The following is a 45,101-nucleotide window of genomic DNA, read 5'->3' on the forward strand; positions in this document are numbered from 1 at the left end:
TGCAGGCGCCCTACCCGGATGCATCGCGGCCCACCCGCCTCCCCTCCGCGGCCCATCCGGCCCACCCGCCGGGCCTTCCCCCGAGCGGACGGGCTGCCTATGCTGGCAGCGTCGTTGACCGGCCGTCGTAGACGGCGGCCGCCGTCGGCATCGGGAGGAGCGACCATGAGGAGCGAGAAACCGCCCCTTCCACTGGGCCCGACAGCGCTGGGCCTCCTCTCGTTCGCCGACGGCCACAATCTCCACGGGCTGCACACGGGCATGCGCGAACCCGCATGACCGATTTCGACGTTGACCTTCTTGTCGTGGGGGCCGGCACCACCGGGCTCACCCTGGCGCTGCAGGCGGTCGACCACGGAGCCCGGGTGCGCATCGTCGAACGCCGGCCGGAGGCGTTCCGGCCGTCGCGGGCGATGGTGATGCATCCGCGCACCCTCGAACTGTTGCGTCCGCTGGGGGTGACGGATGCTCTGCTCGCGCTCGGCGACCCCTCACCGTCGGTGCAGCTGCACGTGCGCTCTCGGGTGGTGCCGGTGTCAGTCGAGAACCTCGATCTGCCCGGCACCGCGTTTCCCCACCTGCTGCTGGTTCGGCAGTCCGACGTGGAGTCGGTGCTGGCCGCGGCGCTCGCCGAGCGCGGAGTGGTGGTGCAGCGCGGTGCGGAGGTGGTGCGGCTGGCGCGGCTGCGGCAGGGCGGTGCCCGGGCCGTGCTGCGCACCACGGATGATGAGCCGGACGAAGACGTGCTGTGCCGGTACCTGGCCGGCTGCGACGGGCCCGCGAGCTTGGTGCGCCGGTCGGTCGGCGGCTTTCTCGGCGGCGACTACGACCAGGAAGTGGTGCTCGCGGACGTGGATCTGGGGCCCGCGGGCGCCGGGTCACGTGCGGGGGCGCCGGTGATGCTCGAGGCCGGGGTCGCCCATGTGGTCGTCGGGCGGCGCGGACTGGTGTTCCTCTTCAACATCGGCGAACGGGCCAGTTGGCGGATGCTCGCCACCCGACGGGCGGGCGACGATCGGCAGCCGTTCGGTCAGGCTGGGCCGCCGGTGCCGCAGGAGCAGCTGCAGCAGCTGTTCGACGAGGCCGGGCTGCCCGCGCAGATCACCGAGGTGGCCTGGTCGGCCCGGGTACGGCTGCAGCACCGGATCGCCAGCAGGTTCAGCCGCGGTCCGCTCTTCGTGGTCGGCGATGCCGCCCATGTGCACTCGCCGGCGGGCGCTCAGGGCATGAACGCCGGCATCCACGACGCCGTCAACCTCGGTTGGAAGCTGGCATTCGCCGCCGCGGCCGGCCAGCGGCTCCCCGAGGCGCCGGGCCCGGCGGGTGCCACTGTCCCGGCCGGCCCGCCCGGGACGCGAGCCGCGTTCCCCGGTTCGGCACTACTGGACTCCTACGCTCTGGAGCGTCGCCCCGCCGACCGGGCCCTGCTGCGCCTGACGCACACCATGTACTGGGCCGAGGCGAGCCTGCATCCGTTGGCGCAGCTCAGCCGGGCCGTGCTGGTGCCGCTGGCCGCGCCGCTGCTGCCGTGGTTCACCCGGCAACGTCGGCTCACCGCGGCGGGCATCCGTACCCTCTCGCAATTTCGGCTGCGGTACACGCACAGTCCGCTGTCGATGGAGGTGCGCGCGTCGCTCACCCCGGTGCGCGGCGGGCTGGCCAGGCGGGTGCTGCGGCCGGGCTCGAGGGTGGCCGACACCCTGGTGCGCTGCGAGGGACGCCGGGTGCGCCTGCACGAGTTGCTCGCGCGGCCGGGGGTGCACATCCTGCTGCAGGCCGATGCGCGAGAGGTGCCCGAGCGGATGCTGGGCACGCTGGTGCACAGCTATCGGCTTGACGACCGGCCCGGCACCGGCATGCTCGTCGTGCGGCCCGACGGCTACGTGGGGCTGCGGGCTCCGGTGCTCGACGAACAGCACCTCGCCGCCTGGTTGCGCCTGGTGGGGCTTCCCGTACGTTGAGCGGCCGACGGGTCAGCTGCGAACCGGTGCTTCGCAGGCTTCCAGCCGGAATATCGGGTGGTCGACCAGATCCGGCAGCTCGGCCAGGAACGGGCCGGCCCGACGGCCCAACTTCTCGAGGTAGTCGGCGGCGACCTGGTCGTGTTCGAGGCCACGCAGCTCGGTAGTCCGATACGGGTGGCGGCGCCATCGGACGCGCAGCTCGCAGCGTCCGGCGACCCGGAGGTTGCGCACCCACTGGGTTTCGCCGCGGCCGGCGATGACGTACCGCTCACCCTCGAATCGGAACGGTGCGACCGGGGTTCCGATCTCCCGGCCGCTGATGCGACCCCGCACGATGAGGGTGGGGGCACCGCAGGCCCGGGCGACCGGGTTGACGACGTGCACCATGAAGCGACTGGGCGGCAGATAACCGCGGCGGCGGGTGGGCGTGCTGCTCAAGGTGGGCCTCCGTTCAGTGTCCTCGGTGAGGCGCGCATCTGCCTCACGCCAGACACGGTACTGCCGCCGCCGGGACTGGGGAAGGTGCCCGTTGGGTCCACCAGTACCCCGCGCAAAATAGCCCGATCGGGGGTATAACTCGAGCAGACCTGTGCGCGGTCAGCGCTGCGCGGCAGCGAGGGGGCGGGTCACCGTGCAGGGGGTAGCGTCGGGGTCCGAGTGGATTTTCACTGCCGTCGCTGTGTAGGGTCATTCTCCACCGGCGTGCCTCACTCGCGCACAGACACCTGCACCACCCGAAAGGACACCATGCGCCGACGCATCCGAATCTCGATCGGGCAGCAAGAATGAGCGCCCCCTCGAATACCACGCGGGATCGCTTGCGTGCCCTGCACGAGAAGTTCATCGTGCAGGACCGCTGGCGCACGGCCCGTGAACGCACGACTCTCTACCTGATGGCGGTGGCGCTCGTCGTCATCGGCGTGGCCGGCTTCCTCGTGATACTCGCCGACGTCGTGCAGCGTGATGACGTGGCGAGCATCGATTCCCCTGTCAACGCCTGGCTCATGCAGAGCCGCACCGGAACCGTGACCGCGATCATGATCGGGCTCGCGATCGGGTTCGGGCCGGTCGCGCTGCCCGTGGTGATTCTGGCAACCATCGTCCTGTGGTCATACCTCGCCAAGCACCTCTGGCGGCCGCTGCTGCTGGCGCTGGGCACGCTCACCGGGCTGGTTCTCGTTCAGGTGATCACCCGTCTCGTCGAACGCACCCGACCGCCCGTTGACCTCATGCTCTTCGGCGTCGACACCACCTATTCGTTTCCGTCCGGGCATGTGTCGGGTGCCACGAACTTCCTCCTGCTGCTCACCTATCTCATCTACTCGCGTCGAGCGGCGCGCCGGCGGGTGGCTGTGCTGGTGGGCGTGATTCTGGTGGTCGCCATCGGGCTGGCCGCGATCAGTCGGGTCTACCTGGGCTACCACTGGCCGACGGATGCGCTCGCATCGGTCTGCCTGGCTCTCGCGGTTCTCGGCGGGGTGATCGCGCTGGACACCTGGCGCACCGTGCGGGTGCGACCGAGCGGACGCGATGATGCCGCCGGGACGGACAGGCGCGAGGCGACGGCAGCGTAACCTCAGGGGGCGAGCCAGGCACGAACGACGTCGACGGCCGCGTCCCGTTTGTGCGCCAGGTCAGCCAGATCGGTCACGAGCAGGCTCGCCCGAATATCGGAGTGCCAGGTGAGCAGGCCGTGCGGGTCGCCGGTGAAAGCGGATGCGGCATCCCTGTTCTCGGTGGTAGTCGCTCCCCGGTGCAGCACCAGTCGGACGCCGTCCTTACCCTGCGCGCTGATCGTGGCTTGATCGACCCCGTCAATCACGTAGCTGGGGGAGTTCCACTTGATGTGCTCCTGCACGGCGGGGTTGGCCTCGTGCACGAGCCGGCGCAGCGCCTCGATCACCGCCAGGCGCTCTGCGGGCTGCGCGGCGAGGAACTCCCGCACGGAGCGATGTCGATCGACCATGAACGGAGCGTACCGCCCGGGTGCATCCGCCGGCCCGGCCGTCCGGAAAAGGCATCATCCGTGCCCAGACATTTGACGGCGGTGCACCCAAGCGAGTAGACACGAAGGAGCGGGCCGGGGCCCTAAGATTCGCAACACGGGCAGCGGCGCAGGCTTCCAGACTGCTCGGCTTCGCGACGAAGGGAACCCCATGAAATACCTGCGACTGGGCAGCACCGGCCTCGAGGTGTCTGCGATCACGCTGGGCTGCATGAGCTTCGGCAATCCGATGCGCGGCAATCATTCCTGGACCCTCCCCGAGGAGACCAGTCGCCCCCTGATCTGGCAGGCGCTGGAAGCCGGCATCACCACCTTCGACACCGCCAACGTGTACTCCGACGGCAGCAGCGAGGAGATCCTGGGCCGGGCGCTGCGGGACTTCGGCACGCGGGACCAGTACGTGCTGGCCACCAAGGTGCACGGGCGGATGCGTCCGGGCCCGAACGGCGCCGGGCTCTCGCGCCGCGCCATCCTGGCCGAGATCGACCACAGCCTCACCCGGCTGGGCACCGACCACGTGGACCTGTACCAGATCCACCGCTGGGACCCGTTGACTCCGATCGAGGAGACCATGGAGACGCTGCACGACGTGGTCAAGGCCGGCAAGGCCCGCTACATCGGTGCCTCGTCGATGCACGCCTGGCAGTTCGCGAAGGCTCAGTACACCGCCGATCTGGGCGGATTCACCCGCTTCGTGTCGATGCAGGACCAGTACAACCTGCTCAACCGCGAGGAGGAACGCGAGATGCTGCCGTTCTGCCTCGATCAGGGCGTTGGGGTGCTGCCGTGGAGCCCGCTGGCCCGCGGCAAGCTCACCCGCGACTGGCACGACACCACCAGCCGCTCCGAAACCGACACCTTCGGCCAGACCCTGTACAAGCAGCAGGAAGAGGGCGACCGCGAGATCGCGGGTGTCGTGGCGCAGGTGGCGGCTGAGCGCGGGGTGCCGCGGGCGCAGGTGGCGCTGGCCTGGGTGCGCCAGCAGCCGGCCGTGACCTCTCCCATCGTGGGCGTCACCCGGGCGCACCATCTTATGGATGCCGTGGCCTCCGTCGACCTCACCCTCACCGCCGAGGAGCTGGCCCGGCTCGCCGCCCCCTACCGGCCGCACACCCCAGAGGGCTTCTAAGCGTCCACTTCGACGCCGCCTCGCCCCTGCCGACCGGCGGGTGGCATAACTCCTGCAATCGTCTCGGCTTCCGCCGGCCGGCCCCTAAATCCGCGGCGGCTCATCCGATGCGTCAGAAATTGCAGGAGTTATGCCACTCACGGACGGTCGCCAAGCGGTGAACAGTGTTCCGGCACGAGCGCGCAGCCTGCGAGGTGGCGACTATCGGCACCGGCAGAGTTTCTCCGGCGGATCCTTCGGTGGTGGGTTCTCCGGCGGAGGAGGCGGTGGTGGTGGCGGTGGCGGTGGTGGTGGTGCTGGCCGCTAGAGCGGCTTGACCATCTCGATCTCCATGGCGCTGGAGTCCAGGACGTACTCCACCCGGTGCCCGGTCTCGGTGAAGCCCCGGCGCAGGTAGGCGGCGCGGGCGCGGGAATTGTCCTCGTGCACGTGCAGCGTCAGGCGGTCGCCCTCGCTGCGGGCCCACTCCTGGATCGCGAAGAGCAGCGCGTCGAAGATCCCTGCCGCGTGGCCGCGGTGGTCGGGCGACACGTACACGCCCACCAACAGTGCGCCGGTGGTCGCATCCGGAACGTAACCGCCCATGGTGCCCACCCAGCGTCCCGCAGCGTCGATCGCGACGAGGGCGATGCCGTGTTCGGCGGTGCCGCGGGCGGCGCGCATCCGCCATTCGCTGTCGGTGTGGCCGAGGGCGTCCTGCAGGGTCTCGCCGAACGCGATCGGGGTGTCCTCCAGCATCTCCAGGCGCAGCGCCCGAACCTCACGCCAGTCGTCCACCTGGGTGGCGCGGATGCTGAACCCCTCTGTCATCATTCGCCGAGCTTACCCAGTCGCGCGCACGACGCCGAGGCAGGAGCTATGCCGCCCCGCGGGTGCTGACGGGGCGGGTGCTCGGGTAGCGGAACGAGAGCAGGTCGGGCAGGTCGAGCACCGAGCTGACCCGGCGGCTCTCCGGCACACCGTCGCGCGGAGCCGCCGCAACGAGAACGGCTTCCATGCCGTGTGCTCGGGGGCCGTCGAAGTCGGCGTCCCAGGTGTCGCCGACGAAGATGACCCGCGCCGGATCCGCATCCGCCCGGTCGAGGGCCGCCCGGTAGATCGCCGAGTGGGGCTTGCGAAACCCCACCTCGAGCGACGTCACGATATTGGCGATGAGGTCGGTGGCGCCCATGGCCGCCAGTTGGCGGGGCACGACGGATGCGCTGTGCGTGTTCGACACGATGGTGAGTGTGAAGGTCTGGCCCAGTTCCCTCAGCGTCAGGGCCATGCCGGGGATCAGCACCACCCCGCGCTCCCAGTCCGCCATGTTGCTCTCGGCGCCGGCGGCGATCTCGGTGGCGTCGGGTTCGCGGCCGAGCAGCCGCACGATGGCGCGCCGCGACAGCTCCTCCATGGTGAACTCGCGGTGGTCGACGTCGGACTCGGCGTTGAGCTGGTGGAAGGCGTCCAGCCAGGCGTCGGCGGTGTCCTGCTCGGTGCCGGCCGCACCGAAGGACCGCATGCTCGCGTGAGTGTCGGCGTAGCCCTGCCCGGCCCGGGAGTCCGCATAGTTGACCAGGGTGCCGAAGAAGTCTAGGAACAGATGCCGCATGACCACAGCTTGGCAGGGTGTGGGGCATCGTCCGGTTAACGACCCGGTGCGGCCTCCGCAATCGGCGGGGGTCAGGCGCGGTGGTGAGTCCGCAGATCCGCGGGCAGGCGCCGTTGCGATGCGGGGGAGCGTGCCGTTGTGCGGGTCAGGCGCCGCTATGCGGGTGGCGCGCCAGGCGCATAACGGCGCCTACCCCGCACATCCCCTCCCCACCTCCGCAGCCCCCCCTTGGCCCTCCGCCCTTCGGCTCGCCGCCCGTCCGCGGCATTGAACCGCGGATGAGGTCGGGAATACGCCACCGCATGGCTACGCTGCACGAACTATGAAAAAGATCGGGTTCCTCTCCTTCGGCCACTACCAGGCGGTGCCGGGCTCGCTCGTGCGCACCGCGGCGGATGCCCTGCTGCAGACCGTGGAACTCGCGGTGGCGGCCGAGGAGCTCGGTGTGGACGGCGCATCCGTGCGGGTGCATCACTTCGCCCCGCAACTCGCCTCGCCGTTTCCGCTGCTGGCCGCGATGGCCGCCCGCACCAGCCGGATCGAGCTGGGCACCGGCGTGATCGACATGCGCTACGAGAACCCGCTGTACATGGCCGAGGAGGCCGCGATCACCGACCTGATCAGCAACGGGCGGCTGCAGCTTGGCCTCAGCCGGGGCTCGCCCGAGACCGCGTTGAGCGGCGCCGAGGCGTTCGGCCACCTGCCGGCGCCGGGCCGGAGCGACGCGGATGACGCCCGCGAGCGCACCGCACAGTTCCGTCGTGCCATCAGCGGGGTCGGCGTCGTCGCCGCGAACCCGCAGATCACCGGGCACAGCAACCTCCTCGCCATCCAGCCGCAGTCGCCGGGCCTGGCAGAGCGCATCTGGTGGGGCTCCGGCAGCCGCGCCACCGCGAAGTGGACCGGCGAGCAGGGCATGAACCTGATGAGCTCCACCCTGCTCACCGAAGACACCGGCGCCGACTTCGGCGACCTGCAGGCCGAGCAGATCGCGATCTTCCGCCGGGCGTGGGCGGACGCCGGGCACCACGGTAGCCCGCGGGTGTCGGTGAGTCGCAGCATCATGCCGCTGGTCACCGATCAGGACCGTCGCTACTTCGGCTTGCGCGCGCAAGCCGACAACCGCGACCAGGTCGGCCACCTCGACGGCGGCCTGGCCAGGTTCGGCAAGAGCTACATCGGCGAACCCGACCTTCTCATCAAACAGTTGGCGCAGGACGCCGCGGTGGCCGCTGCCGACACGGTGCTGCTCACCGTGCCCAACCAGCTCGGCGTGGACTACAACGCCCGGCTGCTCGACTCCGTGCTCCGCTTCGTGGCCCCCGGCCTCGGCTGGCGCTGACCATCGTCAGGGGTGCTCGTCCAGGCCTGACCAGTTGGAATCACCCGTGAACGGGGGATCAGGAGAGTGCGTGAGCGCCCTGTCGGCCGGTGCGACGCTGCTAGGTTCAAGGGACGAGCAGTTTGGGGACTGAGCCGTGAACGTACCAGGCGTACCATCACAGCACTTCCTGCTGAGGGGAGCGGGCAGTGCGCTCAGCCTGTCTGCCATCGGTCCTCGCTCCCTTGCCGGTGACGCGCCATGACAGACTTCGATGACCTGGTGGCCCCCCTCCCGGCCGGCGCCACGGTGCCGTCACAGCCGCCGACAGCCGACGCCCTGCCGGCCGCCGTCGATTCGGTGGCCGATGGCATCGCCGACCTGAGTCAGGCCGACGGCGGGCGCGACCTCACCCTGCCCGGCGGTTTCGTGGAGCTCGCCGACCTGCCGAGCCCCGCCATAGACGGTGACCTGCACAAAAGTGCACACGCGCCCGGCCTCGCAGCCTCGCTCGCCCGTCAGGCCACGATCGAGAAGCTGCTCGACGAGAGCGCCCAGGCCAACCGGGACGGCCAGCACCACACCGGAGCCGCGCAGGCCGAACAGGTGCTCACCGACCCCTTCATCACGCCCGGCCAGGAGGCCCGCGCCCGACAGCTGCTCTCCGGCCACCGGCTGCGGTTGGGCGAGTTCGAGGCTTCAGTGCGGCACGGCCTGCTCGCCCTTGAGTACCTCGCCGCCAGCGGCGACCAGCTCGGCCAGTCGATGGTGCACTGCACCCTCGCCCTGGCGTTCCACGAGACCGCGCTGGAAGAACCCGCGCTCGGCCACGTGCTCGGCGCCCTTGAAGCCGCGCGTGCCTGCGGCAGCCGCACCGCGGAGTTCTGGGCGCTGTCGCGCTCGTCGATGGTGCATCAGGCTCTCGGCGACGCCGACCGCAGCATCGTTCTGGGCCGGCAGGCCCTGGCCCTGGCCGACACCCTCGGCGACCCCCAGGCCGAGTTCGCGGCGCGGAACAACCTGGGCGACAGCTACCTGGAAATCGCCCGGGCCCAGCGGGCCAAGGGCGAGGACGCGCAGGTGGCGCTGCGCGACGGGATCGACATCATTCGCGCCGCCGTGGTGCGGTCGGTCAAACAGCGCCACGCGTTCGACGAGACCATCGCGCGCACCAACCTCGTCGGGTTCCTCATCGAGCGCGGCGAATACGCCGAAGCGCGCCGGCAGGCAGGCCGGTCCAAGACCATCGCCATCACCAACGGCTACCGCAACCTGGCGGTGAACAACGACGCCCAACTGGCCGAGGTGGCCCGGGCCGAGGGCCGAATTGATCTGGCCTGCACCATGATGAACGCCCAGCTCGCCGACCCGTCGGTGGCCGAGGACGCGGCCCTGAACGTGACACTGCACAGGTCGCTCTACGAGATGCACCGGGCCGCCGGCCGGTTCGAACAGGCCCTGGAGCACCACGAACAGCTGCACGTTCTGATCCTCGTACTCACCAGGCAGACCGCCGGGCTGCAGTCGCGGATGCTGATCAACTCGCTGGAAATCGAGCAGGCCCGCCACGAGGCGCAGCGCTCCCAGCTGGAAGCCGAAATGCAGCGCGTCCGCGCCGAGGAACTCGACCAGCAGGCACACACCGACCCGCTCACCCGGCTGCCCAACCGCCGGGCCCTCGACCGGCAGCTGCCCGAGATGATGCGCACCGCCAGGGAACGGTCGGAACCACTGTGCGCGGTGATGATCGACATGGACCACTTCAAGAAGGTCAACGACGAGCACGGCCACGCGACCGGCGACCGGGTGCTCACGACCATGGCCGCGATCCTCGGCGACGCCACCCGCGACAGCGACCTCGCGGTGCGGGTCGGCGGCGAAGAGTTCCTGCTGGTGCTCGGCAACACCACCACCGACCAGGCCGTGCAGATCTGCGAGCGCCTGCTCGGCAAGGTGCGCAATCATCCGTGGGGCGTGGTCACCGCGGGGCTCCGATGCACAGCCAGTGTCGGTGTCGCCCTGCTCAAGCAGGGGGAGAGCGTCTCCCGCTGGCTCGGCCGTGCCGATGCCGCCCTGTACGAGGCCAAGGCCTCCGGCCGCGACCGAGTCGAGCTGGCCGCGTCGCGGGCCTAAGAGCGCAGAGCGCGGCCGCGGCGCGGGCTCAGGGCACCAGCACGATCTTGCCCACGTGGGCGGATGCCTCCAACCGGCGATGCGCATCCGCCGCGTCGGCGAACGAGAACCTGCTGTCGACCACCGGGCGCAATGCGCCGGATTCGAGCCACGGCCACACCCGGGTGAGCAGCTCGGCCATGATGGCCGCCTTCTCCACGGCGGGCCGGGCGCGCAACGTGGTGCCCCAGTAGCGGCCGCGTTTCTGCATGAGGTGGAACGGGTTGAAGACGGCATCCTTACCACTCTGGTTCGCGATCACCATGATGGTGCCGCCCAGGGCGAGCGCGGCCACATTGCGGGCGGCGTAGGAGCCGCCCATGATGTCCAGGATCACGTCGGCGCCGTGCCCGCCGGTCGCGGCGAGCACCTCCGCCACGAAGTCCTGCTCGCGGTAGTTGATCAGCACCTCCGCGCCGAGCTGTCCGCACACGGCCAGCTTCTCGGCGGAGCCGGCCGTCACCATGACCCGGGCGTCGGCCAGCCGGGCCAGTTGGATTGCGGTGGTGCCGATGCCGCTGGCGCCGCCGTGCACGAGCAGGGTCTGGCCGGCGCGCAGGCCCGCGCTCATGAAGACGTTCGACCACACCGTGGCCAGCGCTTCCGGCAGGGCGGCGGCGTCGGCCAGATCAACGTGCAGGGGAACGGGCAGGGCGAGGTCCTGGTGCACCACTGCCTCGGTGGCGTAACCGCCGCCGGCCAGCAGAGCGCAGACCCTGTCGCCGACGGCAAAGCGGGTGACGGCGATCCCGGTCTCGGTGACGATGCCGGAAACCTCCAGGCCGGGCCATTGCGGCGCTCCCGCGGGAGACGGGTAGAGGCCCTGGCGTTGCTGCACATCGGCCCGGTTCACGCCGGCCGCGGCAACCTCGATTCGGATGTCGCCGGCGCCGACGACCAGGTCGGGCACGGTATCGAGGGTGAGGGCGTCCGGGCCGCCTGGGGTGTGAACCACGAGTGCACGCATAGCGCCATCTTAGAAGCGTGCCCGGCGAGCCGGAGGCCTAGCCGACGATCCAGTCGAGCGTCTGTCCGTGCGGGCCGCACCGGGCGACCGGTCGGCCGTCGAGCGAGACGATGAAGTCGCCCGGCACGGGTGTCTCCGGCAGCAGCGCGTCGACCCGGGGCAGCACGCCGACGCCGTCGAGCGAGATCCAGCGGCCGAAGCCGGTCACCGCATCCGCGAAGGCCGCCCGCTGTTCGGGAGCCAGGTACACCAGGACCGCGGGGCTGACGATGACCAGCGGCACCCCCTGCGGCGCGCGTGCGACCAGCGCCTCGAGATCCACGACGGCGTCGCCGGCTACAAGCAGCGGCGGATCCCGACGAGCGATCGACATCGCCGCGTCCAGGCGACGGCGGCGCTCGGCCTGCTCGGGCCAGACGAGCGTCTGAAGCCACCTCACGTCCTCAGGGTTGTGCACATCCAGCGGGTTCAGATCGAGGCCGGCACGCCAGACGACTTCGGGCGGATGCTTCGGCAGCGGCACCGAACCGGTGGTCTCGGCAGAGAGCAGCACCGGGCTGGGTCCGTCGGCCGGATCCACCCGTCGACCGGAGTAGTCGTAGCTGTACCGGTCCGGATAGAGACAGAGTCCCGCGCTGGCGCCGACCTCGATCAGGGCCACCCGCGGGCCGATCGACGCGAGGATCGGCATGACCGCGGTGAGGCGGCGCGGCTCGTTGGTCTGGGTGGCCCGCACCCGCGCCTCGGCGGCGACCGCCGGCCAGTGTTCGACGAGCCACCGGCGGAAGATCCGATAGCCAGCCAGCGGTGCTCCGAGCAGGCGCGCACAGGCGAAAACGAGATTCGGCTGGCGCTTGGGCCGCGGCAGCCCGATGATCAGGGCCAGGACCTCGGCATCGCTCTGGACCCCGCCGGCCCAGTCGGCGTACAGCTCGGACTGGCCTGGTGTCTCGAACAGCCGGAAGCGCCGGTACCAGTCGGCAGTCTTCTCCAGGTCCAGGGCGCGCTGCTCGGCGGCCATAGCGGAGGAATCAGACACCGGTGCGGATGCGCTCCAGGAGCAGGGCGAACAGCAAGGTGGAGCGCTGCTCGTCGTTGATGATGTCGATGAGCTCGAGCACGGCTGCCCGGTCGGGTTCGGGGGAGTTGGCGACGTCCACGTCGTTGATGCTCTCGATGGCCGCGATAAGGCGGTCGGCGCTGGTGGGACCTGAGTCGGTCTGCGGGATCTGGTCTGAAATGGGCATCTTTTTACGGTACCCCCAGAAGACGGTTGCCGCTCTCCATGACCCAGGGGTCGAATGGCCTGCTGGCCGGGCGTTATGACGGTCAAATCGGTGCAATCCGGGCCGTTGTGCGAGTCCGTTCACATGGATTTGGCAGGAAAAAGTGAGGTTCCGTTCAGGTAGCTTGGGCAGACTAGGCGGCTTGCCTGCGCCGCTTCCGCGCGCGTGGGCCCAACGATCAGTGAACGTGCCGCCACAGAGCGCACCCCTCACACGACCTGGAAGTCTATGCGCCCCGATAATTCCCTGAACTCCACGCCCGAAATCCCCAGCGCCTCCAGCTCCCTCAGCACTCGCGCCGAGCGCAAGACCCGCCGCTCCCGCAGCAAACGCTTCACCCTGCTCGCCGGTGGCCTCGTGCTCGCCGGGGTCGTGGCCGGCACCGGTTTCACCGTGCAGTCGGCCGTCGCCGACCAGCAGCAGCAGGCCCAGCAGGAGCGTGACGACCGAGCCGCCGCCAAGGCCGCGGCCATCAGCAAGACCCACTTCGCCGCATCCGTGGCCCTTGTGGACGCCGACACCGCGCTCGACGCCGCCGTGAACAAGGTGGATGCGTCCGCCCTGTCGGCCACGTCCAGCACGCTGGCCGGCTACATCTCGATGCCGCTCACCGAGGTGAGCGAGCTCACCTCGCAGGCCAAGGAGCAGACCGCGGCCGTGCAGGCCGCCGCCGTTGAAGCCGACCGGGTGGCCATGGAGGCCGCGGCCGCACAGGCCGCCGCCGACGCCCAGGCGGCCGCTGAGGCCCAGGCCGCGGCCGAGGCCGTCGCCGCCGGCAACACCCCGGCCGGTGCGAAGGCCACCGCCGCGAGCCTGGCCTCGTCGCGTTACGGCTGGGGCGCATCGCAGTTCTCCTGCCTGGCTCAGCTGTGGGAGAAAGAATCCAACTGGTCGTACACGGCCTATAACGGCGACGGCGGAGCCACGGGCATCCCGCAGGCGCTGCCCGGCAGCAAGATGGCCTCGGCCGGATCGGACTGGGCCACGAACGCCAGCACCCAGATCGCCTGGGGACTCGAGTACATCAACGGCTCCTACGGCACCCCGTGCGCAGCCTGGTCGCACTCGCAGGCGATGAACTGGTACTGACCAGCCCCACCCCGGGCGAGTTGCCCCGGTACGGTCGAGTTGCCCCGGCGCACCGGGGCACCTCGTTCGCAGAGGGGCAACTTGCCACAGCGCCGGTCAGGTCCAGTAGTTGTTCTGGTACAGGAAGATGACCACGCCCAACTCCAGCGCCAGCAACAGGTAGCCCACCCACAGGGCCGCGTAGGCGAACGTTCGCCCGCTGGCCTCTCCGCGCGCGATGCGGGACAGGGTGACATGCCCCAGCACCACCCCCACCACCGGCAGGATCAGCGCCAGCACGAAGCTGAGCACGGCCAGGGCGCCCGTCGCATCCGGGTTCGGGTCGACGGCGGCAGCGGCGGCGTTCTGGCGGATGCCGAAGCGCAACAGGAAGACCAGCGCGATCGCGCCGCCCACGATGAGCACGATGGTGATCGGATATGTGCCCATGGGATGTCTCTCCTCAGCGGGCCGTCAATTGGCCGAGAACGGTGCCGTCTGCGGACTGCAACGTCATCACGCCGGCCCGCACCCGGCCCTGGGTGGCCTGGTTCAACCACTGGTCCACGCCCTCGCAGGCCATCAGGGTCGTCACGCCGCCGGTGAGGAGAACCGCCTCGTCATCGGCCTGCTCCCACGAACCGATGAGCACGTTGCAGCCGTCATTTCCGGAGTAGCTGCCGTCGGCCTGGATTGACAGGAACGGCGCCGTCGGAGTGTTCGACTCCACCCAGTAGCCGATCGGAAGGCCCTCCGGGCCGACGGTGCTGTTGGTGGAGCGCACCAGGGTGGTCTCGGTCGAATCGAACGAACTGTGGATGACCAGGGTGTCGCCGTCGACCTCCACCCGGGTGCCGCGGCTGACCGCCAGCGGCAGCTGGGCACCGTCGCAGGCCATCATCGTCTGCGGCCCGGAGGTCGTGGTGAGGGCGCCATCGGCGCCGACCTCCCAGGTGCCCTGCACTCGGTTGCAGCCGTCAGAGGCGCTCCAGGTGTTGTCCTGCACGAAGGAGATGAACGGCTGCTCCGGGCTGTCGAAGGTCCGGTCGAGCACCCAGGTTCCCACGAGGGCGCCGGGCTGCACGGTACCCGAAGGGGAGGCCGAGTTCGGTGTTTGGATGGTGCAGCCGGCCAGGACCAGCAGGATGGCCGCGGCGGCCAGGATCCGGGCGGAGGGAGGGGGTGCCATGTCGTGTTACCTCTCGGCTGGAGCGTGCTGCTGTGCTGCTCACTATGGAGGCAGCGTGAGCTCGGCAGGGGAAGCTGACGCGGAATCACGCATCTCGAGGCGCGGAATTGCGCTCGCCGGTCGGAACCAGACGGTCGCTCCGAAACTCCGACGGAAGCATGGCATACCGGGCCTTGAACCCGGCCCGTAACTCGAAGGTGGAACTGTACCCGGCCCTGGCCGCCACATCCGCAATCGTCAGGCCCGTGGAATGCGGCATCGTCAGCAGCACCGCGGCCGATTCGGCCCGGGCGCGAGCGATCTCGTGGGCCACGGTGATGCCGCTGCCCTCGAAGGCCCGCTGCAGGTGCCGCAACGAGACGCCGAGATGCGCGGCCAGGGTCGCCGGGGTGAGGTCGGGGTCCCGGTGCTGCGCATCGATCTGGGTGCGCGCCCGCACCCGCAGGCCCGTGCGCAGATCCTCACTGTCCATCGCATACCCGTCACTCTCGAGCAGCAGGCCCACTACGAGGTCCTCGATGGTGCGTTCCACCATCAGGGTGCCCACGCCGCTTGGCGACCAGGCGGTGTCGACGATCGACAGCGCGAACAGCCGCAACGGCAGGCTGAGCGAGCCGGAGTCATCGATCGGCTGGTGGTCGCTGCGCACGCGCACCCCGCGTTCGGCGAGCCGGGACTGCGGCACCTGGATGGCCAGCCCTCGGGTCATCTCGGTGCTCTCCAGCGTCATGTCGTCCCAACCCGGCACCGTGTAACCGCTGATCGGTCGCAGGGTGCGCACCGGGCCGCCGCCGATCCGGATGCCCATCCGCCCGTTGAGCAGGAACGCCACGTGCAGCACACCGGGGGTCACCTCGGTGCTGCCGTCGAACCGGAACGGCGACTGCGTGGAGAGGGTCACCGAGGTCTGACCGATCACGCGTTTCTTCGCGGAGAAGTGGAACACCGTGGACTCCGGCACGAAGAACCGCCGGGCCAGGGCGGCCACCACCCGGTCGGGCAGCGGCACGGGACCGGCCTGGGCAATGATGTGCTGCATGGCTCCCGCGGCAATCGGTACCCACATGGTGAACCCCCGGTTGGTCTGGTCAGCGCCGCGAGCGGCGGCACTGGGCGTGGCGTGAATTCACGCAGCACGGTAGTGCGAGACGCCGGTGCCGGCAACGCCGGATGCCGAATTGGGGCAATTTTGCGCCAGCATCTGAGCAGACTCGCGCCAAATCTCGCGTCGGCCGAACTCCCGGTCTTAGGGTGACTTTCATTCAGACCGGGTGAGCGACCGGGTGAGCGAGGGGATCGACAGCCATGGCCGCATACACCCTGCCGGAGAACCGGACGGCACCACCCCCGACGGCCTCCTGGCTGCCGCTGATCGTGGTGGTGCTCACCCAGATCCAGGCCTCGTTCGCCGTGAACGCGCTCACTGTGTCGATGCAGGGCATCACCACCGACCTCGACACACCGGCCACGAGCGTCGGTACGGCGATCACCGCCGGCACCTTCGCGATGGCGGCGTTCATCCTGCTCGGCGCCAAGGTCGGCGCGAAGTTCGGCTCCCGCCGGGTGTTCCAGATCGCCGTGGTCATCCACGGCCTGGCGATGGCCGCCGTGGCACTGAGCGTGTCCCCGGCCATGCTCTTCGTGGCCCAGGCCGCCTCGGGCGCGGTGATCGCCCTCATCGCCCCGGCGCTGGTGGTGTTCATCGCGGCGAACTTCCACGGTAACCAGCAGGCCAAGGCGATCGGTTACCTAGCCGCCGCCATCCCGGCTGCCGGAGTGCTCGCCCTGCTCATCGCCGGAACCTTCGCATCGACCATCGGCTGGCGGTACTCCTTCGCCCTCATCGTTGTGCTCGCGGGGGTGAACCTGCTGCTCAGCTTCCGCCTCAAGGTGGTGCCGCCGCAGACGGAGGTCACCATCGACTGGGTGGGGGCGCTGCTCGCGGCTGGGTCGATCATCCTGCTCAGCTTCGGTTTCAGCGGGCTCAATACCTGGGGCGTGGTGCTGGCCACTGACGCGGCCCCGTTCAACATCCTCGGTGTCTCACCGGCACCCGTGCTGATCATCCTCGGGGCCATCATCGGCCAGGCCTTCTTCGTCTGGCTGCGCCGGCGAAGGGCCGCCCACCGGGCGCAGATCTTCGACCTCGAGGTACTAAAATCGGCGTCGGAGAAAGCGACGACCTTCGCGATGGCGGCGATGCTCTTCGTGGGCACCGCCGCGAACTTCCTGATCCCGCTGTACATCCAGATCGTGCAGGGCCGGTCGAGTTTCCAGACGTCGATCGCGATCATCCCGTACACCCTGTCGATCTTCATTGCCAGCACCCTCGTCGCCACCCTGTACCGCCGGTACCCGCCGCACACCATCGCCAGGGTCGGCTTCGTGGTGGTGGCGTTCGGCCTCACCCTGCTCGCGTTCACCATCCGCAACGAGTGGGAACAGTTCGTCGTCATCCTCGGCCTCATCATCCTGGGCCTGGGCCAGGGCGCGATCGTGGCCCTGGTCTTCAACACGCTGCTCTCGGCCGCGCCCAAACGGCTCGCCGGCGACGTGGGCGCCTGGCGGGGCCTGGTGCACAACATCTCCGGCAGCGTCGGCATCGCGGTGGCCAGCGTCTTCGCGGTGGGGCTGCTCAGCGCCCTGGTCAACACGAGCGTGGCGGAAAGCCCCACCCTGCCGCCGGAACTCACGGCGCAGGTGCCGCTCGACAGCGTGAACTTCGTCACCAACGAGAGGCTGGAGGAGGTGCTCAGCGAAACCACCGCGACGTCGGAGCAGGTCGAGGAGGCCGTGCAGATCAACGCGGATGCCCGGCTGCGGGCCCTGCAGATCTCCCTGCTCGGCCTGGCCGGCATCGCGCTGCTCGCCATCATCCCCGCCGGCCGGATGCCCGATTACCGGCCTGGCGACATCCCCCCGGTTCTCTCCAGCGGCGCGGAGCCCGACCCCGAAGAGGCCACCGGTACCGATTCGGACGGCGCCGCGTCGCATCCAGCCGCGTCGCATGCAGCCGAGCCGCACCCCGCAGAGCCGCATCCACCAGAGCACCCCGCACCGCGCCACGCCGCAGGGGAGTAGGCCGGCCCGTGGACCCGATCGCGGTGACCCTGGTGGTGCTCGCCGCCGCCGTGGTGCTCTTCGTCTGGAACCGGCTGCCGGTGGAGATCGTGGCGATCGGGGTGGCGCTGGCCTTGTTCGCCACGGGGGTGTTGACCTTCGAGCAGACCCTGGCCGGATTCGGCGACCCGGTGATCGTCTTCATCGCCGCGCTCTTCGTGGTGAGCGAGGCCCTCGACGCCACGGGCGTGACCACCTGGGCCGGCCAGCGGCTCGTGGCCGGTGCCGGCACCAGCCGGCGCCGGCTGCTGGTGCTGGTGATGCTGCTGGTGGCCGTGGTCACCGCGCTGATCAGCGTGAACGGCGCCGTCGCCGCCCTGCTGCCGATGGTCGTGGTGCTGGCCATGAGCATCCGCCAGCCGCCGTCCCGGATGCTCATGCCGCTCGCGTTCGGCGCTCACGCGGGCTCGCTGCTGGCGCTGACGGGGACCCCGGTGAACGTGCTCGTGTCCGAACTGGCGGTGGCCAGCGGCGAGCGCGCGTTCGGCTTCTTCGAGTTCGGCCTGGTGGGGCTGCCGCTGGTGACCGGCACGATCCTCATCACGGTGCTGCTCGGCGGCCGGCTGCTGCCCGCCCGCGCCGCCGCCTCGGCACCGCGCGACCTGAGCGCGCACGCACAGACCCTCGCGGACCAGTACCGGCTGGCCGCGGACGGCGCTCCGGGCGAGTTGCTCAACCGGGACGTCGGCCTCACCGAGGTGCTTGTGCCGCCACGTTCACCGTTCGTGGGCGAGCACGTGTTCACCGGCATGGTCACCGACAGCGGCCGGCTCGTAGTGGTGGCCATCCAGCGCAGCGGCGACGACCTCACCGAGACGGTGCTGGCGCCGGGTGACCTGCTGCTGCTGCGCGGCACCTGGGACGCGCTGGAGACCACCTCCAGCGACCCCAACGTGGTCGTGGTCGACGAGCCGGACAGCATCCGCCGCCAGGCCGTGCCGATGGGACCGCGGGCCAGGACTGCCCTGGTCGTGCTGGCCGGCATGGTGATCCTGCTGGCCACCGGCCTGGTGCCGCCTGCGGTTGCGGCGCTGCTCGCCGCGTGCGCGATGGTGCTGCTGCGGGTGCTCACGGTGCCGCAGGCACACCGGTCGATGGCCTGGACCACCCTGATCCTGGTGGGCGGCATGATCCCTCTCTCCACCGCGATCCAGGTCAGTGGCGCGGCCGACCTCCTGGCCACCGGACTCGTCGACGTGGTGGGTCGGATCGGCCCGGCGGGGGAGCCGAGCCCGGTGCTGCTCTTGTTCGGCATCGCCGTGGTCACCGTGATCCTCGGCCAGCTGATCAGCAACATGGCCACCGCCCTGATCGTTGCGCCCATCGCGATCGCCATCGCGGCCGAGACGGGTATCTCGGCGCTGCCGCTGCTGATGGGCGTCGCCGTCGCCGCGGCCGCGTCGTTCCTCACTCCGGTGGCCACCCCCGCCAACACGATGGTGCTCGGGCCCGGCGCCTACAAATTTGGCGACTACTGGAAGCTCGGCCTGCCCCTGGTGGTGCTCTTCCTCGCGGTCGCGACCCTGCTGGTACCCGTCTTCTGGCCCTTCAATCCCTGACCGTCCAACCCCGTCCGTTCAACCCCTAGGAGTCCCGCATGTCCCACGGATCGCACAAGCTCATTCCTGAGTCGTTCAGCGCGGCGCCCTCCCTCGACCCGGGCAACGCGGTGGGGATCCTGGTCGTCAGTGACGTGTCGGTGGGCCTGGACGCCGTCGGCTTCCTCGTCGGGCCCACCGGGGACCTGCCGGACGCGGTCACCGTGCCCCGCGAGGCGCTGGCCGGGCTCGGCTTCGACGCCGCGCCGGGCCAGTCGCTGCTGGTGCCGCAGCAGACCAGCCCACAGCTCTACCTGGTGGGCACCGGCCCCATTGACGAGATCACCGACGCGAGCCTGCGGGATGCGGCGGCCGCCTTCGCCCGGGCCGCGCATCGGCACCCGCGGGTCGGCCTGCACCCTGGCGTGGTTCCCCTGCCGCCCGAGCGGGTCGGGCAGCTGATCACCGAGGGCGTGCTGCTCGCGCGCTACCGGTATACCGCGGTGAAGCCATCCAGCAGCCACGTGCCCCTGATCTCGCTCGACATCGTGGTCGCGCCCGAGCAGGCCGGCGCGGTGGCCGACGGCGCCCACCGGGGCGAGATCGTGGCCCGCGCCACCAACCTGGCCCGCGACCTGGCGAACACCCCGCCGAGCCATCTCACCGCCACAGACTTCGCCGACCTCGCGGTGCGGCTCGGCGCCGACCGTGACCTGGAGACGACGATCTTCGACAAGGCCCAGATCATCGAGCTGGGTTGCGGCGGCCTGCTCGGAGTCAACGCGGGCAGCGTCGAGGAGCCGCGCATCATCAAGCTGGTCTACCGGCCGGACCCTGCCCTGACGGCGGCGGGCGCCCGGCTGGCCTTCGTGGGCAAGGGCATCATGTACGACTCCGGCGGCATCTCCCTCAAGCCCTCCGACCCCATGCACCTGGCGATGAAGATGGACATGGCCGGCGCCGCGGCGGTGCTCGGCGCCTTGACGGCCCTGAAGGACCTGGGCTGCCCCAATCAGGTCACCGCCTTCCTGATGTGCACGGACAACATGCCGTCGGGCTCGGCGATGAAACTCGGCGACGTGCTGCACATCCACGGCGGCACCACCGTCGAGGTCAAGAACACCGACGCCGAGGGTCGGCTAGTGATGTCGGATGCGCTGGTGCTGGCCGGCGAGGAAGGGCCGGACGCGATCGTGGACATCGCCACCCTCACCGGGGCGGCGCTGATGGCGCTGGGCCAGCACACCGCCGCCGTGTTCGGCACCAGCCAGCCGCTCGTCGACCAGGCCGTGGCCGCCGGGCGGGAGGCCGACGAGTCGCTCTGGCAGTTGCCGTTGGAGAAGCGTTACCGGCCGCAGCTGGACTCCGAGGTCGCGGACCTGTCGAACATGGGCGGCAAGTACGCCGGGGCCACGACCGCCGCGCTGTTCCTCGCGGAGTTCGTGGGTGACATCCCGTGGGCCCACCTCGACATCGCCGGGACCATGCAGGCCGACAAAGACGAGTCCTGGCGCAGCCAGGGGGCGACCGGGTTCGGTACCCGGCTGCTGCTCGAATTGGCTCTGCGGTTCACGCCGGTGGAACCCGGGGCCCCGACGACGTGATGCTGGTGTACGTTCACGTCGAGTCCAACCTGCTGACCTCGCGCACCGCGCAGCACCGCACCACACCGCACTAAGGAGGAACGATGGGGGAATTTCAGGTGGGTGCCTGGCTGCTCGTGGCGCTGCACGCCGTGCTGGTGCTGATCGCCACGGTGTACGTCTCGGCCAACCGGCGGCCGTCCGCGGCCATCGCCTGGGTGCTGGCGATCATCTTCATTCCCTACCTCGGCGTGCTGATCTTCCTGCTGGTGGGTGTTGGGCGGCTGCCGAAGGCCCGCCGCGAGAAGCAGCACGAGGTGAATCAGCTGATCCTGGCCCGCACCGAGGGCCTGGACCAGGTGAGCCACCGCGACGAGTGGCCGGCCTGGCTCGGCTCGGCCGTGCGGCTGAACCGCAACCTCGGGGCACTGCCCATGGTGGGCGGCAACCGGGTGGAGCTGCTGCCGGACTACGAGGACTCCATCAATCGGATGGTGGAGGCCGTCGACGAGGCGACCGAGTTCGTGCACGTGCAGTTCTACATCCTGGTGCTCGACACCGTCACCCAACCGTTCTTCGACGCCCTGGCCCGGGCGGTCCAGCGCGGCGTGCAGGTCAAGGTGCTCTCCGACTACCTCGCCTGCCTGATGCTGCCGCGCCGCAAGGAGACCATCGCGGCGTTTGCGGCGATGGGCGCCGAGTGGCATGCGCTGCTGCCGCTGCGATTCTGGAAGGGCCAGTGGCGCCGACCGGACATGCGCAACCACCGCAAACTCCTCGTCGTCGACGGGCGGCTGGGTTTCAGCGGCTCGCAGAACATGATCGACGCCACCTACCTCAAGCCCGGCAACCTCAAGCGCGGGCTGCGCTGGCACGAGCTCATGATGCGCATCGAGGGGCCGGCGGTGCGCGAGCTGAACGCCGTGTTCCTCGCCGACTGGTTCAGCGAAACCGATGAGATTCTGCCCTTCAACACGTCGCCCATCGTGCTCGACCCCGCCCCGGACCTGCTCGACGCCCAGGTGCTGCCGAGCGGGCCGAGCTTCGACAACGACAACAACCTCAAGCTCTACGCCATGCTCATCCAGAAGGCCGAGCGCCGGGTCAGTATCACCAGCCCCTACTTCGTGCCGGAGGAATCGACGATGCTGGCCCTCGTCACGGCAGCGTCGCGCGGGGTGGAGGTGGAGCTGTTCGCCTCCCACATCGGCGACCAGGCGCTGGTCTACCACGCGCAGCGGTCGTACTACGAGGAGCTGCTGCGGGCAGGAGTGTCGATCTACCTCTATGCGGAGCCCACGGTCCTGCACGCGAAGCACTTCACCATCGACGACGACGTGTCGGTGGTGGGGTCGAGCAATATGGACATCCGCTCGTTCAGCCTGAACATGGAGGTGTCGGTGCTGGTACACGGCGCCGAATTCGTGCAGCGGATGCGGGTGGTGCAGGACGGCTACCGGGCGAACAGCAGCAGGGTCGAGCTGGCCGACTGGCTCGATCGGCCGGCCAGCGCCAAGGTGTTCGACAACCTTGCCCGACTGACCTCGTCGCTGCAATAGCTGGAGGAGGGAAGGTGCGCGGGTGAACGAGTTGGGCCAGCTGTTGCCGCTGGCGTTGACCATAGCGCTCAGTCCGTTGCCGCTGGCGGGGTTGCTGCTGATCCTGCTCGCTCCCGACGGTTTCAAGGCGGCCGCGGGGTTCAGCATCGGCTGGTTCCTCGGGGTGCTGTTCTCGGCCACCCTGCTGGCGTTGCTGTCGTCGCTGTTGCCCCACGACAGGTCGGCCGGCTCCCGGACGCTGCAGGTGGCGGTGCCGCTGTTGCTCGGCATCGCCCTGATCGTGCTGGGACTGGTGCAGTGGCATGACCGGCCGCAGCGCGGCACGGAGGTGCCGCTGCCGCGCTGGCTGAGCGCGCTGGACCGGCTGACCCCGGTGCGGGCGACCATCATCGGTGTCGGCTACGCCGCGTTTCGGCCGAAGAACCTGGTGATGGCCGCGGCCGCCGGGGTGGTGATCCTTGGCGCCCACACCGACCCCAGGGGCATCGTGTTCTCGGTGGCCCTGTTCACCGCGCTGGCCTCCATCACCATGCTCGGCCCGGTGCTCGCGTACGCGTTCGGCGGCCCCGCGGTGCGGGAGAAGTTGGTGCGCCTGCGCGGGTGGCTGGTGCTCAACATGCCGGTGATCACGGTGGTCACGGTATTGCTGCTCGGCGTGTTCCTGGTGCTGGCCGGACTCGCCCAGCTGGCCGGCCAGCTGCTGCGCTGAGCCCGCCCGCTAATCTGGAAACCGCCGGATTCGGCGCCGATCAGCGGGGAGACACCGATGGCCACGAACGACCGCGACAGCCGCCTCGCCACCCGCCGCACGGCCACCGGCGAGTTCATCGAACGCCTGGAGCGCCCGGCGCTGGCGATCGAACTGGGCCTGGAACCGCATCCGGAGGGCGGCTGGTACCGGCGAACCTGGACGTCGCCGGTGCCGGTGACGCTCACGGATGCCGACGGCTCCGAACGGGTGCGACCGACGGCCACGCTCATCCACTTTCTGCTGCCGGCCGGGGAATTCTCCGCCTGGCACCGGCTGTCCTCCAGCGAAATCTGGATCTGGACCGGCCAGGGCAGCGTGCAACTGGATCTCGGCGGCGACGGCGACGAGCCCGACACCGAGACGAGCCCGGTCCTCGGCGGGCGGCTGCTGCGCGGCGAGCGCAGCCAGGTGATCATCCCGGCGAATGTCTGGCAGCGCACCGTGCCGGGCGAGGAGGACGCCCTGGTGAGTTGCCTGGTGTCACCCGGCTTCGACTTCGCCGACTTCTCGATGGAGTCGCTTTCGAGGTGATGTCGGCGCCGGCGCTGCCTTCCGTGTGACGATGCCGGCCCGCCGGTCGGCCCGCCGGCGCACGGCCCGCAAAACGATGGCGTCGATGAAAACGCCCAGCAGCAGGGCGGCGGCAACGGCCAGCAACGCACCCAGCAGCGGGTTGTTCCGCAGCCAGGCGCCGGCGAGCATGCCGACCAGCACCGAGTAGCCGGCCCAGCCGAGCCCGCCGAGAGCTGCCAGCGGGGCGAACCGGCGCAGAGGAAACCCCGTGGCCCCCGCGGTCATGTTCACGGCGACCCGGCCGACCGGGATGTACCTGGCCGTGAGCAGCAGCGACGCCGGCCGGCTCAGCAGGGCCGCGCGCGCCTTGTCGGCGATCCGCACCGCGCCGGGGCGGCGTTGCCAGCGAAACCGGGTCAGGCCGATCCGGCGACCGATCAGGTACGCGATGCTGTCACCGAGCACGGCGCCCATAGCGACCACCGCGACAAGCCAGCCGAGGTTCGGCGTTCCCGCGGAAACGGCCAGGGCGCCGAGTGCCACCACTACGGTCTCGCTCGGAAGCGGCGGGAAGAAGCCGTCGATGACCACAAAAGCGAACACCACGGGGTAGACCCAGGCCGACCCGGCGAGGGCGAGGACGAGGTCGTTGAGGGCGTCGAAAGCAGGCATGTCCACACGCTAAGGAGCGCCCGGATCCGCCCGCGTCGGCCGGAGGAACGATTCCCTGCGCCGCTGGGATGATCCGGGCGGCGCAGCCGTTCTACGGCCTCGTCAGGGGGTCAGCGGCCCGATTGGGTCCGGATCGTCACCGGATCACCCCCGGATGGCCCCCGTTGTGTCACCGAGACCGCCGAAATGACCGTAACTTAGATAGGTAGGCACACGTCCGTCGAACCCGATGTGGCTGAGCCTGCGCACACGAAAGGTTGAGTTGTGAACGAGGAATGCATCCACGGACTGGACGGGGAGCTGTGCGCCCTGTGTTTCCCACCCGCCGCCCCCGTCGCACCGACCGTACCCGCTGCCCGCGCCCCGCGTGCCAGCCGAGCACGCACCCCCGAGGCTCCGACGGCGCTGCGCACCATCGTCGCCCCGATCACCACGGGCACCGCCCGGACCAAGCGCCACGACGACAAGGTCGGTGAGCAGCGCATCTACCACCTCACCCACATCCGCAACCTGCCCGGCATTCTCGCCACCGGCCGGCTGCTGGCCGACACCAGTGCCGACTGGGCCGACCGTCCCGTCGTCGACATCTCGTCGCCCGAGAACCGCAACGCCCGCCGTGACGCCCGTGTCTCCGGCGCCGACAGCCTCGCCGTCGCCGATCACGTGCCGTTCTTCCTCTCGCCCAACGCCCTGGTCTGGGAGAACATCCGCGCGCAGTCCCTCGACCCGCGCCTGTCCGACGATGCCCACGGCGCGGCCGCGTACGACTTCGTGATCCTCGTCTCGACGGTCAAGAAGGTGCTCGACGCGCAGGCCGCCGCCGCCGCCGCGTCGGCCAGCCACTTCGCCGTGACAGATGGCGACGCCGCGTTCGCTGCCACCCGCTTCGGCTCCACGGCCGACTCGGCCGACCGGATGCTGCAGACGCTCCGCGCCGACCTCGACTCCGACGCAATCCTCAAGGCCGAGCTGCTCGTGCCCGGCGAGGTTCCGTTCGGCCTGATCACCCTGATCGGTGTGGCCAACGACCGGGTGCGGGATGCGGTCAAGCCGATCCTCGCCACCCTGAGCCACAAGCCCAAGGTCGCCGTGTACCCGCCGTGGTTCCACCCCACCGAAGAGCTCTGACCCCATCGGCGCGGCGTGACCCTCGAGTCGCCGCACAAGTCCCTGTAGCGGATGCTGAAGGGGCGCTTTCCAGCAATTCGGCAACTCGGCGTCGAGCCTGCACGTTGAGTCAGACGACGCCCAGGGGCAGCGGCTCACCGGCCGGCAGCTCCACGCGCAGTTCGGCGCCGGAGGCCACAGTGCCGTCGGCGACGACGATGCCCATGATGCCGGCCCTGCGCACGATCCGGCCCGCGTCATCCGTGTGCTTGAGCGTCTTCTTCAGGCCCGACCGGAACTTGTCGATCATCGAGCAGGGGTCGCGCATGCCTGTGACCTCGACCACGGCGTCGGAGCCGAGGTGCAGCCGGGTGCCCAGCGGCAGGCCCAGCAGGTCGATGCCCGCGGTGGTGATGTTCTCGCCGAGCTGGCCGGGGGAGACGTCGAAACCCTCGGCCGCGAGCTCGGCCAGCAGCTCGGAGCCCACCAGATGCACCTGCGTGAGGTTCGCCCTGGCGGGGTCGGTGCGGATCAGGTAGCGGTGCTGGGTGGTGGCCCCGGCGTGGGAGTCGCCCTCGATGCCGTGCCCGGCGATCAGGCGGATGCTGGACACCACCGGCTTGCTGAACCGGTGCGTGTCGTCCCGGCTCACCGCCACGACCGTGCCGGTCTGCTGCCGTCTCGTGCCGACGTCCTGCTGGGCCGTGCCCGACTGCTCGCTCATGCCGCCATCCTTCCAGATCCGGCCGGGCAATCTCACTACCGCACGGCCTCGATGGTGATGCTGCCGTTGGTGGTCCGTGCGGTGATGGAGCGGCGCGACGTGCTGTCGGAGGGGACGGTGTCATCGGTCACGGTGCCGTTGGTGGTCTGCGCGGTGATCCGGTAGGTGACGCCGCCCACGGGTACCCGCACGGTGATCTCCCCGTTCGTGCTGCCGGCGTCGATCGTCTCCGGGGCATCGATGAACTGCAGGGCGACCGATCCGTTGGTGGTGGAGGTTGACACCGTCTTGGAGACGGCATCCGTCACCCGGATATTGCCGTTGGTGCTCTGCAGGTCGACCGGTCCCACGGTCCCGTCGGTCTCGACGGCGCCGTTGGTCGTTGTGAGGGTGACCCGGCCGGTGAGCCCGGATGCCGCGATGCGGCCGTTCTCGCCCGCAGCGGTGACCGGCAGCGCCTTGGGCAGTTGCACGGTCACGGTCACGGAGCACCTGGAGAAGAGCTGGGCCCTGCAGCCGCCGCGCACCTCGGTGACGCCGCCATCGGTGCGGGCGGAGAGGGTGGGCTCGTTGCCGAAGTACGACCCTGTCATGCGCACGTGCACCTCGTCGTCGGCGCTTGGTTCAAGGATGATCGCGGCGTTGGGCAGTTTCACGCTCAGGCTGGTGCCCGGCGCGAGGTCGACGCTCTGATCCACCGGACCGCTCCGGCCCCACAGCGCGAACACGAACGCCGCGATGAGCAGGAGCAACCCCACGACCGGGATGAGGATGTACAGCAGGGTGCGCCACAGGGAGGTCGGATTCTTCCCGGTCGGCGGTGGCGGTGGCGACGACGGCAGTGCAGACGTGTCGGTCATGGCAGGCGCTCCCGGGTCGACGGCGCCGGGCGCGCCGAATCGGGTCGCGCGAGGCATCCGTGCTGGGGACGGTAGCAGGGTTGCGGGCGCCTCGATATGGCGCACCGGGACCGGGTCAGTGCTTGGTGATGTCCCTGCTGCGGTAGCGCAGCACGCGCGCGCGCACCGAGAGGATGCCGCCGAGCACGAGGGCACCGATCGCCACGGGAAGAAGCGTGGTGAACATGGCGTTGCCCGTGGCGGCGTTGAAGATCAAGAGGGCCACGGCGAAACCGCTGCAGGCGAACGCGGCGACGGTATAGGTGGTGAACGACCAGGATTTCATCAGGTAAGCATCCAATCTGCGGCAGCCGGCGTTCGGGCGCTGGCCTCACTCCACGGTACCAGCGCGCCCCAGCCGGGGGGCCCGATGCTGTGTTCGCCACCCCGCGAACGTAGGCTGGATGTCTACCACCGATTCAGAGATAGGTCTGACGTGAAGGTCATCAGCTACAACCTGCGTAAGAACAGCGCCAGCGGGGAACTCATTGCCCTGGCCGAAGAGTACGACCCCGACCTGCTGTGCCTGCAGGAGTGCGACACGCTCGACCTGCCGGCCGAGGTCGGCCTGCTGCACCTGGCGGATTCAACCACCCGCAACCGGCTGGGCCTGGCCGTGTACTACCGGCGTGACCGGTTCACCGCGCAGAAGACCCAGACCTTCGCGCTCAAGAAGTCGCTGCACGACCTGGTGCTCACACCGGCGCACGAACGACTGATCGGCACCCGACTGTTCGACATGGCCGCGCAGCGTGAGCTCGTCGTGGCGTCGTTCCACGCCGCGCCGCTGACGGCGCTGAACTCGTTGCGGCGCAACCAGATCCGCTCGGCCCATGAGGAACTCGCCGTGCTCGGCCCCAATCTGCCGACCCTCATGGTGGGCGACTACAACTATCCGCTTTTCAAGAAGCACCTCAGCAGGGAGGTCAAGGAGTCCGGTTACGACCTGACCCTGAGCGACAGCCGCACCTACACGCGGTACAAGTTCTTCCGCGGCCACTTCGACCTGGCCACCTCGGTGGGACTGACCATCGACAACGTCGAGACCCTGCCCCGCGGCACCTCCGACCACATGCCCATCCTGGTCACCTCGTCGTACACCGACGAGCCGACCGCCGCGGCCGAGCGTTCCCAGGAGGCCGCCTCGGCCCCGGTCGACGGCGAGTTCTCGATCTAGCCGGCACCCGCCCACCCCGCCCGGCCGCCGGCCGGTCCACTGCCGCGTTTTCGCGGCACACTCGACCCTGCCCGCGGGTCTAGAGTCAGGCATAGATATTGCGAAGGAGCTCCATGGCCGGTCCTGGTTTCGCCGTGATCGATTTCGAAACCACCGGCCTCATTCCCGCTCACAATGACAGGGTCATCGAGCTCGCCGTGGTGCACGTCAGCGATCGGGGCCTCATCGAAGGCCGCTGGGAGACGCTGGTCAACCCGGGCCGGGACCTCGGCCGGCAGGACATCCACCGCATCCGCGCGGCCGATGTGCTCGACGCCCCCACCTTCGCCGAGATCGCCCCGCGGCTCGTCGAGCTGCTGCGCGGCCGCGTGGTGGTGGCGCACAACGCGAGCTTCGACATCCGTTTTCTGCTCGCCGAACTGAACCGGGCCGGCCGGGCGCTGCCCGCCGAGATCGTGAGCCTGTGCACCATGCAGCTGGCCCGCGACTTCCTGCCCGGCGCCGGGCGCTCCCTTGCCGACTGCTGCGCGGCCCTGGACATCGACCTCGACGGTGCGCACCGCGCCTCCGTTGACGCGCTCGCGACCGCCCGGCTACTCGCCGCGTACATCGAGGCTGCGGATGCGCCGGAGTTCTGGTTTGCGCACCTCACCGCGGCCGCCGCCCAGTCCTGGCCCGCCGGCGAGGACTCGGCGGTGGCGTGGTGCGCGCGCACGGTCTCGTCGCACCCGATGACCGCCGACTCCTTCCTCGAACGCATCACCACCCGGTTGCCGGATGTGGCGGGCCCGGCCGAGTACGTCGACTACCTGGCCCTGCTGGACCGGTGCCTGCTCGACCGGGCGCTGTCGGTGCACGAGGCCCAGTCGTTGGTGCGGCTGGCCGGCGAACTCGGCCTTGGCCGGGCCACCTGCGAGGCGCTGCACCGGGAGTACTTCGCCGCCCTGACCACGCTCGCCTGGTCAGACGGCATCCTCACCGGCGCTGAGCTCGCCGACCTCGTGAGCGTGGGTATGCTCCTTGGGCTACCCACCGAGACCATCGCGGCGGCGCTGGACGAGACCCGGCAGCAGACCCAGGCCCCGGCCGTCGCGGTGCCGGCCGGCCCCGGCTTAGTCCTGCTGGCCGGTGACCTCGTCGTGCTGACCGGAGAGATGAGCCGCACCCGCAGCGAGCTGGAGCGGGAGCTGCGCGAGACCGGCCTGGTGCCGTGGCGGGCGGTGACCAAAAAGGTCAAGCTGCTCGTGGCGGCCGACCCCGACTCGCTCTCCGGCAAGGCCCGCAAGGCCCGCGACTACGGCATCCCCATCGTCGACGAGGCCACCCTCGCCCGGTTGTCCGGCGCGCGCTTCGCCGGCGCCTGAGCCGTTGGGTGTTGGCGGCGCAGGAATCGCTAGCTGCGTAACCGCAGCAGGTTGGTCCGCTCCGGATGCTTGCCGAACCATTTGGCCACGTACCAGCAGTCCGGTGACACGGCACGGGCGCTGGTCGCCTCCACGTCGTCCATCGCGAACTCCACAACCCGCCCGGCCAGGCCCTGCCCGCGGCGGCGGGGATCGGTGAAGGTGTGGTTGAACGACACCATGTCGCCCTGCACGACGTAGTCGGCCAGGGCGGCGAGTTCGCCGTCGATGTACAGGGCGTAGCGGGAGGCATCCGGTTCGTGCACGAGAACTGTGGTCACCCGATAAGCGTAGACCGCCGCTCGTGCTGCGGGGAGCGGCCCGGTGTCGGTGGCCTCCGGTAACCTGACCACAACCCAGCAGGTGGAGGCGCCTTCGTGTTCTTGCTCGATTCGACCGCACAGTCAACCGTGATCTTCAGTGCGAGCGACCTCGGCTCGGCCGCGGGCTGTGAGTGGGCCGTGATGCGCAAGCTCGACGCCAAGCTCGGCCGCATCGATACCGTGCCGGACGAGGGCGACGCTATGCTGCGCCGGGCCGGCGCGCTCGGCGACGAGCACGAGCTGCGCTATCTCGAACGGCTGCGACTGAGCCGCGACGTGGTCGAGTTCGCTCGCCCGTCGATGCGGGACCTGCCGGAGGCGGCCGCCGCGACGGCGGAGCAATTCCGGGCCGGGGCCGACGTGCTCTTCCAGGCCACCTTCTTCGACGGCCGCTTCGTCGGGTTCGCCGACTTCATCATGCGCACCGAGGACGGCGCCTACGAGGTCTACGACACCAAGCTGGCGCGCTCCGCGAAGATCACCGCGCTGCTGCAGGTGGCCGCGTACAGCGACCAGCTCGACAGGCTCGGCATCCGCACCGGCGAGCACGTGCACCTGCTGCTCGGCGACGGACGCACGAGCACGCACCGGTTGCGGGACATTCTCCCGGTCTACCGCAAGCGCCGCGCCCGGCTCGAACGCCTGATTGACGAACGGATCGCCGACCCGGCGCCCACTCCGTGGGGCGACCCGCGATACGCGGCCTGCGGGCGCTGCGCGGCCTGCTCCGTGGAGGTGGAGGCGCACCGCGACGTGCTGCTCGTCGCCGGCATGCGACTCACCCAGCGCCGGCACTTGCGGGGCGCCGGCCTGACCACCATCGAGGCCCTCGCCGCGAGCGCCGGTCCGGTCGACGGTCTTGTAGACGCCACGGCCGTCGCCCTGCGCGCCCAGGCCAGGCTGCAGTTGCAGTCCAGCCAGCTCGCCGGCAGGCAGCCCGGCCACGCCGATGCCCCCGCGTTCGAGGTCTACAACGCGATCGCGCTCGGCGCCCTGCCCGAGCCCGACGCCGGCGACATCTTCTTCGACTTCGAGGGCGACCCGCTCTACAGCGAGAGCGCCGCCGGCACCGATAGGCCGGAGTGGGGCCTGGACTACCTCTTCGGCCTGATCGAGAACGACGGCACTTTCCGTCCCTTCTGGGCGCACGACTACGCCGAGGAACGTCAGGCCCTGATCGACTTCCTGGCCTACGTGGCCGAGCGCCGCGCCCAGCATCCCGCCCTGCACATCTACCACTACGCCGCCTACGAACGCACCCACCTGCTCTCGCTGGCCGCCCGGCACGGCGTGGGCGAAGACGCCGTCGACGACCTGCTCCGCGACAACGTGCTCGTTGACCTCTACCCCGTGGTCAAGAAGAGCCTGCGGGTGGGCTCGCGCAGCTATTCGATCAAGAAGCTCGAACCGCTCTACATGGGCGACGAGCACCGCGAGGGCGTCGACAACGCCGCCGACTCCATCACCGAGTACGCCGACTCCCGCGACCTGTTCCGGGCCGGGCAGACGGATGCCGCCCAGGCCAAGCTCGACGCCATCGCCGACTACAACGAATACGACTGCCTCTCCACGCTGCGCCTGCGCGACTGGTTACTCGCCCGCGCCGACGAGGCCGGCATCCCGCGGGCGGCCGCCAGAGACCTGGCGCTCGACATCCCGATGCGCGAGCCCAGCCCGGTCTACCTGGCCCTTGCGGCCGAGGTGGCGGATGCCGAACCCGGTGACCGCACGGCCGACCAGACCGCGATCGCCCTGGCCTCCGCCGCCATCGACTACCACCGCCGGGAGGGCAAGAAGTTCTGGCAGGAGCACTTCGACAGGCTGCGTAACCCCGTCGACGAGTGGTCGGCCACCCGCGACGTGCTGATCGTGGCGGGGGCCACGGTCGAACGCGACTGGGAACTGGTGGGCCGCGACCGCAACCTGTCCAGGGTGCTGCGCATCGAGGGCGAGCCGGCGCCGGGAAGTTCGCTCAGGATCGGCCAGAAACCCTTCCTGCTCTACGACGCCCCATACCCTCCACTCGCACAGACCGGCGAGCCCGGCTCCCGGGTGGCGCACGAGCGCACCGAGATCACCGGGCTCGTCGATGAGGCCACCGGCGAAGAGGTGCTCTACGTCACCGAGAAGCTCGGCCGAGGGGGAGAGGCCTACGGCCAGCTGCCGATGGCGCTGACCCCGGCCACACCGCCGCCGCCCGGCACCCAGGTGCCGGCGATCGCGGAGTGGGGGCAGCGGGTGCTCGACGCGTTGCCGGCGATGCTGCCGGATGCGGCGCTGGACATTCTGCGGCGGCGGGCTCCTCGTCTGGTCCACCTCGACAAGCTCAGCACGGCGTCGACAGGCTCGACCGACATCACCACGGCCATCCGCGACAGCCTGCTGAGCATCGACCGGTCGTACCTGGCGGTGCAGGGCCCGCCCGGCACCGGCAAGACCTACACCGGCTCCCGGGTGATCGCCGAGCTCGTGCGCGACCACGGCTGGAAGATCGGCGTGGTCGCCCAGTCGCACGCTACCGTGGAGAACATGCTCAGCGCCGTGCTCAAGGCGGGACTCGCATCCGGGCAGGTAGGCAAGAAGGCCAAGGCGGGGGAGGAACCGCGGGAGAACGGCTGGACCGCGCTGGCGCCCAACCGCTTCACCGAGTTCACCGGGCAGGCCGGCGGCTTCGTGCTCGGCGGCACCGCCTGGGACTTCAGCAACGCCGTCCGTATCGAACCGGGCTCGCTCGACCTGCTGGTGATCGACGAGGCCGGCCAGTTCTCGCTGGCCAGCACCATCGCCTCCGCTGTCGCTGCCCGGCGCCTGCTTCTGCTCGGCGACCCGCAGCAGCTGCCGCAGGTGAGCCAGGGCTCGCATCCCGAGCCCGTTGACGTCTCGGCGCTCGGCTGGCTCACCGACGGGCACGATGTGCTCCCGGCCGAGTTCGGCTACTTCCTGGCCAAGAGCTGGCGCATGCACCCCGCGGTGTGTGCGCCGGTCTCCAGGCTCTCCTATGAGGGAAAGCTCGAATCCCAGGCCGCCGCCCGGCACCTCGACGGCGTCGAACCCGGCCTGCATCCGCTGCCGGTGCCGCACACCCTCAACTCCACCTCGTCGCCAGAGGAGGCCGACGTCGTGGCCGGGCTGATCGGCTCGCTGCTCGGGCGCGCCTGGACCGTGAACGGCGCGAGCACCCCGCTTGGCCAGCATGATCTCATTGTCGTCGCCCCGTACAACGCGCAGGTCGAGGTGATCCGCCAGCGGCTGGCGCAGGGCGGCTGGCACGATGTGAGCGTGGGCACGGTCGACAAGTTCCAGGGCCGTGAGGCGGCCGTGGCGATAGTGTCGCTGGCCGCATCGAGCGCGGAGGAGGTGCCGCGTGGGCTCGAGTTCCTGCTGCTGGCCAACCGCCTCAACGTGGCCATCTCGCGCGCGCAGTGGGCGGCGTACCTGCTCTATTCGCCCGCTCTCACGGATGCCCTGCCCCACAACGCCGGCACTCTCGCGCAGCTGAGCGCCTTCATCGAGCTCGTCGAGGGCTAGGGTTTTCGTTGGTCGAGCTTGTCGACGCCGTGCTGAGCTTGTCGAAGTAGAGCGCTGGCTCAGCGCCCGAGTTCCTCCGCGAATCGCTCCGGCAGCACCACATTGGCGCCGACCCCGGCGAAGAACGGTGCGACCTCGGTTGGCGTATAGCCGGCGATGCCGCAACCGATCTCGGTCACCAGAAACCTGAGCTCCGGACGTTCGGCGGCGAAAGAGACGAAGCCGGTCACCTCGTGCTGCAGCACGGCCAGCCCGCTCATGCTGTTGATCGCATACGACTGCCCGTGCAGCCCGTGGCCCTGGCCCCAGACCGCGCCGAACCTCTCGTGGGCGAGCGCGGCGGCCCCGGCCGCGTGCAGCCCGGCCGCGTTGGACCCGAAGACGAAGACCTCGCCGGGTTCGAGCCGGGTGATCCGCATCGCTCAGACCCCCTTCGGGACCCCGGGATTGAGGCGGTTGGTGGGATCGAGCTTCATCAGCAGCTGGTTCGAGATGGCATCGAGCTGCGCGATCTGCTCGTCGGTGAGCGGGTCGATCACGTTCTCCCGCACCGTGCGCACGTGCCCGGGCGCCGCGGCCTGCACGACGGCCCAGCCCTCGTCGGTGAGGCTGGCGTTCGTCGCGCGCCGGTCGCTCGGACACGGGGTGCGTCGCACGAGCCCGCGGTCTTCGAGCCGGCGCACCACGTGCGAGAGCCTGGGCAAGCTGGAATTGGTCATCGAGGACAACCCGGTCATCCGCAGGGTCTGGTCGGGCGCCTCGGACAGCATGGCAAGCACGTAGTACTCGAAGTGGCTCAGGTCGGAGTCGCGTTGCAACTGGGAGTCGAGCAGGCCGGGGACCAGTTCCACCACGGCGACAAAACGCAGCCAGGCGTGCATTTGGGCCTGGTTGAGTCCCTGCACGGCGGGCGTTTCGTTCGTGTCCATAGGGCTAGCTTATCAAGCACATCAGGGTTTGGTTGACGCGACAAGTAAAAGCCGATACATTACTTGTATCAACAACCAATTATTCGCCGCAGGGCGAGAGGGAGTACGTCATGACAAGCATCAGCATCATCGGGGCAGGCAACATGGGAACCGCCATCGCTACGATCGCGGCCACGGGCGGCGCGTCCGTGCAGCTGCTCGCGCAGGATGCCGAGAAGACGGCGGCAGCGGCGGCAGTAGCCGGCGCGTCCGTCGTGTCGGGTGTCGCGGGCGATACCCTCACCGGTGAGATCGTGGTTCTTGCGCTGCCGTACCCGGCGGTGGCCGGGGTTCTCGCCCAGTACGCCGGTCAGCTCGACGGCAAGATCCTCGTCGACATCAGCAACCCGCTCGACTTCGCCACCTTCGACTCGCTCGTGGTGCCGGCGGACGGCTCGGCCGCCCAGGTGATCGCCCAGACGGTTCCCGGCGCCCGGGTGCTCAAGGCCTTCAACACCACCTTCGCCGCCACCCTGGCCACCGGCGGCGTCAACGGCGTCGCCCCCACCACCGTGCTCGTCGCCGGCGACGACGCATCCGCCAAGGAAGCCCTCATCGCCCTGCTGATCGCCGGTGGCGTGCTCGCCCTGGACGCCGGCGCCCTCAAGCGCGCCCGCGAACTCGAGGCCCTCGGATTCCTGCAGCTCACCCTCGCCGCCGGCTCCTCCATCGGCTGGACCGGAGGCTTCGCCCTGGTCAAGTAGCCCGTTCCGCGAACTGAGAGAAAAGCCCCAGGAATCTCGAATTCTTGGGGCTTTTCTCACAGTTCGCGGGCTGGCTAGGGCTCGAGCAGGCCCCGGATGTCGTCGGCCGTCAGGGCCGCCGCGAACACGGCGTCGTCGTCGAGGACCGCCTCCACGAGCCTGGCCTTGGTCTCCTTGAGCGCCATCACCTTCTCCTCGATGGTGTCGGCGGCCACCAGCCTGTACACCATCACGTTGCGGGTCTGGCCGATGCGGTGGGTGCGGTCGATGGCCTGGCTCTCGCTGGCCGGGTTCCACCAGGGGTCGAGCAGGAAGACGTAGTCGGCTTCGGTGAGGTTGAGGCCGAACCCGCCGGCCTTGAGGCTGATCAGGAACACCGGCGCGTCCCCGGTCTTGAACTCGTCGATGACGCCGGGCCGGTCGGTGGTCGAGCCGTCGAGGTAGCTGTACCGCACGCCCCGCGCGTCCAGGCGGGCGGCGGCCAGGGCCAGGTACGAGGTGAACTGGCTGAAGATCAGCGCCCGGTGCCCCTCGGCGACCACCTCGTCGAGCTGCTCGAACAGCGCATCGAGCTTGCTCGAGGGCACGGCGGCATACTGCTCGTCGACCAGGGACGCATCCAGGCTCAGCATCCGCAGCAGCGTGATGGACCGAAACACGATGAACCGGTTGGCCTCCAGGTCGTCCATCAGGCCCAGCAGCTTCTGCCGCTCGCGCTGCAGGAAGGTGTCGTAGATCTCCCGGTGCTCCGGATCGAGGTCGATGCGCAGCACCTGCTCCTGCTTGGCCGGCAGGTCGCGGGCCACGACATCCTTGGTGCGCCGCAGCATCAGCGGGCGGATGCGCCGCCGCAGCCGCTCGATCAGCTCGCGTTGGGAGCGCACCTTGCGTTCGGCCGGGCGCAGGTACTCCTCGGTGAAGCGCCGCGCCGACGGGAACAGGCCGGGGGCCACGATGGCGAATTGCGCCCAGAGTTCGAGCAGGTTGTTCTCCAGCGGCGTGCCGGTGACGGCCAGCTTGAAGGGCACGTCGAGGTCGCGGGCAAAGCGGTGCAGTTGCGAGGTGCGGTTCTTCACGAACTGGGCCTCGTCGAGGATCAGCCCCGCCCAGCCGTGCGCCTGGTACGCCGCGAAGTCGAGGCGGAACAGCGCGTAGGAGGTGACGAGCACGTCAACGCCCTGGGCCTGATCGGCCAGGCTGCGGCCGCTGGTGGCCTGGGTGCTGGTCACGGCGCCGACCCGGAGGCCCGGCGTGAACCTGGCTGCTTCGGCGAGCCAGTTGGAAACCACGGAGGTGGGCGCCACGACCAGGAACGGTCGGCGGGGCTCTGCGGTCGCGGGGTGCTGCACGGCATGGCTGAGCAGCGCCAGCACCTGCAGTGTCTTGCCCAGGCCCATGTCGTCGGCGAGGATGCCGCCCAAGCCGTGCTCCCAGAGGAAGACCAGCCACTCGAACCCGGCCAGCTGGTACGGGCGCAGGGTGGCGTTCAGCCCGGCCGGCAACGGCGTGGCCCGGGGCAGGGCCGTGGCATCCGCGTGACCCCGCTCGAGTTGCAACAGCCCGCCCACCGCGGCCCGCCACGACACGGCCTGTTCGGTCTTGTCGGCGAGGTCTTCGAAGTCCGACCACAGGCTGGCCTGGTGCCGGTTGATGCGCAGCCCGGTCTCCCATTCCGCCAGTGCCCTGGCCTCCTCGATGAGTTCACGCAGCCTGTCGAACACCGGTTGGGTCAGCGAGAGGTAGCTGTTGTCCACCAATAGGAGTTTTTTGCGCCCCTTCGCGAGGGCCGTGAAGATCGGGTTGAACGGGACGCTGCGGCCGTCGATTTTCACGATCACGCCGAGGTCGAACCAGTCGCGCTTCTCGGTCTCCACCGTCGTCACGATCAGCTGCGGGGTGCCCGTGAGCTCGTGGTAGTCCGGCTTCTCGCCGACCAGCTGCACGCGCACCCCCGGAATCGCGTCGAGCCTGGGCAGGGTCTGGTCGGTGTATTCCGCGGCGGGCAGGCCCTTGAGGGTTACGGTCGGCGCGGCCGGGTCGGCCGGTGCGGACAGGTCGGGCAGGGCGGTGTTCACCCGGTCCAGGACCTCGACCTCGGCCTGCTCGTCACGGTCGCCCTGCCACTGCCAGTCCAGCCGCACGGCCTGTTTCGGTTCGAAGCTCACGGTGTGCACGAGCACTGGCGGGGGCGGCGGCGGGAACGCGATGGAGGCATCCGCGCTGGTGATCGGCAGGCTGCGGCGCAGGCTGGGGTAGTACTCGCGCAGGAACTCGTCGACCTCGCCGGCCGGCACCACCAGGCCGGGCGCGGGCGCGGCTCGGTCGCCGGTGCTGCCGAGCAGGCGGCGCTGTTCGGGACTGAGCGGCTCGATGCTCGGGGCCAGCACGATGGCGGCGTCGACGCCGAGCCTGTACGCGTACACACCGTGCTCGCCCAACGCTCCGGCATCGCCGACCGGATGCCGGTGCCCGTCGATGCTGAGCACGGGGGAGAGGGTGAGGTCCTCGGCAGTCAGCACGGCATCGAGCAGGACACTCGCCGTGGCTCCCACCGTCACGACGGCGTCCTTGTGGCTGCCGGCCAGGCCTATGCCCAGCCGCTGCGCTTCGGCGAGCAGGTGCCAGAGCAGTGGGCTCTCGAACTCGTCGAGGTAGAGCCACTCGGTGTCCTGCCCGTTGTAGACCGGTCGGTCGACCCGGTGCAGCGGCACGAACTGGCAGAACCAGCGGTGCTGCTCCACATTGAGGTTCTGCCGGTTGAGCTGATAGCCCACGTTGCTCCAGGTGATGGTGGACTTCACCCACTTGCCGGAGTCGCTGCGGAGAACCGGGCGCACGCCCAGCCGAATGGCGCCGGCCCTGGCCCGAGTGGCCGAGGCGCGCACGGCGGTGGCGCCGCGCCAGCGGTCGTTGGTGCGCGGGGTCTGTTCGCGCAACTCGAAGAGTAGTCCCATGGCCGTGCGGGCGCCGTCGCCGGCCTCGGCGATGGTCGGCAGAGTCGGCTCCGCCGGCGTCTGTCCGGTGAGAGCCTCAACGGCCGACTTCCAGCCGGCTGTTCCCCCCGCGGCGGGGCGGGGCGGTGGGGCGGCGGGCGGCATGGCTCAATGGTCTCACGCAGCACCGACAGCGGGGCCGACGCCCGGGCCGGGCGGCGGGGATCCGCTCAGGCGAGCGGAAAGACGATCCTGGTCTGCCAGGTTGCAGGGTCCGGATTGGTTTCGGGGCCGGCGAGGTATTCCTCCCACATGTCAACGCGGGGGGTGAGGTTGTGCTCCCGTAGCCAGGCCGCGATCTGGTCGTAGGTGCGAGTCATCCCGTCGTAGGGCCCCGTGTAGATGCTCGCGATCGCCGCGCCGGCCGGCAGCTCGGTCACGACGACGCCGGCAGTGGCCTGGGCGGGTCCGACGATGGGAAAACCCGCGGTGACGTCGATGCTGTCGGTGGGCATTCCGTGATACAGCGCTACCGGCGGACCGGCGGGAGCGAGGCCCTGGGCGGCCAGAGCCGCAGCCGACACCTCGAAGGCCCGCCCGAAATACTCGGTGAGGTCGGCCATCATCACCCTCTCGTGCACTCCCAGCAGGGTGCGCGGTTCCAGCTCGACCCTGTCGATCTGCATGCTGTACTCCTTCGCTCGGGGCCACTCTATTCCGACCCGTGAGCCCGGCACACCCGGAGCCGGTGGCTACCTGATGGCCCGCATCCCGGCCGGGACCGCCGTGCGGGCGTCGAGCCAGCGCTCCAACTCCGCCGCGGGAATCGGGCGGGACAGATGATAGCCCTGGGCCACGTCGCAGTCGAAGCGTGCCAGCTGGTCGAGCACCTCCGCGGTCTCCACGCCCTCGGCCACGATGCGCAGGCCCAGGCTGTGGCCGAGGTGGATCGAGGACGCGACCAGCGCCGACGCCCTCTCGTCGTCGAGCATCGGGATGACGAAGGACTGGTCGAGCTTGAGTTCGTCGATCGGCAGGTCGCGCAGGTAGGCGAGGGAGCTGTAGCCAGTGCCGAAGTCGTCGACGGCGATCATCACACCCGCTTTGCGCAGGCGCAGCAGGATGTTGCGGGCGCGGTCGTGGTCCACCAGCAGGAATTCCTCGGTGACCTCGAGCATGAGCGCGGATCCGGGCAGCCCCCGGTCGGCGAGCATCGTGATGACGATCCCGGCGAGCTGGTAGTCGGCCAGCGACCGCGACGACAGGTTCACCGCCACCGTCACCGTTCGACCCTGGGCCTGCCAGAGAACCGCCTGGTCGAGGGCGAGCTCGAGGACCGCCCGGGTGAGGGCCCGCATCAGTCCACCGTTGTCGGCCACGTCCAGGAACGCGGCGGGATAGAGCAGCCCCCGCGTCGGGTGGTTCCAGCGCACCAGCGCCTCGACGCCCGGCACCGTGCCGGTGGGCAGGTGCACCTTGGGTTGGTAGTGCAGTAGAAGCTGGTTCTCGGCCAGGGCGACGCGCAGCTCGTGCAGGGTGCGCAGGCGGGCTTTGTCGTTACTGTCGTCGCCGGGGGAGTAGACGTGCTGGCCCACCCGGCTGGATTTCGCCGCGTACATGGCCATGTCGGCCTTGCGCATCAGCCCGCTCAGGTCGGAGCCGTGTTCCGGCGCGAGCGCGATGCCGATGCTCAACCCGATCTCGAGGCTCAGGCCGTCGATCACGAGGGGCCGTGCGGTCACCAGGCGCAACCGGCGGGCCATGGCCGTGGCGCGTTTGCGGTCGGCGTGGTGCAGGTGAACGGCGAATTCGTCGCCGCCGAGCCTGGCCAACAGATCACCGGACTGCAGGGCGCCGGCCAGCCGGGCGCCGATCTGTTCGAGCAGCAGGTCGCCCGCTTCGTGACCGAGGCTGTCGTTGACCTCCTTGAACCTGTCCAGATCCAGCACCAGCAGTGCGCTCGGCCGTGCGTCGACAGCGCGCAGCCGGGTAGCGACATCCACGGCCAGTGCCCGACGATTGCGCAGCCCGGTCAGCTCGTCGGTGCGCGAGAGGGAGTGCAGGTGGCGTTGCCTGAAGGCCAGCGGGATCGCGGCCAGGGCCAGGGTGGCGCCGGCCAGGCCGACGGCCAGCACCGGGACGTGGGTCTGGCTGGCCAGCAGCAACACGGCAAGGCCGGCGGCCGTGGCCGCCAGCGGAGCCGTCACCGACGTGGCGCCGTATGCGGTGCCGTCGCAGGCGGCGGACCTCGCCGAGCGTCCCGGCAGGTCGTCGCGGCGCACAGAAGCGAGCACCCACGCGGTTATCAGCGCGAAGCCGATCGCCCAGGCGCCGTCGAGAGCCGATCCGATGAGCTCCGAGTCGACATGCAGCTGCCGCGCGTAGACGGTATCGGCCGTCGCGAAGAGCAGCAGACCGGCCGCCAGCATCAGCCCGGAGCGGCCCCGCACCCTGCCCGGTATCGCAGCGATGCCCCCGAGGGCCGCGATAAGCAGCAGGTCGAGCACGGGGAACGCCGTGCTCAGGAAAGCCGGGCCGGAAAATGGGGTGCCGGGCGCCGTCTCGAGGGGCGGGGAGAGCAGCACAGCGAGCACCGAGGTGGCGCCCAGCGCGCCGAGGGCGCTGTTGAGGAGCACCGGCCAGGCCTGCGCGCGCAATGAGCGGTGGGCTATCACGACGAGCACACCCACCATGAAGACATAGAACAGCAGGTAGCCGGTGTCGGAGAGCGAGGGCGTGGCGCCGGTGCCATCGTCGGGCAACAGCCTGTAAGCGGTGTCGCCCACGGCCAGCGCCGTCACCGCAGCCGCCGCGAGGAGGATGTCGGGTCGCGTGAGGCGCACCCGGTTGACGGCTAGCCAGACCAACGCCACTGCTGCCCAGCGGCTGAGCACGGCCAGCCAGCCGTGAACGAGCGGGTTGAACCCGTTTCCCTGGAAAACCAGGCCGGTGAGGTTGGCCAGCAGCAATACGGCGATGCCGCCGAACACGACGTAGTCGGCGCGGGACAGTCGCGGCTGGGAACGCAGGATCGACGACGCAGACCTCACCGTCGAGTCCCCCCTCCAAGACACGTACCTTCGCGCACAATGCCGCGACGTGCTCACTTTACTGCGTCGTGAACTCCCGCAGGCCAGGGTCCGACGGCACGCCCGCCGGGCAGGCTATGCAGCGCCGCCGTCCGCGTTGCTCAGCGAGGCGAATTCGCCTTCGCCAGACGGATGCGCCCCGGCCGCGTCGATCAGCCAGGCGTAGTCGAACGCCCGCTCACGCCAGCCGGCGTAACGCCCAGAGACTCCGCCGTGGCCGGCCGACATCTCGGTCTTCAGGAGCGCATCCGCCCCTACCTCGCGCAGCCGGGCCACCCACTTGGCCGGCTCCACGTAGAGCACCCGGGTGTCGTTGAGGCTGGTGACGGCGAGGATGCGCGGGTAATGCGTCTGGTGCACGTTCTCCAGCGGCGAATACGACTTCATGTAGGCGTACACCTCGGCGTCGTGCAGCGGGTCGCCCCACTCGTCCCACTCGATCACGGTGAGCGGCAGGCTCGGGTCGAGGATCGAGGTGAGCGGGTCGACGAACGGCACCCCGGCGAGGATGCCGGCGAACAGCGACGGCGCCATGTTCGCGACGGCGCCCATCAGCAGGCCGCCGGCGCTGCGCCCCTCGGCGACGAGCTTGTCCGGCGAGGTGTAGCCGCAGTCGATGAGGTGCTCGGCGCAGGCGACGAAGTCTGTGAATGAGTTGCGTTTCTGGTGAGTCTTGCCGTTTTCGTACCAAAGCCGGCCGAGCTCACCGCCGCCGCGCACATGGGCGACCGCGAAGATCATGCCCCGGTCGAGCAGGCTGAGCCTGGAGATGCTGAACGACGGGTCGATGCTGATCTCGTAGGAGCCGTAGCCGTAGAGCAGGGTCGGCGCCGGGGTGCCGGGCTCGACAAGATCCTTGCGGTAGACGATGGAGATGGGCACCCGGGTGCCGTCGGCGGCCAGGGCCCACTCTCGGCGCTGCTCGAAGAGGGTCGGGTCGTAGTGGCCGAGCACCGGCTGCTGCTTGAGCAGGCGCAGCTCGCCGGTGGCGACCACGTAGTCGTAGACCGTCGAAGGGGTCACGAAGCTCGTGTAGCCCAGGCGGATGGTCGGCTGGTTCCATTCCGGGTTGCCGCCGGTGCCCACCGAGAAGAGTTCCTCGTCGAAGTTGATCTCGGTGAGGCCGCCGCCGCGTTTGGTGGCGTAGGCCACCCGGGTGAGGCCGTCGGAGCGGTACTCCACGACAACGAAGTCGCGGAAAGCGTCCACGCTCTCCAGGCGGATGCGCTCGCTGTGCGGCAGGACCACCCGGCCCTCGTCCTGCGGGTCGCCGGCCGGGACGCTGACGAGCTCGAAGTTCACGGCGTTGTGGTTGTGCACGATCAGTAGGCGGTCCTCGCCGTCGATGACGGCGTGCTCCACGTCGTACTCCACGTTGTCGCGCCGCGGCCAGACCACCGTGAAATCGCCGGTAGGGTCGGCGGCGTCGAGCAGGAAGGTCTCGCTGGTGACGCTGGAGCCGGCCTCGATCATGAGGTAGCGGTTGCTGCGCGAGCGGCCGACGCCCACCCAGAATCTCTCGTCGGGTTCGGTGAACACGGTGACGTCTGCCTCGACCGGGGTGCCGACCTCGTGGCGCCACACAGTGTCGGGGCGCCAGGCGTCGTCGACCGTCGTGTAGAACACGTAACGACCGCTGGGGTCGAAGAGCGCCCCGGCGCTGGTGTTCGGGATCTCGTCGCCACGGTTCTCGCCGGTCGCGATGGTGCGCACCCGCACCGTGTAGCGCTCGTCGCCCTCGACATCCACGGCGTAGAGCAGCGTGGTGCCGTCGTCGCTGACGTCGAAGCTGCCGAGGGAGTAGAAGTCGTGGCCAGCGGCCTCGGCGTTGTCGTCGAGCAGAACCTGCTCGCCGGGCAGGCCAGGGGCGGATGCGCCCGCGTTCGTGCCGGTCGCCGGTTCGATCACCGGCGGAGTCCAGTCGTCCGAGCCGCTGATGGGCGCGCGGCAGTGGATGCCGTACTCCTGCCCCTCCACCGAGCGGGTGTAATGCCACCACTGCCCACGGCGCACCGGGACGCTGAGGTCGGTCTCCTGCGTGCGGTCCTTGATCTCCTCGAAGATCTGCTCCTGCAGCAGCTCCAGGTGGCTGGTGCGGGCATCCGTGTAGTCGTTCTCGGCCGTAAGGTGCGCGGTGACCTCCGGGGTGTCCTTGTCGCGCATCCACTCATAGTTGTCGACGAAAACATCGTTGTGGTGGATGCGCCGCGTGGGCTTCCGGGCGGCGACGGGAGGAAGGTTCATAACTTCAGCGTAGCCATGTCGTCCGATCGTGTCCCCTGTGGGTCCGGAGCCGGCGCCGCGTCCGCGGTATTCCTGTTCGGGGGTCCTGTTCGGGGGTCCTGTTCGGGGGGTGCCGTCAATCGCCGTTGTGCCGCGACGGAGCCATAGGGTGAGGCGCATGGGGACCATGCGACGACGGCGGCAACGGGGCATGCGCGAACTCGATCGGGGTGCTGCCGCACGGATCGCCGCTCTGGCGTTGGTCGTGCTGCTGGCCGGCTGTGCCGCCGGGCCGGATCCCTCGACCCCGACCCCCGGCGATATCGTCGTGGCCGGGGTGGGCGACGAGATTGTGCTGCTCGACTGCGCCACCGTGGTGCCCGTAACCGGAGCCGCCGAGGTGCTGGGTGTGCGGGCGGACGAACTGGCCGCGCAGTGGTCGACGGATGGGACGACGGTCCCGGCGACGGCGACAGTCAGCGAGATGATGGCGGCTGAGGCCCTGCGGTCTGCCGGCCACTACGAGTGCCGTTATGCGCTGGCCGCGGGGGCGACGGGCGGACCCGCGGTGTCGGTCTCGATGCTGCCCGACGCTGCCGCGGAGTTTGCGCGGGTCCAGTCCGATTCCAACGACGGCCTGAACAACATGCTGCCGGCCGACGTGGGCGACCAGGCTTTCACCGGATGCCGGGGCGGGGAGTGGCAGGGCTGCCGGGCCGAGATTCTGGTCGGGACGACCTGGCTCTCGATCTCGGTCGGCACGCCCGAGCCGGATCCGGCTGCCTTACTGGCCTATGCCCGCACCGTGACCGACTCCGTGGCCTCCCTCAAGTTGGCCCGGCCGGCCGGTCCAACGCGACCCGAGTGCGGATACCTCCTCAGCCCGCACGATCTCACGACGTCCGCCGGTCTCAACGACCCGAGCGGTGTTGACGCTCTCGACCTCGGCGAGCCTGGTTCGCTGGCGGTGGCCGGGCAGATCCGCGGCGGCCTGGTGAGCTGTGCATGGTCGACCGAGGCCGGTTCCCCCGGGGTTGCGCTCATGATCCTGCCCGGCCGCGGGTCCTGGACGGCCATGCCGCCCGGCGTTGCTGTCTCCACCGCGGCGCTGGACCCGATCGACCTCTCGGCTGAATCGGGCGCACGCTGGCCGGCATCCGGTGTGCAGGCGCTCGCCGGGTGCAGTGGTGACGGCTGCACGGTGACGCTGCTGGCGGATGGCGTCTGGCTCACTGTGACCGCCGCCGGCGCTACTGACTCCTCGTCGGCCACGGCGCTCGCCGTGGCGGCCTACGCCCGCTACGTCGACGCCGTCTAGCGCGTCACGACCCCCCCCCAAGCGCCCGCTTCCGCTGGTATGAGCGCGTCGAGCCCCGCGACCCGATCCCAGGAACTCGGCAATCTCGTTGGTCGAGCTCGTCGACGCCGAGCTGAGTTTGCCGAAGTAAGCCCCCGTGAGTCGTCCCCGAGGACGCAACCCTCCCGTTGGTCGAGCCTGTCGAGACCACGCGAGCCGTCCTTTCGCTGCGAAATAAGTTTCGATATTCGCTTGTGGATAAGTTGACATTCTCTCGCATCTCGGTCTGATTCGTGAG

At 69.8% G+C, this 45,101-nt stretch carries 39 protein-coding genes; 18 read left to right on the forward strand and 21 right to left on the reverse strand.

Features of this window, described 5'->3' with window-relative positions; all coding sequences use genetic code 11:
- Positions 1-275 precede the first annotated feature (275 nt).
- Complete coding sequence (locus E3O42_RS09865; RefSeq protein WP_134453770.1) at positions 276-1,961, forward strand: FAD-dependent monooxygenase; 1,686 nt, start codon at positions 276-278, stop codon at positions 1,959-1,961.
- A gap of 12 nt (positions 1,962-1,973) precedes the next feature.
- On the opposite strand, the gene E3O42_RS09870 is transcribed toward E3O42_RS09865, so the two are convergent.
- Entirely contained in the window at positions 1,974-2,402 is a 429-nt protein-coding gene (locus E3O42_RS09870) for a nitroreductase/quinone reductase family protein (RefSeq protein WP_134453771.1), read from the reverse strand.
- Between the two features lie 347 nt (positions 2,403-2,749).
- Between E3O42_RS09870 and E3O42_RS09875 the strand changes: the two genes are divergently transcribed.
- Positions 2,750-3,538: a phosphatase PAP2 family protein gene (locus tag E3O42_RS09875; RefSeq protein WP_134453772.1), complete on the forward strand. Its 789-nt coding sequence runs from the start codon at positions 2,750-2,752 to the stop codon at positions 3,536-3,538.
- Between the two features lie 2 nt (positions 3,539-3,540).
- On the opposite strand, the gene E3O42_RS09880 is transcribed toward E3O42_RS09875, so the two are convergent.
- On the reverse strand, positions 3,541-3,930 hold the full coding sequence (locus E3O42_RS09880) for a DUF1801 domain-containing protein (RefSeq protein WP_134453773.1): 390 nt from the start codon (positions 3,928-3,930) through the stop codon (positions 3,541-3,543).
- 190 nt (positions 3,931-4,120) lie between these two features.
- Between E3O42_RS09880 and E3O42_RS09885 the strand changes: the two genes are divergently transcribed.
- Complete coding sequence (locus tag E3O42_RS09885; RefSeq protein ID WP_134453774.1) at positions 4,121-5,098, forward strand: aldo/keto reductase; 978 nt, start codon at positions 4,121-4,123, stop codon at positions 5,096-5,098.
- A 303-nt stretch (positions 5,099-5,401) separates the two neighbouring features.
- Here the strand turns inward: E3O42_RS09885 and E3O42_RS09895 are convergent, their stop codons facing one another.
- A complete protein-coding gene (locus E3O42_RS09895; protein ID WP_241984749.1) occupies positions 5,402-5,911 on the reverse strand; it encodes a GNAT family N-acetyltransferase in 510 nt (169 codons plus the stop codon).
- Between the two features lie 43 nt (positions 5,912-5,954).
- The gene (locus E3O42_RS09900) at positions 5,955-6,689 is read right to left on the reverse strand and encodes an HAD family hydrolase (protein ID WP_134453775.1); all 735 of its coding nucleotides are present in this window, start codon (positions 6,687-6,689) and stop codon (positions 5,955-5,957) included.
- 322 nt (positions 6,690-7,011) lie between these two features.
- Here E3O42_RS09900 and E3O42_RS09905 point away from each other — a divergent pair, with 322 nt between their 5' ends.
- Positions 7,012-8,031, forward strand: coding sequence for an LLM class flavin-dependent oxidoreductase (locus E3O42_RS09905; RefSeq protein ID WP_134453776.1), 1,020 nt, complete (start codon positions 7,012-7,014; stop codon positions 8,029-8,031).
- Between the two features lie 240 nt (positions 8,032-8,271).
- A complete protein-coding gene (locus tag E3O42_RS09910) occupies positions 8,272-10,143 on the forward strand; it encodes a GGDEF domain-containing protein (RefSeq protein ID WP_134453777.1) in 1,872 nt (623 codons plus the stop codon).
- Positions 10,144-10,171: 28 nt separating this feature from the next.
- On the opposite strand, the gene E3O42_RS09915 is transcribed toward E3O42_RS09910, so the two are convergent.
- The 3 genes from E3O42_RS09915 to E3O42_RS09925 are packed head-to-tail and all read right to left on the reverse strand — an operon-like array spanning position 10,172 to position 12,396.
- Positions 10,172-11,149, reverse strand: a complete 978-nt coding sequence (locus E3O42_RS09915) for an NAD(P)H-quinone oxidoreductase (protein ID WP_134453778.1) — start codon at positions 11,147-11,149, stop codon at positions 10,172-10,174.
- 37 nt (positions 11,150-11,186) lie between these two features.
- Complete coding sequence (locus tag E3O42_RS09920; RefSeq protein ID WP_241984750.1) at positions 11,187-12,188, reverse strand: DUF2332 domain-containing protein; 1,002 nt, start codon at positions 12,186-12,188, stop codon at positions 11,187-11,189.
- Positions 12,181-12,396, reverse strand: coding sequence for a hypothetical protein (locus E3O42_RS09925; RefSeq protein ID WP_134453779.1), 216 nt, complete (start codon positions 12,394-12,396; stop codon positions 12,181-12,183). Before E3O42_RS09925 ends, E3O42_RS09920 begins: the two co-directional genes overlap by 8 nt.
- Positions 12,397-12,663: 267 nt before the next feature.
- Between E3O42_RS09925 and E3O42_RS09930 the strand changes: the two genes are divergently transcribed.
- Positions 12,664-13,524, forward strand: a complete 861-nt coding sequence (locus E3O42_RS09930) for an aggregation-promoting factor C-terminal-like domain-containing protein (protein ID WP_241984751.1) — start codon at positions 12,664-12,666, stop codon at positions 13,522-13,524.
- 96 nt (positions 13,525-13,620) lie between these two features.
- On the opposite strand, the gene E3O42_RS09935 is transcribed toward E3O42_RS09930, so the two are convergent.
- The 3 genes from E3O42_RS09935 to E3O42_RS09945 form a co-directional block, all read right to left on the reverse strand.
- A complete protein-coding gene (locus E3O42_RS09935) occupies positions 13,621-13,953 on the reverse strand; it encodes a DUF4190 domain-containing protein (protein WP_134453780.1) in 333 nt (110 codons plus the stop codon).
- A gap of 13 nt (positions 13,954-13,966) precedes the next feature.
- Positions 13,967-14,692, reverse strand: coding sequence for an META domain-containing protein (locus tag E3O42_RS09940; RefSeq protein WP_134453781.1), 726 nt, complete (start codon positions 14,690-14,692; stop codon positions 13,967-13,969).
- A gap of 85 nt (positions 14,693-14,777) precedes the next feature.
- Positions 14,778-15,731, reverse strand: coding sequence for a helix-turn-helix transcriptional regulator (locus tag E3O42_RS09945; protein ID WP_166787952.1), 954 nt, complete (start codon positions 15,729-15,731; stop codon positions 14,778-14,780).
- 266 nt (positions 15,732-15,997) lie between these two features.
- On the opposite strand from E3O42_RS09945, the gene E3O42_RS09950 reads away from it, so the two are divergent.
- The 6 genes from E3O42_RS09950 to E3O42_RS09975 all read left to right on the forward strand — a co-directional run bounded on the left by E3O42_RS09950 (position 15,998) and on the right by E3O42_RS09975 (position 23,774).
- Positions 15,998-17,773: an MFS transporter gene (locus E3O42_RS09950; RefSeq protein WP_134453783.1), complete on the forward strand. Its 1,776-nt coding sequence runs from the start codon at positions 15,998-16,000 to the stop codon at positions 17,771-17,773.
- Positions 17,774-17,781: 8 nt separating this feature from the next.
- Positions 17,782-19,371, forward strand: a complete 1,590-nt coding sequence (locus tag E3O42_RS09955) for an SLC13 family permease (RefSeq protein WP_134453784.1) — start codon at positions 17,782-17,784, stop codon at positions 19,369-19,371.
- Between the two features lie 38 nt (positions 19,372-19,409).
- On the forward strand, positions 19,410-20,954 hold the full coding sequence (locus tag E3O42_RS09960; RefSeq protein WP_134453785.1) for a leucyl aminopeptidase: 1,545 nt from the start codon (positions 19,410-19,412) through the stop codon (positions 20,952-20,954).
- Positions 20,955-21,037: 83 nt separating this feature from the next.
- Positions 21,038-22,492, forward strand: a complete 1,455-nt coding sequence (gene cls, locus E3O42_RS09965) for a cardiolipin synthase (RefSeq protein WP_134453786.1) — start codon at positions 21,038-21,040, stop codon at positions 22,490-22,492.
- A 22-nt stretch (positions 22,493-22,514) separates the two neighbouring features.
- Positions 22,515-23,201 carry a GAP family protein gene (locus E3O42_RS09970; protein ID WP_134453787.1) on the forward strand — a complete coding sequence of 229 codons (687 nt, stop codon included), beginning with the start codon at positions 22,515-22,517 and terminating at the stop codon, positions 23,199-23,201.
- 57 nt (positions 23,202-23,258) lie between these two features.
- A complete protein-coding gene (locus E3O42_RS09975) occupies positions 23,259-23,774 on the forward strand; it encodes a cupin domain-containing protein (protein WP_134453788.1) in 516 nt (171 codons plus the stop codon).
- Here E3O42_RS09975 and E3O42_RS09980 read toward each other — a convergent pair.
- On the reverse strand, positions 23,724-24,428 hold the full coding sequence (locus tag E3O42_RS09980; protein ID WP_134453789.1) for a DedA family protein: 705 nt from the start codon (positions 24,426-24,428) through the stop codon (positions 23,724-23,726). The genes E3O42_RS09975 and E3O42_RS09980 overlap by 51 nt on opposite strands.
- Positions 24,429-24,692: 264 nt before the next feature.
- On the opposite strand from E3O42_RS09980, the gene E3O42_RS09985 reads away from it, so the two are divergent.
- A complete protein-coding gene (locus tag E3O42_RS09985; RefSeq protein ID WP_134453790.1) occupies positions 24,693-25,556 on the forward strand; it encodes a DUF4433 domain-containing protein in 864 nt (287 codons plus the stop codon).
- 109 nt (positions 25,557-25,665) lie between these two features.
- Here E3O42_RS09985 and E3O42_RS09990 read toward each other — a convergent pair whose 3' ends face one another.
- The 3 genes from E3O42_RS09990 to E3O42_RS10000 form a co-directional block, all read right to left on the reverse strand.
- A complete protein-coding gene (locus E3O42_RS09990) occupies positions 25,666-26,259 on the reverse strand; it encodes an MOSC domain-containing protein (protein ID WP_134453791.1) in 594 nt (197 codons plus the stop codon).
- A 35-nt stretch (positions 26,260-26,294) separates the two neighbouring features.
- Positions 26,295-27,119 (reverse strand): DUF4097 family beta strand repeat-containing protein, encoded by an 825-nt coding sequence (locus E3O42_RS09995; RefSeq protein ID WP_166787953.1) that lies wholly within the window; start codon positions 27,117-27,119, stop codon positions 26,295-26,297.
- A gap of 115 nt (positions 27,120-27,234) precedes the next feature.
- Positions 27,235-27,444 carry a hypothetical protein gene (locus tag E3O42_RS10000; RefSeq protein ID WP_134453793.1) on the reverse strand — a complete coding sequence of 70 codons (210 nt, stop codon included), beginning with the start codon at positions 27,442-27,444 and terminating at the stop codon, positions 27,235-27,237.
- 150 nt (positions 27,445-27,594) lie between these two features.
- Between E3O42_RS10000 and E3O42_RS10005 the strand changes: the two genes are divergently transcribed.
- Positions 27,595-28,335, forward strand: a complete 741-nt coding sequence (locus E3O42_RS10005; RefSeq protein ID WP_134453794.1) for an endonuclease/exonuclease/phosphatase family protein — start codon at positions 27,595-27,597, stop codon at positions 28,333-28,335.
- 113 nt (positions 28,336-28,448) lie between these two features.
- A complete protein-coding gene (locus E3O42_RS10010; protein ID WP_134453795.1) occupies positions 28,449-29,699 on the forward strand; it encodes an exonuclease domain-containing protein in 1,251 nt (416 codons plus the stop codon).
- A 29-nt stretch (positions 29,700-29,728) separates the two neighbouring features.
- Here the strand turns inward: E3O42_RS10010 and E3O42_RS10015 are convergent, their stop codons facing one another.
- Positions 29,729-30,019: a GNAT family N-acetyltransferase gene (locus E3O42_RS10015; protein ID WP_134453796.1), complete on the reverse strand. Its 291-nt coding sequence runs from the start codon at positions 30,017-30,019 to the stop codon at positions 29,729-29,731.
- Between the two features lie 96 nt (positions 30,020-30,115).
- Between E3O42_RS10015 and E3O42_RS10020 the strand changes: the two genes are divergently transcribed.
- On the forward strand, positions 30,116-33,589 hold the full coding sequence (locus E3O42_RS10020; RefSeq protein WP_241984752.1) for a TM0106 family RecB-like putative nuclease: 3,474 nt from the start codon (positions 30,116-30,118) through the stop codon (positions 33,587-33,589).
- Between the two features lie 59 nt (positions 33,590-33,648).
- Here the strand turns inward: E3O42_RS10020 and E3O42_RS10025 are convergent, their stop codons facing one another.
- Positions 33,649-34,008, reverse strand: coding sequence for an A1S_2505 family phage non-structural protein (locus E3O42_RS10025; RefSeq protein WP_134453797.1), 360 nt, complete (start codon positions 34,006-34,008; stop codon positions 33,649-33,651).
- Between the two features lie 3 nt (positions 34,009-34,011).
- Entirely contained in the window at positions 34,012-34,518 is a 507-nt protein-coding gene (locus tag E3O42_RS10030) for a MarR family winged helix-turn-helix transcriptional regulator (RefSeq protein ID WP_134453798.1), read from the reverse strand.
- Positions 34,519-34,628: 110 nt separating this feature from the next.
- Here E3O42_RS10030 and E3O42_RS10035 point away from each other — a divergent pair, with 110 nt between their 5' ends.
- Positions 34,629-35,261, forward strand: coding sequence for an NADPH-dependent F420 reductase (locus tag E3O42_RS10035; protein ID WP_134453799.1), 633 nt, complete (start codon positions 34,629-34,631; stop codon positions 35,259-35,261).
- A gap of 74 nt (positions 35,262-35,335) precedes the next feature.
- On the opposite strand, the gene E3O42_RS10040 is transcribed toward E3O42_RS10035, so the two are convergent.
- The 4 genes from E3O42_RS10040 to E3O42_RS10055 all read right to left on the reverse strand — a co-directional run bounded on the left by E3O42_RS10040 (position 35,336) and on the right by E3O42_RS10055 (position 43,527).
- Positions 35,336-38,359 (reverse strand): DEAD/DEAH box helicase, encoded by a 3,024-nt coding sequence (locus tag E3O42_RS10040; protein WP_134453800.1) that lies wholly within the window; start codon positions 38,357-38,359, stop codon positions 35,336-35,338.
- Between the two features lie 65 nt (positions 38,360-38,424).
- A complete protein-coding gene (locus tag E3O42_RS10045; protein WP_134453801.1) occupies positions 38,425-38,880 on the reverse strand; it encodes a GyrI-like domain-containing protein in 456 nt (151 codons plus the stop codon).
- A 66-nt stretch (positions 38,881-38,946) separates the two neighbouring features.
- Positions 38,947-41,244: a putative bifunctional diguanylate cyclase/phosphodiesterase gene (locus E3O42_RS10050; protein WP_134453802.1), complete on the reverse strand. Its 2,298-nt coding sequence runs from the start codon at positions 41,242-41,244 to the stop codon at positions 38,947-38,949.
- 114 nt (positions 41,245-41,358) lie between these two features.
- Positions 41,359-43,527 carry a S9 family peptidase gene (locus tag E3O42_RS10055; RefSeq protein WP_134453803.1) on the reverse strand — a complete coding sequence of 723 codons (2,169 nt, stop codon included), beginning with the start codon at positions 43,525-43,527 and terminating at the stop codon, positions 41,359-41,361.
- Positions 43,528-43,717: 190 nt separating this feature from the next.
- On the opposite strand from E3O42_RS10055, the gene E3O42_RS10060 reads away from it, so the two are divergent.
- Positions 43,718-44,824, forward strand: coding sequence for a hypothetical protein (locus E3O42_RS10060; protein WP_134453804.1), 1,107 nt, complete (start codon positions 43,718-43,720; stop codon positions 44,822-44,824).
- The last annotated feature ends 277 nt before the right edge of the window (positions 44,825-45,101 follow it).

The sequence above is a fragment of the Cryobacterium adonitolivorans genome (assembly GCF_004402695.1).
Classification (GTDB): Bacteria; Actinomycetota; Actinomycetes; order Actinomycetales; family Microbacteriaceae; genus Cryobacterium; species Cryobacterium adonitolivorans.

What these genes read in the sequence shown, in the direction of transcription:
- E3O42_RS09865 (WP_134453770.1), top strand. Translation starts at nt 276, where the DNA reads ATGACCGATTTCGACGTTGACCTTCTTGTCGTGGGGGCCGGCACCACC.
- E3O42_RS09875 (WP_134453772.1), top strand. Translation starts at nt 2,750, where the DNA reads ATGAGCGCCCCCTCGAATACCACGCGGGATCGCTTGCGTGCCCTGCAC.
- E3O42_RS09880 (WP_134453773.1), bottom strand. Translation starts at nt 3,930, where the DNA reads ATGGTCGATCGACATCGCTCCGTGCGGGAGTTCCTCGCCGCGCAGCCC.
- E3O42_RS09885 (WP_134453774.1), top strand. Translation starts at nt 4,121, where the DNA reads ATGAAATACCTGCGACTGGGCAGCACCGGCCTCGAGGTGTCTGCGATC.
- E3O42_RS09895 (WP_241984749.1), bottom strand. Translation starts at nt 5,911, where the DNA reads ATGATGACAGAGGGGTTCAGCATCCGCGCCACCCAGGTGGACGACTGG.
- E3O42_RS09900 (WP_134453775.1), bottom strand. Translation starts at nt 6,689, where the DNA reads ATGCGGCATCTGTTCCTAGACTTCTTCGGCACCCTGGTCAACTATGCG.
- E3O42_RS09905 (WP_134453776.1), top strand. Translation starts at nt 7,012, where the DNA reads ATGAAAAAGATCGGGTTCCTCTCCTTCGGCCACTACCAGGCGGTGCCG.
- E3O42_RS09910 (WP_134453777.1), top strand. Translation starts at nt 8,272, where the DNA reads ATGACAGACTTCGATGACCTGGTGGCCCCCCTCCCGGCCGGCGCCACG.
- E3O42_RS09915 (WP_134453778.1), bottom strand. Translation starts at nt 11,149, where the DNA reads ATGCGTGCACTCGTGGTTCACACCCCAGGCGGCCCGGACGCCCTCACC.
- E3O42_RS09925 (WP_134453779.1), bottom strand. Translation starts at nt 12,396, where the DNA reads ATGCCCATTTCAGACCAGATCCCGCAGACCGACTCAGGTCCCACCAGC.
- E3O42_RS09930 (WP_241984751.1), top strand. Translation starts at nt 12,664, where the DNA reads ATGCGCCCCGATAATTCCCTGAACTCCACGCCCGAAATCCCCAGCGCC.
- E3O42_RS09935 (WP_134453780.1), bottom strand. Translation starts at nt 13,953, where the DNA reads ATGGGCACATATCCGATCACCATCGTGCTCATCGTGGGCGGCGCGATC.
- E3O42_RS09940 (WP_134453781.1), bottom strand. Translation starts at nt 14,692, where the DNA reads ATGGCACCCCCTCCCTCCGCCCGGATCCTGGCCGCCGCGGCCATCCTG.
- E3O42_RS09945 (WP_166787952.1), bottom strand. Translation starts at nt 15,731, where the DNA reads ATGCAGCACATCATTGCCCAGGCCGGTCCCGTGCCGCTGCCCGACCGG.
- E3O42_RS09950 (WP_134453783.1), top strand. Translation starts at nt 15,998, where the DNA reads ATGGCCGCATACACCCTGCCGGAGAACCGGACGGCACCACCCCCGACG.
- E3O42_RS09960 (WP_134453785.1), top strand. Translation starts at nt 19,410, where the DNA reads ATGTCCCACGGATCGCACAAGCTCATTCCTGAGTCGTTCAGCGCGGCG.
- cls (WP_134453786.1), top strand. Translation starts at nt 21,038, where the DNA reads ATGGGGGAATTTCAGGTGGGTGCCTGGCTGCTCGTGGCGCTGCACGCC.
- E3O42_RS09975 (WP_134453788.1), top strand. Translation starts at nt 23,259, where the DNA reads ATGGCCACGAACGACCGCGACAGCCGCCTCGCCACCCGCCGCACGGCC.
- E3O42_RS09980 (WP_134453789.1), bottom strand. Translation starts at nt 24,428, where the DNA reads ATGCCTGCTTTCGACGCCCTCAACGACCTCGTCCTCGCCCTCGCCGGG.
- E3O42_RS09990 (WP_134453791.1), bottom strand. Translation starts at nt 26,259, where the DNA reads ATGAGCGAGCAGTCGGGCACGGCCCAGCAGGACGTCGGCACGAGACGG.
- E3O42_RS09995 (WP_166787953.1), bottom strand. Translation starts at nt 27,119, where the DNA reads ATGACCGACACGTCTGCACTGCCGTCGTCGCCACCGCCACCGCCGACC.
- E3O42_RS10000 (WP_134453793.1), bottom strand. Translation starts at nt 27,444, where the DNA reads ATGAAATCCTGGTCGTTCACCACCTATACCGTCGCCGCGTTCGCCTGC.
- E3O42_RS10010 (WP_134453795.1), top strand. Translation starts at nt 28,449, where the DNA reads ATGGCCGGTCCTGGTTTCGCCGTGATCGATTTCGAAACCACCGGCCTC.
- E3O42_RS10025 (WP_134453797.1), bottom strand. Translation starts at nt 34,008, where the DNA reads ATGCGGATCACCCGGCTCGAACCCGGCGAGGTCTTCGTCTTCGGGTCC.
- E3O42_RS10030 (WP_134453798.1), bottom strand. Translation starts at nt 34,518, where the DNA reads ATGGACACGAACGAAACGCCCGCCGTGCAGGGACTCAACCAGGCCCAA.
- E3O42_RS10035 (WP_134453799.1), top strand. Translation starts at nt 34,629, where the DNA reads ATGACAAGCATCAGCATCATCGGGGCAGGCAACATGGGAACCGCCATC.
- E3O42_RS10040 (WP_134453800.1), bottom strand. Translation starts at nt 38,359, where the DNA reads ATGCCGCCCGCCGCCCCACCGCCCCGCCCCGCCGCGGGGGGAACAGCC.
- E3O42_RS10045 (WP_134453801.1), bottom strand. Translation starts at nt 38,880, where the DNA reads ATGCAGATCGACAGGGTCGAGCTGGAACCGCGCACCCTGCTGGGAGTG.
- E3O42_RS10055 (WP_134453803.1), bottom strand. Translation starts at nt 43,527, where the DNA reads ATGAACCTTCCTCCCGTCGCCGCCCGGAAGCCCACGCGGCGCATCCAC.
- E3O42_RS10060 (WP_134453804.1), top strand. Translation starts at nt 43,718, where the DNA reads ATGCGCGAACTCGATCGGGGTGCTGCCGCACGGATCGCCGCTCTGGCG.